General features: G+C 70.6%; 56 protein-coding genes and 1 tRNA gene (2 of these 57 running past the window's edge). 33 read left to right on the top strand and 24 right to left on the bottom strand.

Translation table 11 applies throughout. The features are described from left to right. The 6 genes from ACTWQO_RS15800 to ACTWQO_RS15825 all read right to left on the bottom strand — a co-directional run. A protein-coding gene (locus ACTWQO_RS15800; protein ID WP_443237946.1) for a lipid-transfer protein crosses the window boundary here: on the bottom strand, positions 1–271 show its 5' portion. It extends 893 nt beyond the left edge of the window; only the first 271 of its 1,164 coding nucleotides appear in the window; it begins with the start codon at positions 269–271; its stop codon lies off the left edge, out of view. Then, positions 268–714, bottom strand: coding sequence for a MaoC family dehydratase (locus ACTWQO_RS15805; protein WP_443237947.1), 447 nt, complete (start codon positions 712–714; stop codon positions 268–270). Before ACTWQO_RS15805 ends, ACTWQO_RS15800 begins: the two co-directional genes overlap by 4 nt. After that, positions 702–1,916: an acyl-CoA dehydrogenase family protein gene (locus tag ACTWQO_RS15810; protein ID WP_443237948.1), complete on the bottom strand. Its 1,215-nt coding sequence runs from the start codon at positions 1,914–1,916 to the stop codon at positions 702–704. The genes ACTWQO_RS15805 and ACTWQO_RS15810 overlap by 13 nt, the downstream gene beginning before the upstream one ends. Before the next feature lies 1 nt (position 1,917). Beyond that, positions 1,918–2,853 (bottom strand): bifunctional MaoC family dehydratase N-terminal/OB-fold nucleic acid binding domain-containing protein, encoded by a 936-nt coding sequence (locus tag ACTWQO_RS15815; RefSeq protein WP_443237949.1) that lies wholly within the window; start codon positions 2,851–2,853, stop codon positions 1,918–1,920. Next, positions 2,850–4,025: an acyl-CoA dehydrogenase family protein gene (locus ACTWQO_RS15820; RefSeq protein WP_443237950.1), complete on the bottom strand. Its 1,176-nt coding sequence runs from the start codon at positions 4,023–4,025 to the stop codon at positions 2,850–2,852. Before ACTWQO_RS15820 ends, ACTWQO_RS15815 begins: the two co-directional genes overlap by 4 nt. A 224-nt stretch (positions 4,026–4,249) precedes the next feature. After that, positions 4,250–4,573: a hypothetical protein gene (locus ACTWQO_RS15825; RefSeq protein WP_301982325.1), complete on the bottom strand. Its 324-nt coding sequence runs from the start codon at positions 4,571–4,573 to the stop codon at positions 4,250–4,252. Positions 4,574–4,939: 366 nt separating this feature from the next. Between ACTWQO_RS15825 and ACTWQO_RS15830 the strand changes: the two genes are divergently transcribed. From ACTWQO_RS15830 to ACTWQO_RS15840, 3 genes are all read left to right on the top strand, one after another. Then, positions 4,940–5,806: a bifunctional DNA primase/polymerase gene (locus ACTWQO_RS15830; RefSeq protein WP_443237951.1), complete on the top strand. Its 867-nt coding sequence runs from the start codon at positions 4,940–4,942 to the stop codon at positions 5,804–5,806. Between the two features lie 233 nt (positions 5,807–6,039). After that, positions 6,040–6,693 (top strand): RNA polymerase sigma factor, encoded by a 654-nt coding sequence (locus ACTWQO_RS15835; protein WP_443237952.1) that lies wholly within the window; start codon positions 6,040–6,042, stop codon positions 6,691–6,693. After that, a complete protein-coding gene (locus ACTWQO_RS15840; RefSeq protein WP_443237953.1) occupies positions 6,690–7,736 on the top strand; it encodes a CU044_5270 family protein in 1,047 nt (348 codons plus the stop codon). Before ACTWQO_RS15835 ends, ACTWQO_RS15840 begins: the two co-directional genes overlap by 4 nt. A 204-nt stretch (positions 7,737–7,940) precedes the next feature. Here the strand turns inward: ACTWQO_RS15840 and ACTWQO_RS15845 are convergent, their stop codons facing one another. Continuing rightward, a complete protein-coding gene (locus tag ACTWQO_RS15845; RefSeq protein ID WP_443237954.1) occupies positions 7,941–8,120 on the bottom strand; it encodes a DUF6233 domain-containing protein in 180 nt (59 codons plus the stop codon). A gap of 193 nt (positions 8,121–8,313) precedes the next feature. On the opposite strand from ACTWQO_RS15845, the gene ACTWQO_RS15850 reads away from it, so the two are divergent. Next, entirely contained in the window at positions 8,314–9,108 is a 795-nt protein-coding gene (locus tag ACTWQO_RS15850; RefSeq protein ID WP_443237955.1) for an FkbM family methyltransferase, read from the top strand. 507 nt (positions 9,109–9,615) lie between these two features. Here the strand turns inward: ACTWQO_RS15850 and ACTWQO_RS15855 are convergent. Both ACTWQO_RS15855 and ACTWQO_RS15860 read right to left on the bottom strand, forming a co-directional pair. Beyond that, positions 9,616–9,840 carry a hypothetical protein gene (locus ACTWQO_RS15855; RefSeq protein WP_443237956.1) on the bottom strand — a complete coding sequence of 75 codons (225 nt, stop codon included), beginning with the start codon at positions 9,838–9,840 and terminating at the stop codon, positions 9,616–9,618. 121 nt (positions 9,841–9,961) lie between these two features. After that, entirely contained in the window at positions 9,962–10,180 is a 219-nt protein-coding gene (locus ACTWQO_RS15860; RefSeq protein ID WP_443237957.1) for a hypothetical protein, read from the bottom strand. Positions 10,181–10,440: 260 nt separating this feature from the next. On the opposite strand from ACTWQO_RS15860, the gene ACTWQO_RS15865 reads away from it, so the two are divergent. The 4 genes from ACTWQO_RS15865 to ACTWQO_RS15880 all read left to right on the top strand — a co-directional run bounded on the left by ACTWQO_RS15865 (position 10,441) and on the right by ACTWQO_RS15880 (position 13,496). Further along, on the top strand, positions 10,441–10,998 hold the full coding sequence (locus tag ACTWQO_RS15865; RefSeq protein ID WP_443237958.1) for a TetR/AcrR family transcriptional regulator: 558 nt from the start codon (positions 10,441–10,443) through the stop codon (positions 10,996–10,998). Then, positions 10,995–11,888: an aldo/keto reductase gene (locus ACTWQO_RS15870; RefSeq protein WP_443237959.1), complete on the top strand. Its 894-nt coding sequence runs from the start codon at positions 10,995–10,997 to the stop codon at positions 11,886–11,888. The genes ACTWQO_RS15865 and ACTWQO_RS15870 overlap by 4 nt, the downstream gene beginning before the upstream one ends. A gap of 102 nt (positions 11,889–11,990) precedes the next feature. Then, the gene (locus ACTWQO_RS15875; RefSeq protein WP_443237960.1) at positions 11,991–13,010 is read left to right on the top strand and encodes an NADPH:quinone reductase; all 1,020 of its coding nucleotides are present in this window, start codon (positions 11,991–11,993) and stop codon (positions 13,008–13,010) included. A 309-nt stretch (positions 13,011–13,319) separates the two neighbouring features. After that, entirely contained in the window at positions 13,320–13,496 is a 177-nt protein-coding gene (locus ACTWQO_RS15880) for a hypothetical protein (RefSeq protein ID WP_443237961.1), read from the top strand. 308 nt (positions 13,497–13,804) lie between these two features. Here ACTWQO_RS15880 and ACTWQO_RS15885 read toward each other — a convergent pair. Together ACTWQO_RS15885 and ACTWQO_RS15890 are read right to left on the bottom strand one after the other, a co-directional pair. Continuing rightward, positions 13,805–13,891 (bottom strand) — tRNA-Ser (locus tag ACTWQO_RS15885). Positions 13,892–13,954: 63 nt separating this feature from the next. Next, positions 13,955–15,415, bottom strand: coding sequence for a S1C family serine protease (locus tag ACTWQO_RS15890; protein ID WP_443237962.1), 1,461 nt, complete (start codon positions 15,413–15,415; stop codon positions 13,955–13,957). A 300-nt stretch (positions 15,416–15,715) separates the two neighbouring features. Between ACTWQO_RS15890 and ACTWQO_RS15895 the strand changes: the two genes are divergently transcribed. The 3 genes from ACTWQO_RS15895 (at position 15,716) to ACTWQO_RS15905 (ending at position 18,387) form a co-directional block, all read left to right on the top strand. Beyond that, a complete protein-coding gene (locus ACTWQO_RS15895; protein ID WP_443237963.1) occupies positions 15,716–16,543 on the top strand; it encodes a glycerophosphodiester phosphodiesterase in 828 nt (275 codons plus the stop codon). A gap of 216 nt (positions 16,544–16,759) precedes the next feature. After that, entirely contained in the window at positions 16,760–17,311 is a 552-nt protein-coding gene (locus tag ACTWQO_RS15900; protein ID WP_443237964.1) for an ATP-binding protein, read from the top strand. Positions 17,312–17,421: 110 nt separating this feature from the next. Next, a complete protein-coding gene (locus ACTWQO_RS15905; RefSeq protein WP_443237965.1) occupies positions 17,422–18,387 on the top strand; it encodes a DUF5926 family protein in 966 nt (321 codons plus the stop codon). 267 nt (positions 18,388–18,654) lie between these two features. Here the strand turns inward: ACTWQO_RS15905 and ACTWQO_RS15910 are convergent, their stop codons facing one another. Together ACTWQO_RS15910 and ACTWQO_RS15915 are read right to left on the bottom strand one after the other, a co-directional pair. Then, positions 18,655–19,188, bottom strand: coding sequence for a hypothetical protein (locus tag ACTWQO_RS15910; protein ID WP_443237966.1), 534 nt, complete (start codon positions 19,186–19,188; stop codon positions 18,655–18,657). Positions 19,189–19,244: 56 nt separating this feature from the next. Next, on the bottom strand, positions 19,245–19,910 hold the full coding sequence (locus ACTWQO_RS15915) for a bifunctional DNA primase/polymerase (RefSeq protein WP_443237967.1): 666 nt from the start codon (positions 19,908–19,910) through the stop codon (positions 19,245–19,247). Positions 19,911–20,401: 491 nt separating this feature from the next. Between ACTWQO_RS15915 and ACTWQO_RS15920 the strand changes: the two genes are divergently transcribed. The 4 genes from ACTWQO_RS15920 to ACTWQO_RS15935 all read left to right on the top strand — a co-directional run bounded on the left by ACTWQO_RS15920 (position 20,402) and on the right by ACTWQO_RS15935 (position 26,180). Further along, a complete protein-coding gene (locus ACTWQO_RS15920; RefSeq protein WP_443237968.1) occupies positions 20,402–21,922 on the top strand; it encodes a PP2C family protein-serine/threonine phosphatase in 1,521 nt (506 codons plus the stop codon). An 82-nt stretch (positions 21,923–22,004) separates the two neighbouring features. Next, positions 22,005–23,480 carry an aminopeptidase P family protein gene (locus ACTWQO_RS15925; RefSeq protein WP_443237969.1) on the top strand — a complete coding sequence of 492 codons (1,476 nt, stop codon included), beginning with the start codon at positions 22,005–22,007 and terminating at the stop codon, positions 23,478–23,480. 63 nt (positions 23,481–23,543) lie between these two features. Further along, positions 23,544–24,881 carry a MocR-like pyridoxine biosynthesis transcription factor PdxR gene (gene pdxR, locus ACTWQO_RS15930; RefSeq protein ID WP_443238050.1) on the top strand — a complete coding sequence of 446 codons (1,338 nt, stop codon included), beginning with the start codon at positions 23,544–23,546 and terminating at the stop codon, positions 24,879–24,881. A gap of 69 nt (positions 24,882–24,950) precedes the next feature. Continuing rightward, entirely contained in the window at positions 24,951–26,180 is a 1,230-nt protein-coding gene (locus tag ACTWQO_RS15935) for an MFS transporter (RefSeq protein ID WP_443237970.1), read from the top strand. Here ACTWQO_RS15935 and ACTWQO_RS15940 read toward each other — a convergent pair. From ACTWQO_RS15940 to ACTWQO_RS15950, 3 genes are all read right to left on the bottom strand, one after another. After that, positions 26,152–26,988 (bottom strand): triphosphoribosyl-dephospho-CoA synthase, encoded by an 837-nt coding sequence (locus ACTWQO_RS15940; protein ID WP_443237971.1) that lies wholly within the window; start codon positions 26,986–26,988, stop codon positions 26,152–26,154. The two genes, ACTWQO_RS15935 and ACTWQO_RS15940, sit on opposite strands and share 29 nt — an antisense overlap. Positions 26,989–26,996: 8 nt before the next feature. Continuing rightward, entirely contained in the window at positions 26,997–27,929 is a 933-nt protein-coding gene (locus tag ACTWQO_RS15945; RefSeq protein ID WP_443237972.1) for an intradiol ring-cleavage dioxygenase, read from the bottom strand. 82 nt (positions 27,930–28,011) lie between these two features. After that, on the bottom strand, positions 28,012–28,572 hold the full coding sequence (locus tag ACTWQO_RS15950) for a GNAT family N-acetyltransferase (protein ID WP_443237973.1): 561 nt from the start codon (positions 28,570–28,572) through the stop codon (positions 28,012–28,014). Between the two features lie 176 nt (positions 28,573–28,748). Between ACTWQO_RS15950 and ACTWQO_RS15955 the strand changes: the two genes are divergently transcribed. Continuing rightward, positions 28,749–29,741, top strand: a complete 993-nt coding sequence (locus ACTWQO_RS15955) for an esterase/lipase family protein (RefSeq protein ID WP_443237974.1) — start codon at positions 28,749–28,751, stop codon at positions 29,739–29,741. Positions 29,742–29,754: 13 nt separating this feature from the next. Here ACTWQO_RS15955 and ACTWQO_RS15960 read toward each other — a convergent pair whose 3' ends face one another. Continuing rightward, positions 29,755–30,201 carry an ATP-binding protein gene (locus tag ACTWQO_RS15960; protein WP_443237975.1) on the bottom strand — a complete coding sequence of 149 codons (447 nt, stop codon included), beginning with the start codon at positions 30,199–30,201 and terminating at the stop codon, positions 29,755–29,757. Positions 30,202–30,436: 235 nt separating this feature from the next. Between ACTWQO_RS15960 and ACTWQO_RS15965 the strand changes: the two genes are divergently transcribed. From ACTWQO_RS15965 to ACTWQO_RS16005, 9 genes are all read left to right on the top strand, one after another. Further along, on the top strand, positions 30,437–31,243 hold the full coding sequence (locus ACTWQO_RS15965) for a hypothetical protein (protein WP_443237976.1): 807 nt from the start codon (positions 30,437–30,439) through the stop codon (positions 31,241–31,243). A gap of 165 nt (positions 31,244–31,408) precedes the next feature. After that, on the top strand, positions 31,409–32,155 hold the full coding sequence (locus ACTWQO_RS15970; RefSeq protein ID WP_443237977.1) for a YcnI family copper-binding membrane protein: 747 nt from the start codon (positions 31,409–31,411) through the stop codon (positions 32,153–32,155). A 118-nt stretch (positions 32,156–32,273) separates the two neighbouring features. Further along, positions 32,274–32,924 carry an SCO family protein gene (locus tag ACTWQO_RS15975; RefSeq protein WP_443237978.1) on the top strand — a complete coding sequence of 217 codons (651 nt, stop codon included), beginning with the start codon at positions 32,274–32,276 and terminating at the stop codon, positions 32,922–32,924. Then, entirely contained in the window at positions 32,921–33,376 is a 456-nt protein-coding gene (locus ACTWQO_RS15980; protein ID WP_443237979.1) for a copper chaperone PCu(A)C, read from the top strand. The genes ACTWQO_RS15975 and ACTWQO_RS15980 overlap by 4 nt, the downstream gene beginning before the upstream one ends. Before the next feature lie 15 nt (positions 33,377–33,391). Continuing rightward, positions 33,392–35,290, top strand: a complete 1,899-nt coding sequence (locus ACTWQO_RS15985; RefSeq protein ID WP_443237980.1) for a copper resistance CopC/CopD family protein — start codon at positions 33,392–33,394, stop codon at positions 35,288–35,290. A gap of 9 nt (positions 35,291–35,299) precedes the next feature. Next, the gene (efeB, locus tag ACTWQO_RS15990) at positions 35,300–36,586 is read left to right on the top strand and encodes an iron uptake transporter deferrochelatase/peroxidase subunit (protein WP_443237981.1); all 1,287 of its coding nucleotides are present in this window, start codon (positions 35,300–35,302) and stop codon (positions 36,584–36,586) included. Between the two features lie 70 nt (positions 36,587–36,656). After that, positions 36,657–37,589: a prephenate dehydratase gene (gene pheA / locus ACTWQO_RS15995; RefSeq protein WP_443237982.1), complete on the top strand. Its 933-nt coding sequence runs from the start codon at positions 36,657–36,659 to the stop codon at positions 37,587–37,589. A gap of 608 nt (positions 37,590–38,197) precedes the next feature. Continuing rightward, the gene (gene serS / locus ACTWQO_RS16000) at positions 38,198–39,475 is read left to right on the top strand and encodes a serine--tRNA ligase (protein WP_443237983.1); all 1,278 of its coding nucleotides are present in this window, start codon (positions 38,198–38,200) and stop codon (positions 39,473–39,475) included. Further along, positions 39,472–40,278, top strand: coding sequence for an HAD family hydrolase (locus ACTWQO_RS16005; protein WP_443237984.1), 807 nt, complete (start codon positions 39,472–39,474; stop codon positions 40,276–40,278). Before serS ends, ACTWQO_RS16005 begins: the two co-directional genes overlap by 4 nt. 399 nt (positions 40,279–40,677) lie before the next feature. Here ACTWQO_RS16005 and ACTWQO_RS16010 read toward each other — a convergent pair whose 3' ends face one another. The 5 genes from ACTWQO_RS16010 to ACTWQO_RS16030 all read right to left on the bottom strand — a co-directional run bounded on the left by ACTWQO_RS16010 (position 40,678) and on the right by ACTWQO_RS16030 (position 44,530). Then, a complete protein-coding gene (locus ACTWQO_RS16010) occupies positions 40,678–40,917 on the bottom strand; it encodes an SGM_3592 family protein (protein ID WP_443237985.1) in 240 nt (79 codons plus the stop codon). Positions 40,918–41,014: 97 nt separating this feature from the next. Beyond that, positions 41,015–41,734 carry an ABC transporter permease subunit gene (locus ACTWQO_RS16015; RefSeq protein WP_443237986.1) on the bottom strand — a complete coding sequence of 240 codons (720 nt, stop codon included), beginning with the start codon at positions 41,732–41,734 and terminating at the stop codon, positions 41,015–41,017. 9 nt (positions 41,735–41,743) lie between these two features. After that, positions 41,744–42,655: an ABC transporter ATP-binding protein gene (locus ACTWQO_RS16020; protein ID WP_443237987.1), complete on the bottom strand. Its 912-nt coding sequence runs from the start codon at positions 42,653–42,655 to the stop codon at positions 41,744–41,746. Then, positions 42,652–43,560, bottom strand: a complete 909-nt coding sequence (locus tag ACTWQO_RS16025; protein WP_301982368.1) for an ABC transporter permease — start codon at positions 43,558–43,560, stop codon at positions 42,652–42,654. The genes ACTWQO_RS16020 and ACTWQO_RS16025 overlap by 4 nt, the downstream gene beginning before the upstream one ends. Beyond that, complete coding sequence (locus ACTWQO_RS16030; RefSeq protein ID WP_443238051.1) at positions 43,550–44,530, bottom strand: ABC transporter ATP-binding protein; 981 nt, start codon at positions 44,528–44,530, stop codon at positions 43,550–43,552. The genes ACTWQO_RS16025 and ACTWQO_RS16030 overlap by 11 nt, the downstream gene beginning before the upstream one ends. Before the next feature lie 257 nt (positions 44,531–44,787). Between ACTWQO_RS16030 and ACTWQO_RS16035 the strand changes: the two genes are divergently transcribed. From ACTWQO_RS16035 to ACTWQO_RS16070, 8 genes are all read left to right on the top strand, one after another. Then, on the top strand, positions 44,788–45,630 hold the full coding sequence (locus tag ACTWQO_RS16035) for a M24 family metallopeptidase (RefSeq protein WP_443237988.1): 843 nt from the start codon (positions 44,788–44,790) through the stop codon (positions 45,628–45,630). Then, entirely contained in the window at positions 45,627–47,384 is a 1,758-nt protein-coding gene (locus tag ACTWQO_RS16040) for an SDR family oxidoreductase (protein ID WP_443237989.1), read from the top strand. Before ACTWQO_RS16035 ends, ACTWQO_RS16040 begins: the two co-directional genes overlap by 4 nt. Then, entirely contained in the window at positions 47,381–48,259 is an 879-nt protein-coding gene (locus ACTWQO_RS16045) for a metal-dependent hydrolase (RefSeq protein WP_443237990.1), read from the top strand. Before ACTWQO_RS16040 ends, ACTWQO_RS16045 begins: the two co-directional genes overlap by 4 nt. After that, positions 48,256–49,242 (top strand): MerR family transcriptional regulator, encoded by a 987-nt coding sequence (locus ACTWQO_RS16050; protein WP_443237991.1) that lies wholly within the window; start codon positions 48,256–48,258, stop codon positions 49,240–49,242. Before ACTWQO_RS16045 ends, ACTWQO_RS16050 begins: the two co-directional genes overlap by 4 nt. A 122-nt stretch (positions 49,243–49,364) precedes the next feature. Beyond that, positions 49,365–49,913, top strand: coding sequence for an RNA 2'-phosphotransferase (locus tag ACTWQO_RS16055; protein ID WP_443237992.1), 549 nt, complete (start codon positions 49,365–49,367; stop codon positions 49,911–49,913). Between the two features lie 13 nt (positions 49,914–49,926). Next, the gene (locus ACTWQO_RS16060; protein WP_443237993.1) at positions 49,927–50,385 is read left to right on the top strand and encodes a hypothetical protein; all 459 of its coding nucleotides are present in this window, start codon (positions 49,927–49,929) and stop codon (positions 50,383–50,385) included. A 40-nt stretch (positions 50,386–50,425) separates the two neighbouring features. Further along, positions 50,426–51,328, top strand: a complete 903-nt coding sequence (locus tag ACTWQO_RS16065) for an LLM class flavin-dependent oxidoreductase (RefSeq protein ID WP_443237994.1) — start codon at positions 50,426–50,428, stop codon at positions 51,326–51,328. 96 nt (positions 51,329–51,424) lie between these two features. Beyond that, positions 51,425–52,312 (top strand): HAD hydrolase family protein, encoded by an 888-nt coding sequence (locus tag ACTWQO_RS16070; RefSeq protein WP_443237995.1) that lies wholly within the window; start codon positions 51,425–51,427, stop codon positions 52,310–52,312. Positions 52,313–52,363: 51 nt separating this feature from the next. Here the strand turns inward: ACTWQO_RS16070 and ACTWQO_RS16075 are convergent, their stop codons facing one another. Further along, on the bottom strand, positions 52,364–53,416 hold the full coding sequence (locus ACTWQO_RS16075; RefSeq protein WP_443237996.1) for a peptidoglycan DD-metalloendopeptidase family protein: 1,053 nt from the start codon (positions 53,414–53,416) through the stop codon (positions 52,364–52,366). A 172-nt stretch (positions 53,417–53,588) separates the two neighbouring features. Then, on the bottom strand, positions 53,589–55,155 hold the 3' end of the coding sequence (cydD, locus tag ACTWQO_RS16080) for a thiol reductant ABC exporter subunit CydD (RefSeq protein ID WP_443237997.1). The gene runs 1,931 nt beyond the window's last position; 1,567 of the gene's 3,498 nt are visible here — the last part of the coding sequence; its start codon lies beyond the right edge, outside the window; it ends in the stop codon at positions 53,589–53,591.

A 55,155-nucleotide genomic window follows, 5' to 3' on the forward strand; every position in this document is an offset into this window, starting at 1 on the left:
CCGCCCCGCCGCCGTAGTGCACCCGGGAGAAGAAGGACAGCTCGCCCATCCCGCAGGCCTGGGCCACCGTGATCTCCGGGCTGGTGTCCATCGTGAACGTGACCATCCCGTCCACGTCCCCCGGTGTCAGCCCCGCGTCGTCCAGCGCCGCCCGCACCGCCTCCACGGCCAGCCGGAGCTCACTGCGGCCCGAGTCCTTGGAGAACTCGGTGGCACCGATACCGACGATCGCGGCCCGCCCGCCGAGGGTGTCCGGGGTTCGGGTGCTCATCGCTCACCCCCCGTCGGTACGGTGACCGTCACCGTACCGGTCACATGTCTGCCGATGCCGTTGTCCCCCACGATCCGAACCGTCGCGGTGTCGCCGTCGAGCTCGTCCACCGTCCCCGTCAACACCATCGTGTCTCCCGGGTAGTTGGGTGCGCCCAGCCTGATGGCCACCTTGCGCAGGACGGCCGTCGGGCCGAAGTGGTCCGTGATGTAGCGGCCCACCAGGCCGTTGGTGGTCAGGATGTTCATGAAGATGTCGGGGGAGCCCTTCTGGCGGGCCAGTTCCGCGTCGTGGTGCACGTCCTGGTAGTCCCGGGAGGCGATCGCTCCGGCCACGATGAGCGTGCGGGTGATCTCGATCTCCAGCGGCGGCAGTTGGTCGCCAGCCCTCGGCAGTCGATCGCCATTCTTCGGCAGTCGGTCGCCGGTCCTCACCGATCCCATGCCTCGCCCTCCTCCCCTTCCTTGATCAACTCGCCCAGTTCCTGAAGCAGTTCATCGCCGCACCCCAGGTATGCGTCGAGCTGCCGGCCCCACAGGAAGTGCCGGTGCACCGGATGGTCCAGGTCCGCTCCCGCGCCGCCGTGCAGATGCTGGCCCGCGTGGACGACCCGGCTGCCCGCCTCGGACGCCCACCAGGCGGCGGCCAGCGCGTGTGAGGCGTAGGGAAGCCCGGCGTCCCGCCGCCAGGCCGCCTCGTACGCCGTCACCCTTATCGCCTCCGTGTCCATATACGCGTCCGCCGCCCGGAGTTGGACGGCCTGCTTGGTGGCGAGCGGTCGCCCGAACTGCTCCCGGCTGTTCGTGTGCGCCACGGCCCGCGCGAGGGAACCGGCGCAGACACCGGCCTGGAGACCGGCGAAGGCAGTGCGGGCGGTGGCGAGGACGTCGGCGTAGGCGTCGGGGCCGGCGGGGTGCTCGGAGCCGACGCCGTCGATCTGTTCGGAGCCAACGTCGCTGAGCCGTTCGGCGCCAGTGTCGCTGAGCTGCTCGGCACCGGGCCCGCCGAGCCGTTCGGCTTCGGGCCCGCCGAGCCGCTCGGCTTCGGTTCCCTCCAGCACGAGTCGTCCCGCCGCCCAGGGCGCGGTGAGTTCGACCGGTTGCCACTCCGCATGACCGGCGGTCGGCACCAGCCACAGCTTCCGGTCCGCGTCGGCCACCAGGACATGCGTGGCGTCCCGCAACCAGGGCACGACGGGGATCGTGCCGGTCAACTCGGCATGCGTGGAGGGCCGTACACCCTGCTGGAGGGGAACCGGCGACTCTCCGCCCACAGTCGCCCGTACCCCTCCCTGTGCCGGAAAAGCCCCGCTGACCACCACCGAGCCGTCGATGATCCCCGGCAGCAGCCGCTCGCGCTGCTCCGCCGTGCCGTGGGCCGACACTGCCAGCAGTCCGTACACACATGTGGCCGCGAAGGGCACCTGGGCAGTAGTGCGGCCCTGCTCCTCCAGGAGGAGGACGAGGCCCAGCAGGCCCACCTCCTGGACGGCGCCGATGAGTCCGGCGGCGCACAGGGCCTTCCACAGCTCCGGGTCGCTGCCTGTGCCGGCGGCCGTCAGGCGTTCGTGCGTGGCGAGGTCGCCGAAGATCCGCGCGGCCAGTTCCTGGGCGGCGGCTTGCTCCTGGGTGGGCGTGAAGTCCATGTCAGGCCTCGCCCTCGTGGACCCGGAAGACCGGCAGCACCAAGGCCCCGCCCGGGTCTTCGTGCCGCTGGAATTCGAGCCGTACCGGCAGTCCGATGCGGACCTTGTCGTACGGCACCCCCACCACGCTGCTGATCATCCGCACGCCTTCCGCCAGCTCGATCAGGCCGACGGCATACGGAGGATCGAGGGCCGGGAACGGCGGGTGGTGCATCACGACGTACGAATAGACCGTGCCCTCGCCGCTCGACTCCACCGTGTCCCAGTCCAGGCCGCCGCATGCGTTGCACCCCGGCAGCCAGGGGAAACGCAGGGTCGCACAGCCGGTGCAGCGCTGGATGAGGAGCTGATGCCGGTCCACTCCTTCCCAGAAGCCGGCGTTGTCGCGGTTGATCACCGGCCGGGGGCGGGGGGCTTTGGGCGTCTTGCGCGCGGGGGCGTACTTGAGGATGCGGAAGTGGTGGGTGCCGACCAGATCCGGTCCCACCCGGACGTCCATGCGGGTCGTGACGAAATACCCCGTGCCCAGCTTCGTCGTCTTGCGGTCCGACACCGACTCGATCACCGCGTCGAAGGTGATCTCGTCGCCGGGCCGCAGGGGGCGCAGATACTCCTGCTCGCAGTCGGTGGCGACGACCGAGGTGCAGCCCGCCTCGTCGAGGAGGGTGAGCAGGTCGTCGTACGCCTGGGAGCGTCCTGTGTGTCCGGAGAGGCCGCCCATGGTCCATGCCTGGAGCATGGTGGGCGGGGCGATGGCGTCCGGTCCCGAATACGCCGGGTTGGTGTCGCCCAGCGCCTCGCACCAGTGCCGGATCATCGGTTCGTTGACCGGATCCTTGCCCCCGCGCGCGACGGCGGTCGCTCGCCCCTCGAACGCCTTCAGCCGCACCCCCAGCTCGTCGTGCACCTCGCTCACCCCCGTCCCCTGTCCGCTCACCGCCGCCCCCTCGTCATCCCGAGCCGCATCGTCGCGACGATCTCCCGCTGCACCTCGCTCACCCCGCCCCCGAACGTGTTGATCTGCGCCGCCCTGTTCAGCCGCTCCAGCTCGCCGTCCCCGAACACCCCCGGCGACCCCGAACGAACCAGCCCTGCCAGCCCGTCCGTCCCGATCGCGTGCTGACATATTCGGTACACCGCCACCGCCGATTCGGTTCCCGCGACTTTCACGCCGCTCGCGTCGCCGGGCGCGAGGCGGCCCGCCCCCACATCCCCCACCAGACGCCAGCTGAGCAGGCGCGATGCCGCCAGCCGGGCATGTGCCTCGGCCAGCTGCGAGCGCACCCACGGCTCGTCAACGCGGCGCCTTCCGGTCACCGGATCGGGGGTGCGTACGGCGTTCAGCGCGGCCGTGTAGAAGTCCTCGGCTTGCATGCCGAGCGCGGCGAGGGCGACCCGCTCGTGGTTGAGCTGGTTGGTGATGAGCGTCCAGCCTTCGTTCTCCGTGCCGACGAGGTTGCCGGCCGGGACGCGGACGGCGTCGTAGTACGTGGCCGTCGTGGTCTGCCCACCGACCGTCTCGATCGGCGTCCACGAGAAACCGGGGGCGGCGGTGGGGACGAGGAGGATCGAGATGCCACGGTGTTTGGGGGCGTCGGGGTCGGTGCGGCAGGCCAGCCAGATCCAGTCGGCGTGCTGGGCGCCGGAGGTGAAGATCTTCTGTCCGTCGACGAGCCAGTCGCCGGCGCCGTCCCGTACCGCCCGGGTCCGCAGCGACGCCAGGTCGGTCCCCGCCGACGGCTCGCTGTAGCCGATCGCGAAGACGAGTTCCCCGCGCAGGATGCCCGGCAGGAAGGCGGCCTTCTGCTCCTCGCTGCCGTACTTCATCAGGGTCGGCCCGACCGTGTTCAGGGTGACCATCGAGACGGGCGCGCCCGCCCGGTACGCCTCGTCGAAGAACACGAACTGCTCGTCCGCGCCCCGGCCCTGACCGCCGTACTCGACGGGCCACCCGAGCCCCAGCCAGCCGTCCGCGCCGATACGACGTCGCAGTGCACGCACGCGCGCGTGCTCGTCGGCCGGGGGCGGCCCGTCCGGCATGAGGGCCCGGAAGTACGTACGCAACTCGGCGCGCAGCCGCTGCTGGCGCTCGGTGGGGGCGAGGTGCACGAGGACGGCCCTCCGGGACGTCGTACGGGCTGAGGGTTTCTGACTGTCCGTCAGATTTCGTGCGCTGTCAAGGTCGTCGCGCGCACACGGAAAAGCGCCTATCTCATGCGGAAAACGCCTGCGCGGCGGTGCCGAAACACCGCCGCGCGGACGTGTTACCACCCCACAGAGCACACCCCACAAGGGAGTTCAGGACCGGCGCCCGAGGGCCGGCCCTCCCGGTCTCACCAGAGGGGCGCGAAGCCGACGGCGACGTTCTCGTTGCCCTGGTTGATGGCCGTGAAGGCGGAGCCGTCGACCTGGGCGGTGTTGCTCTGGTTCGAGGCGCCGTCGCCCACCGCCTGCTGCTGCGTGGTGGACGAGTTGCCGTTGTTGTCGTCGCCGACGCCGCTGCCGATGATGCCGGCGGAGGCCTTGGTGGCGGTCGCGTTCGATCCGTCGTCCGCGAGGGCGCCGGTGTCCGCCGTCGCGACGCCGGCGAAGAGGGCCGCGGCGAGCGGAAGGGCGGAAACGGCGGCGATGACGCGGGCGGTACGGATGCTTGCCATGTTGTTCCTCCAGAACAAGGTACGCACCGGCCGTCGGGCCGAAAGTGCGCGTGGTACGTGAAGTACGGCTTGTACCAAGGCAGTTGGCCATCCGCCTCGGTGCTGTGCACGACGTCGCAAGATCAGAGTTGCCCACCGAATCCCCGGCGAACCACCCCGGAAGCCCCTATTCGCCCTGAAGCGTGATGACAAGTCGATAAACCCCTTTGGTTGCCTTCAGCCCCAGGTCAGGGCGGGCCGGACACATCCATCCCAAGCGCCACAAGGGGTGAAGCGTTCCGGCGCGTTTCCGGCCAACCTGCCGACTGCGGCGAGTCGCGCTCGACCTCTCTTCCTTTTTTCGAACACCTGTACGAGCATGGAGGTATGGCCACCACCGATCGGCAGGCCACGATGCTGGCCCTCGCACACGCCCTGTCAGCCGCGGAACGCGGACTGGCCGTCATCCCCCTGTCCCGGACGAAACTCCCGGCCCTGCGCTCCCCCCACCGCGACGACCTCACCGCACCCCCCTGCCACGGCGAATGCGGCCGCTTCGGACATGGGGTGTACGACGCCTCGACCGACCCGGCACGCATCCGCGAACTGTTCGCCGCCGCCCCCTGGGCCACCGGCTACGGCATCGCCTGCGGCCTCCCCCCGCACCACCTGATCGGCATCGACCTGGACACAAAGTCCGGCACGGACTCCTCGGCGGCCCTGCGCGAACTGGCCCTGCGGCACCTGTTCACGATCCCCGCCACCGTCGTCGTCCTCACCCCCAGCGGCGGCCGCCACCTGTGGCTCAGCGGCCCGCCGGACGTCGTCGTCCCCAACTCCGCGGGCCGCCTGGCGCCCGGCATCGACATCCGGGGCGCCGGCGGCTACCTCGTGGGCCCCGGCTCCCGCACCGACTACGGCGTCTACAGCACCGCCCCGGGCACCGCGCACCTCGCCCCCGCGGCCTGCCCGCCCTCCCTCCTGCGCCTCCTCCTCCCACCGCCCCGCACCCACCACCCCACGCCCCCGTCGACCGGCGGACATGGCCAGGGCCTCGTCCAGTTCGTCCTCGCGGCCCACGAGGGACAGCGCAACACCCGCCTGTTCTGGGCGGCTTGCCGCGCCTACGAGGACGGCATCGGCCCCGACCTCGTCGAACCGTTTGTCGAGGCAGCCCTCAACACCGGCCTCAGTGAACGCGAGGCCCGCGCCACGATCGCGTCGGCGGCGCGCATGACGGGGCATCAGCCGTGAGAGTGCGCCGGGGTGCGCAGCGGTGCGCCCCGGCGTAAGGCGACACTGGGATGCGATGCGCCTGCGCTGAGGCAGTGTCGGCAGTGCAGCGGCGGTGTCGGCCGCGTTCGGGCGCCGGGTGCTGGCCGTGCGGGTGCAGGCCGTGCGTGCAGGTCGTGCGCCGGGCGGCCCCACGTGACCGCAGTGTGGCGCAGGCCACTGGAACCCCCAGTGCCCCGCGGAGAGTTACGAGTGTGAGGGAAACGGAACGAGGAGAGTCAGTACGTACGCGCATACGGGCCGGGGACCGTGAGGCCTTCGCCGAGCTGTACGACCAGCACGCGCGCGCGGTGTACAACCATGCCCTGCGGCTGACCGGTGACTGGTCGGAGGCCGAGGAGGCGATGTCGGAGACATTCCTCGCCGCCTGGCGTACCCGGGAAACCGTGGCCCCGGAGGGCGGATCGCTCAAGCCGTGGCTGCTCGGCATCGCCACGCACAAGGCCCGCAACGCCAACCGTGGTCTACGCCGCCGGCTCGCCTTCCTGGCCCGCAGCCCGGCCCCGCCCCCGGTCGAGGACTTCGCGGACGAGACGGCCGGCCGGATCGACGACGCGCGTCGGCTCGCGGTGGTCCATCGCGCGCTGAGCCAACTGCGCCGCCAGGACCGGGAGGTGCTCGCCCTGTGCGTGGCGTCCGGGCTGGACTATCAGCAGGCGGCCCAGGCGCTCGGCGTCCCGGTCGGCACCGTGCGATCGCGGCTGTCCCGCGCCCGCGCTCGGCTTGCCCGGCTCAGCTCCGAGCACCCCCAGCACCCCGAGCAGAGGGCGGAACTGCCCGACCGTCGCGGAGAGGTAGAGGGTGAAGCCGCATTCGCGGCCATGTTTCTGCAGGAGGAAACCCCATGAACGCTGACAAGCTGCCGAGCGCCGGCTCCGCCCGGAGCGAGGCCGAGGAGTTGCTGTCGGCCCCGGCCGAATGGGACCTCCCGCCGAGCAGACACCTCCACTTCAAGGACGTTCTGATGCAGCGGATCGACCGCGACAGCTCCACTTCCACCCAGTCGCCCCCGGCACCGCGCCGCCGATTCCCGCGTACGGCCGTGGTGTTGCCCGTTGCGGCGATGGCACTGGCCGGCGCACTGGTCGTCACACTCTCCGGAGGCGGAAACGGTTCCGCGCCGGCAGCGGGGACCACGACCGCAGAGGCCCGGCCGAACAACGCGTCCGTCACACTCGACCGCATCGCCGCCGCGTCCATGGCCACCGACGCGACGCCGGTGAAGGACGACCAGTTCGTGTACGTCGAGAGCCTGGTCCGCGCGAACAAGGGCACCTTCGGAGGACCCGTGCGGCTCGGTGCCGTACACAAGCGGGAAGCCTGGTTCTCGCAGGACCCCGACCCGGTCAAGATCACCGGGTGGCTGCGCGACTCCGGGAAGGACGCCATCATGCCCGGTCAGACCATTCCCATCGAGTCCCCCAGCGCCTACCCGGTGGGCATCGACCGCCCCACGTACAAGTGGCTGGCCTCGCTGCCCACCGACCCCGAGGCCCTGCTCGAACTGCTCTATGCCCAGACCCAGGTGAGCGACGACGAGTCGAAGGAGCAGGCCGTCTTCGGCAAGATCGGCGATCTGCTGGGGGAAACGATCATGCCGCCGGAGAATGCCGCCGCGTTCTACAAGGCGACCGCGAGGATTCCCGGCGTGACCGTCATCCCCGACGTGGTCGACACCGCCGGGCGTCACGGCATCGGCATCACACGCGAGGACCCGGCCTCCGCGGTGCGCGACGAGTGGATCTTCGACAAGCAGAAGCTCGCCTACATCGGATCGCGTTCGTACATGACCAAGGACAAGAAGGGCACCAAAGCCGAGACACTGCTCGGCACCCACGCCGTCATGCGACGCACGGTCGTCGACACGCACCCCGCCACGACCGACAGCTGACCCACGCCGCTCCCGGCACATACGGAAGGGGTGCCCCTCGTAGGAGGGGCACCCTTCCGTATGCGTTCCTACGCTGACCTGCCACAACGGCCAGCAGCGAGTAGTAGCGAGTCCCTCTGGCCCAGGGGGATGCCCATGGCACCCCTCCATGCAAGAGGGCTGTGATCGACTCCAGGAGCGCCAATTTCCTCAAATTCGACCTCTCTAAGTCCAGCATCCCCAGGGCCATATCGGGCTGGCACTGCGGGCACGCCTTGAACCCGTCGGTGAGGGCGCGCCGGGCCTGCCCCGGCTGACGGTCCGGCTGCCCTTGCTCGCGTTCCAGCAGTCTCCGACGTGCACGTACACGGGTGGGGCGTGCCGGTTGAGTCCGAGGTCGATCAACCACTCCGGTGCGGGCGGGCGATGAGGTGGCGTTTCGACCTGGCTAGCCCACGGTCGACCGGCGAAGGGCCCGTGTGCTGCCCCCCTCAGGGAATGGGCCGATGTCACACGCTGGGGATCTGGGACGCGGCCGAAGCGAAGGGTGCGGGCTGGTTTGTTGGCTCCAACCCTGATACATCACCTTGTCATGACCATGAGTGCGATTGAACTGCACAGCATAAATCGTTGGGAGGCGTCCTTCCTCCGCGAGGAGGTGGACGGCTACTTCACCCACGGCATCGAGTGCACGCCGGGCGCGACGGTACTCGACGTGGGCGCCAACATCGGTGTGTTCTCGGCCGCTGTCTATGAACGGCTGGACGGGGACGTGCGGATCTACGCCTTCGAGCCGATGCCGCCACTCCACGCGACACTCGAACGCAATGCTCGCGAGTTCTTCAACGGACGTCTGACCGCGCTCCCTTACGGCCTGGCCTCCCGTGACGACGAGCTCGATTTCAGCTACATTCCGGCCGCCACGATCTTCTCGTCCTCCTCGCGGGATCAGGGGAACATCGAGGATGAGCGGCGCCGGGTCACCGCCAGCGTTGTCGAAATGATCCGCCAGGGCGGACTGGGACCGGTCCTGCGCCGCGTACCCGCCCCCATCCTCACTCTTCTCATCAGCCGCAAGCTGCGGGTGCTGCGGCGGCTTGAGACGCACCGGGTGAAGGTCAGGCCCCTGTCATCGGTGCTCGACGAGCAGGGCATCGACCACATCGACCTGCTCAAGGTCGATGTGGAAGGCGCCGAACTTGAGGTACTCAGAGGCATCGAGGAACGGCATTGGCCGCTGGTCCGCCAGGCCGTCGTCGAGGTGGAGGACTGGCAGCAGAACCGCGACACAGTCTGCGAGGTCCTTCTCACGCACGGCTTCACGGTCAGCACCGAGCAGGACTCGGTGCAGCGGGCCGGCGACATCGGCATGGTGTTCGCGGTCAGGCCCTGACCACGCGCAGCACCCGGCACTCAAGGCGGTAAGGGACCGTGGAATCGATCCGTTACCGGGCGATCAAGTGGTGCCGGCTCACAGCATGATGTGCGTTCCCGACTGACGCATGTCCTGCTCCGCACCACGGATGACGCGATCAAGGTGACCATCTACGAGTTCCCCGACCTCGACGTCAGCCCTGACTGTCCGGACTCCGACGGCACCGTGATCTGGCAGTCGACCTATCCACGTCCGGCGTTCGCTCACGCTGTTTGGAATGCCGCCAGCACTGTGCTCAGGCAGCATGGCGAGACTGGCTGTCGCGCCAAGTGGGCGATGCATCCGTACCCACTTCGGACTGGTCCAGGACCTCCGCAGGCTGCACATCCGGGACGACGTCTGCGACCTACCCCACGATCTGCCACGCCCGTAGACAGTACGCGCGGCCGTCTCAATTTCCGTCTCGTTCAGCCCCGTTCACGGCCGTTCAGACGGGACGGTTGGCCCCTCGGCTGGGGAGGGGCGTCAGCCCCTTGTCTCCGAGTCCCAGCGTTCCGGCCCCACTCCGCACCAGTCGATCCACGGCACCCCCGCGACCTCGGCGGGGTCGATCTCCAGGCCGGCTCGGCGGAGGAACTCGGCGACGTCGGCCACGTTGTGGGCCAGGCCGAGAATCTCGCCGTTCACGCGCACCCGCCGGCCACCGGTGGGCGAAGGTGGATGCACGATCACGCGAATCGGGCCGGACATGGCTTCAGGATCATCCGGGATGTACGGCCCCGCATTCCAGCGCGTCATTTGACGACCCTCGGTGTCCGGACGGCAGCGCACGTCACGTTGAAGCCGCAGGTGGATCCGGTGATGGAGCCACTCAGCACATGTCCCCGTCCGACCGTCCCAGGTCACGCAGTTCCCACCACTCAGCGGCGCTTGGCCGCCGTTGCCGCCAGTAGGGGTGGAAGAACAGCTGAGACGACAGCCGGTACAGATGTCGGCGCAACTCGGTACGGCCGGGCTGCTCCGCAAGCTGCCGGTAGGTGGCGCTCCACTCCTGCTGCGTCCGGGCGAGGTCGGCGGGAATCGGTCGCATGCACAAATTCAATCATGTGTTCGATTTATGCGTCCATCGAGGAGGGGGACCTGTTGTGACTCGCAGCGATGGATGGCCATTCGCGGTGCTACTTGGCCACAGAGGTGTCCAGGGATTGTGGTGGACCTCGGAGCCAGAGGCCCTCTGGGCGCAGTTGCACACGCTCCGTCACCGCGCGTGAGGCACCCCGCGACAAACAGAGCAGGCATTCTGTTAGTGTCCTCCACAAGAAGAACGAGCATTTCTTTTGTGGGGGTGTGATGCCGCGGCTCACCGATGCGCGCAAGGAATTCCGGCGCGCCCAGATCGCTGAGGCCGCCGTACGCTGCTTCGGCCGCAACGGCCTGGAGCGGACCTCGATCGCCGACATCATCGCCGAGTCCGGCCTCTCGGCCGGCTCGATCTACGCGCACTACCGCAACAAGGCCGACCTGGTCCAAGCCTCCGCCCGCGAGGTGCTCGCCGAGCGCGCCAAGGTCCTCGGCGAGTACGCCGCGGGCGACGCCCCGCCCGGCCCCAACGAACTGCTCGCCCGCCTGATCGCCGCGATCCACCCCGCCGAGGCCCGGGTCGGCGTGCAGACCTGGGGCGAGGCGACCACCAACCCGGCCATCCGCGACATCGTCGTCGACATGACCGAGCACATGCGCGCGATGCTGCACGACTGCGTCACGGCGTGGCTGGTCAAGGTCGAGCATCACGAGCCGGCCGAGGCCCGGGAGAGCGCCACACCGATCGCCCACCGGTTGATGGCGCTCTATCAGGCCGAACTGCTGTACACCGCCCTGCAATCACCGACCGAGGAGACAGCGTCATGACCACCCCGACCGCTTCGTTCGCCGACCGCACCGTTTTACGCGTCGGCTACGGCGCGTTGCAGCTCGAGCGCCTGCGCGACCGCCGGGGCGAGGCCGTCGCGCTGCTGCGCCGCGCGGTCGAGCTGGGCGTCGACCATGTGGACACCGCCGAGTTCTACGGCTTCGGTTTCGCCAACGATGTGATCCGCGAGGTGCTGCGTCCGGAGGACGGCGTCCTGGTGGTCACGAAGGTCGGCGCCGACCCCAACCCGGGCGGGCGTGTGCCGTTGCGTCTGGCGCAGCGGCCCGAGCAGCTGCGTGCCAGCGTCGAGGACAACCTGCGCAGCCTTGGTGTCGACCGGCTCCCGGTGGTCAACCTCCGTCGCTTGGACTCCGGCCCCGGGCTGCGTCCCGAGGGCGACCAAGTGGTCGACCTCGATGACCAGCTCGCGGTGATGACCGCCCTGCGCGACGAGGGCAAAATCGGCGCGATCGGCCTGAGCAGCGTCACCCTCGACGGCCTGCGCCGCGCCCTGCCAGCGGGCATTGCCTGCGTGCAGAACGCCTACAGTCTTGCCTCCCGCGACGACGAGGACCTGCTGCAATTGTGCGCGGCCGAGGGCATCGCCTGGGTGCCGTTCTTCCCGCTCGGCGGTGCCTTCCCGGGCCTGCCCAAGGCGACCGACGAACCGGCCGTCCACGCCGTGGCCGAGTCCCTGGGCGTCACACCCTCCCAGGTCGGCCTCGCCTGGCTGCTGCACCACGCCCCCAACGTGCTGCTCATCCCCGGCACCGCCGACGCCGCCCACCTGGAGGCCAACATGGCGGTCAGCAAGATCACCCTCGACGCCGCGACCCTCGCCACTCTCGATGCCATCGAGTCCCGCTCCAACGAGGTCCCCATCGGCTGACCAGAACCAACGCGACCCGGGGCGCGACCACACGCCGGACACCCTGGCCACACGCCCGGCCGCGCCGGGAAACCCTTCTTCGCCTGGCTCCAAGGACGGATCATGAAGGCCATCATTTACCGCGACAACGGCGGCCCCGACGTTCTTCAGCTCGTCGACCGTGACCTGCCCGCGCCCGGCCCCGGCGAGGTTCGCGTCCGGGTTGCCGTGTCCGGGGTCAACCCGACCGACTGGAAGGCCCGCTCCGGCGCCGCCCAGCCCAAGCCCTTCTCCGAGGTCACCCCGCACCATGACGGCGCCGGCACGATCGACGCCGTCGGTGAGGGGATCGACCAGAGCCGGGTCGGTCAGCGGGTCTGGCTGTTCTTTGCCGCTGCCGGGCGGCCCACCGGTACCGCCGCCGAGTTCACCGTCGTGCCCGCCGAGCTGGCCGTGCCGCTGCCCGACGAGGCCGGTTTCGACGTCGGCGCCACCCTGGGTGTCCCCGCGCTCACCGCACACCGCGCGCTCACCGTCGCCGAGGACGGGCCGCGCCGTCTGCGGCCCGGGGCGCTCGACGGCATGGTGGTGCTCGCCGCAGGCGGGGCCGGGGCGGTCGGGCACGCGGTGATCCAGCTCGCCCGGTGGGCCGGCGCCACCGTGATCAGCACGATCAGCGGCCCGGAGAAGGCCCGGCTGGCCACCGCCGCCGGGGCCCACCACGTGATCAACTATCGCGAGGGAGACCCGGTCGCCGAGATCCGCAAGATCGCCCCGGACGGCGTCGACATCGTCGCCGAGGTGGCGCTCGGCGCGAACCTCGCACTGGACCTGGCCGTGCTGCGGACACGCGGCACGATCTCGACCTACGCCAACGACGGTGGCAAGCCGGTCGAACTGGACGTGATGCAGAACATGGCGCTGAACACCCGCTTCCAGTTCCTGGTGCTCTACACGGCCGGACCGGAGGCGCGCGCCGCGGCCGCCGAGGACGTCGTCGCCGCGATCCGCGCCGGCGCCCTGCCGGTCGGCGAGGAGCACGGCCTGCCGCTGGTCCGCTTTCCGCTCGACCGCACCGCCGACGCGCACCGGGCGGTGGAGAGCGGTGCCGTCGGCAAGGTCCTGGTGGACGTCACGTCGTGACGCCCAGCCAGCCGCCGTGCGAACAAAGCGCCACCGCTACCTCACCGGGCTACGGGTCATGTCGGCCGTCAACACCAGCCGCCCGCCAGCGGACCTCCCGTCGTCTCTGGCCACCCATCACTGGAAGTCACAGGACCTCGCCTGTGATGTTGTGATCCGGCTACCCGACCACACAGGCGTTAGTCGGCCCTCTTCAGCGTGGCTGTCTATCGGCGGGCGAACACACTCGTGCCTCCTCTGCACCGCGCTCTCGCCCTGGCTGCGGTCGAGGGAGGAGCATGGGAGTTGAGCGAGCAAGGGAGGCCCGCCATGAAGACCGGAGCCTCGGATTACGACCGCTGGCTGTACTCTCACACGCCCTCCCAGGCCGAGGGCGAACGTGACGAACCGGCTGAGAGCGCGGCCATGGAGCAGCACCCGGACGTCCCCAGGACCGAGCCGTCTCAAGCGGAGGGCGAGCGGGTGGACGACACCAGGGTCACCTGACCGTCGATAAGCGATCACTGAACGGCACACACGGCGGCCGCCCCGGCCGACGTTCTCCGGGCGGGGCGGCGCAGTTGCGAGAGGCCCTGCTCAGGTCCTGACCGCATACGAAGGAGCCGCTACCGATTGTTGCTGATCACGTATCCAAACGCCGCACACCAGTACACGCGCGGCGGAAGACGGCTCGTCCTCACCGGCCAGCAGGCGTTCGAGCAGTTCTCAGGATGTTGCGGCATCGAGCGGGCACCACAGCACCACGGCCCCTGACCATATGACCTGGTCAGGGGCCGTTCTCACTGCTCATCGCGCGGTGGGTGTGGGATTTGAACCCACGGTGACATCGCTGCCACGACGGTTTTCAAGACCGTTCCCTTAGGCCGCTCGGGCAACCCACCCCGCGCTGCCGATGATCGGCGGCGCGGGAACAAGAGTAACGGGTTGGCAGGCGGGCGTGCGGGTCAGCTGTCTCCGACGCGGGAGCCCAGGGTGAGGTCCACAGTGCGGGTCTGGCCGTCGCGTTCGTAGGTGATCTTGACCTTGTCGCCGGGCTGGTGGGTCCAGATCTCGCCGATGAGGGTGGGACCGGAGTCGATCACCCTGTCGTCGAGCTTGGTGATGACGTCGCCGGGCTTGAGGCCGGCATCTGCGGCGGGGCCGCCGGGCTCGACGGCCTCGGAGCCGCTGGCGCCCTGCTCGGTGATCTTCGCCCCGTCCGTGGTGTCCTCCAGGGAGACGGACGCGCCGATCTTCGCGTAGACCGGCTTGCCGGTCTTGATCAGCTGCTGGGCGACGTACTTGGCCTGGTTGATCGGGATGGCGAAGCCCAGCCCTATCGAGCCTGACTGGCTGGTGCCGCCCAGGCCGCCGTTGCTGGTGGACTGGATCGCGGAGTTGATGCCGATGACGTTGCCCTGGGCGTCCAGCAGCGGGCCGCCGGAATTGCCCGGGTTGATCGAGGCGTCGGTCTGCAGGGCGCTCATGTAGGACGCGTTGCTGCCGGTGCCGTCGCTGGAGGCCACGGGGCGGTTCTTGGCGCTGATGATGCCCGTGGTCACCGTGTTGGACAGGCCGAAGGGGGCGCCGATGGCGATGGTGGAGTCGCCGACGGCCACCTTGTCGGAGTCGCCCAGTGTCAGGGGCTTCAGGTTCGACGGGGCGTTCTCGAGCTTGATGACCGCGACGTCGTAGCCCGCCGCATGGCCGACGACCTGGGCGTCGTACTTCTTCCCGTCCGGGAAGGTGGCCGTCAGCTTGCCGCCGTCGACCGCCTCGGCCACCACGTGGTTGTTGGTGACGATGTGGCCCTCTTTGTCGAAGACGAAGCCGGTGCCGGTGCCGCCCTCGCCGCTGGAGGACTCGGCCTGGATGGTGACCGTGCTCGGCAGGGCCTGGTCCGCCACGCCCGCGATGGTGCCCGCGTCACGCTTGACGGAGCCGCCGCTGTCGGAGGCGGAGACGGTCGTGGAGTCGCCGCTGTCGTTGTTCCTGGCCAGGGTGTAGCCGAGGCCGCCGCCCAGGCCGCCCGCGACCAGGGCGGCGGTCAGGATCGCGGCGACCAGGCCACCGCGCCTGCTACGGGGCTTGGGAGCGGGCGGCGGGAAGCCGGCACCCCAGCCGGAGCCCGATCCTCCAGAGCCCCCGTCGGTGTACGAGCCGGCTCCCGAGGCACCTGAGTCCCCGTACGACGGAGTGGCCGGGGGCGGGGGCGGCCAGGACGCGTCCGGGGCGGAACCGCCGCCCTGGCCCGGGGATCCGGCCGACGCGTACGCGGGCGCGGTGCGGGCCGGTTCATGGTCCGGGGCACCCGCGGGCACCGACGGTGTGGGAGCCGGCGGCGTGGAAGCTGCGGGAGATTCCACCGGCACGGGAGGTGCGGACGGGGCCGGGGGTACCGCAGTGCCCTCGTTCTCGGTGCTCACAGCTTTTCTCCTCGATCCACGGCTGTTCTTCTCGGTCGCACTCGGTCACGCGCGCTCACGCTTGTCGTCGGTCCGGCGCGATTCAGCTGTGCATGTGCTTCTTTTGTCTGCCGACAGCTTTTCCCACGGGCCGTCAGAGCACCATAAGCGGTTGCTGTGGGTGCGGGACCATCCTTTATATAGGACCTTTCGGACAGGGTGGGCGCATCTCGACGCTCCCGCTCCCGCCCGCCACGCGCGCGTGCCCGACGCAGGGGTATCGCCGTCACGCCTACCCCGTCGCGGTGGCACCATGACGCGGTGACCCCTGCACGGCAGCACCGGATTCAAGTCGTCGCCCACCGCGGGGCCTCCGAAGAGGCTCCCGAGCACACCCTGGCCGCATACAAGAAGGCGATCGAGGACGGTGCGGACGCCCTCGAGTGCGATGTACGGCTGACCGCCGACGGCCATCTCGTCTGTGTCCACGACCGCCGCGTCAACCGCACCTCCAACGGCCGCGGAGCGGTCTCCGCGCTGGAGCTCGCCGAGCTGGCGGCCCTGGACTTCGGCTCCTGGAAGCACCGGGACTCCTGGCGGATGCGGGACGAGGAGCCCGACTGGGAGCACCTGCCCGAGGACCCGGAGGACACCTCCGTCCTGACCCTGGAGCGGCTGCTCGAACTCATCGCCGACACCGGCCGCCGCATCGAGCTGGCCGTCGAGACCAAGCACCCCACCCGCTGGGCGGGCCAGGTCGAGGAGCGGTTGCTGCTGCTCCTGAAGCGCTTCGGGCTGGACGCGCCCGCCACGCCGGCAGAGTCCCAATTGCGGATCATGAGCTTCTCGGCCCGCTCGCTGCACCGCGTACGAGCCGCCTCGCCGACCCTGCCGACGGTCTATCTGATGCAGTTCGTCTCGCCCCGGCTGCGCGACGGACGGCTGCCCGCGGGTGTCCGGATCGCGGGCCCCTCGATCCGGATCGTGCGCAACCATCCGGCCTATGTCGAGCGCCTGAAGCGAGCCGGCCACCAGGTGCACGTCTGGACCGTGAACGAGCCGCAGGACGTCGATCTCTGCCTCGACCTGGGCATCGACGCCATCATCACCAACCGCCCGGGTGAGGTGCTGCGCCGACTCGGTCGGTGAACCATGAAACCAAGCTTGACCCCCACAGCCTGCTTACAGCATCCTCCGATCTCGGCCACACCGGCGAAATCCAGCCACATGGTTACAGGGAGTGCTCCGGCGCGTTCGATGCGTATTCGATCGTTGCGAATGCGTCACTGAACGTTGCCTGTCCGGTTTCCGGTTCAGGCCAATGGGGCATCCACACCGTGGCGTGGGGCAAAGGAGGTCTCGGGGGTGGCGTTGGTGGTGGCACAGGAGGTGCCCACGTCGTCGAGCATGGCCGTACCCCATGGCCCTGCGGGCGTGGGGGAAGCGAGACACCGTATGCGCACTCAGTTGCGCACGGGTGGTGTGGCGGAATCGGTCATCGACGATGCCGTATTGATTCTTTCCGAACTCTTGAGCAACGCGTGCAAACACGGTCGGCCGCTGGGTGACGCCCTGGCCGGGGACGGCGACGTCCGGGCCGCATGGCGGGTGGACCGGCGCGGCAGACTCACGGTCGAGGTGACGGACGGTGGTGGGCCCACCCGCCCGGCTCCGGCCACGCCCTCGGTCACCGCGCACGGCGGCCGCGGGCTGAACATCATCACCGCACTGGCCGACGACTGGGGCGTCCGGGACGACGCCCGCGGCGAGGTCACGGTGTGGGTCGTGGTCCACGACGACGTGCACGACACCGATGCCGGTCACCGGCGCGACGACTTCGCTACGCGTGTCGCCGCTCCGCGGGTGTCCGCGATGGCCGACCTGGACTTCGGACACGCCTTCGAGGACCTGGACTGAAGCCCCCGTTGCACCCGGTCGGCCACGTTGTCCACAGGGTTCCCGTCGGCCGTGGTGCGAACGGCTAGGCTCCCGCCGTACGACACGAGCCGTAACCGGGAGACACCACGATGGCCAAGAAGCGACCCCAGACGAAGGCCCCGCGGCCGCAGCTCACAGACGCTGAGATCCCGGTCGTCGGTGCCCGTGAACCCTGCCCCTGCGGCAGCGGCCGCCGCTACAAGGCGTGCCACGGCCGGGCCGCCGCGCACGCGGTGACCGAGCTGGTGCAGCGCCCGTTCGAGGGCCTGCCGGGCGAATGCGACTGGGTGGCGCTGCGTGAGCTGGTCCCGGCCGCGACCGTCGAGCTGACGCTCAAGGACGGTCTGCCGGGGGACGTTCCGTCGGTCACGCTCGCCACGGTCCTGCCGATGGCCTGGCCCGCCCTGCGCCGCGACGACGGCTCGGTCCTGCTCGGCCTGCAGAACGACACGGCGTCCGGCGACATCAGCCGCGACCTCGCCGACACCCTCCAGCACGCCCTCACCGCCAAGCCGGGCACGCCCGTTCAGGGGCGCCGGGCGCCCACCGGCGGTCCCCGGCTGCAGGATCTGCTCGCCCCGGAAGGTGCGTTCGAGCCAGTCGTGCACTCGGGCTTCGAGTTCTGGGTCCCGGACGCGGACAACGCCGCTCCGGAGGTGGCCGCCTCCCTGGAGCGGGCCAACGCGGCGGCCATCCCGACCGTGAAGCTGACCGGCGTGGATGCCGCGTACTGGTGCGAGACGCCGGAGAAGAACCACCTGCGGTGGGTCATGCCGCATCCGGAGGAGCAGCTTCTGGACGCTCTCGCGCGGCTGCACGCGACCGGGAGGTCGAGCCTCGGGGAAGGCACCCGGCTGGTCGGCTCCTTCCGTGCTCACGGGCTCACCGTCCCGGTCTGGGACCTGCCGAGCGAGGTCACCGCGCAGGACATCGAGAAGCCGGCCGCCGAGTTCGCCGAGCGCCTCGCCACCGCGCTGGCCACGGACGCTCCGCTCACCGCCGACGAGCGCCGCGCGCGCGGCGGCCTCACCAACCGGCAGGTCACGCTCAGCTGACACACAGCTCCGGCTGACCGGTCGGTCAGCCGGAGCAAGCCTTGACGGAACGGTCGGCTCCGTCCACAACTCCCCGTTCCGGCAGGCGAGTCGGTGTCCGAATAGCCGAGCAAAACGAGAGATCGAATTTGCGAACAGCCGATCTCTTGTTACCGTTCCAATAGCCCGGTTGCTGGTGCATCCCCCGTCGCCAGCAACCGGGTCTTTCCATGCGGCCGCCTCGCCGAGGGCGCGAAGCACCGCGCGAAGGAGAAGACCCCTCGCGCGTCAACCGCCCGCAGGCGCCCCGGAGTTGCTCCCCGACCGCAGCAGCAGCGGCCCCTCGCCGGCCCGGGAGGCGAACTCCGCGACCGCCGTGTAGGCACCCAAGTAGCCCCGCGTCCGCTCCCGTGGCGTCTCACAGGTGGCCGGCTCGTCGTCGGCGCCGATCGGGCAGCGCATCTGCATGGTGCGGCCACCGGGCCCCATGAGGCTCAGCACCGAGTCCAGCGCGTCCCCGCTCGCATTGCGGTAGTAGGTGCGCGCCCAGGTGTCCTCACCCTGGGTCATCACACAGGTCTGTGCCTCGATGCCGTCGGGCGAGGTGAGTTCGGGGCCGCAGCGGGCGGCGGTGGCCAGGCCCAGGCCGAGCAGCCCAGGGGCGTCGGCGGGTTCGGGGGAGGGCGCTTTGGCGTCCGGCTGACGGGACGGGCGTACGGCCTCGGGGTCCTGGTCGCCCACGGGCCCCGCGGACGCAACAGCCAGCGGCAGCGCGATCGCGCATGCCACCACGCCCGCGAGGGCGATCAGGCGAATGTTCATGAAGGGGACGATATCGACCGGATTGGGGCGCTCGGTCCGGTGCGCGCCCGACACCCCTACAACTCGGGCGCGCTCACACCCGTACGAGTGAGGGCCTCGACCACGGCGTCCACCACAGCCTCGACGTCGGGCACCCACGGGGAGGCCGAGCCGGGCAGCGGTGCGCGCTCCCAGCGGATCTCCCCCTGGCCGGTCTCGGACGGCGGCAGCGCCAGATAGCCGCCCTCACCGTGGAAGCGGAGCGAGCCCGGGACGAAGTCCTGGGCGTACAGCAGTTCACCCAGCTGCTCCATGGAGTACGGCTTCACCAGCAGCGCCCACCGGGTGGGCGAGGCCACGACCGGGCCGAGGCGCATGCCCATGCGGTCGAGGGCGCCCAGGGCGCGGGCGGCCGGCAGGGCGGGCAGCGACACCGCGCACGGAGCCTTGCCGCCGGTGGCCAGGACGATCGGTGCGGCGGGCCGGTTGCCCCACCACCAGCGCACCATGCGGGCGTCGGTGGTGGCCGCGAGGAGGCCGGGGTCGAAGGGGTGCGCGCCCGGCACCGTGCAGTCCGGGTCCGGGCAGGCGCAGCGGGAGCGGCCCTGAGGGTCCGCCGCCACGCCCGGGAGTACGGGCCACTGCCATTCCGTCGCGTAGGTCAGGGCCGCGCGAATCACGTCAGGCCCCCCGTCACTGCGCTGGGACAGGAGCCTGCGTCGCCTTCCGAGGATCTCGCGCATGAGCGCTCGTTCCTTTCCGTTGCACCGCTGGCAACACCGTGGACCACATCACACCATGTGTCGATCACTTCACTGTGCGTACCTATTGGCGCATCACACCCCAGCCTCAGGCATGGGGAACCCCTATGGGCCGAGCGTTGCAGCTTCCGCGGCAGCCTCGTCCATACTGCGTCTATCAAAAGCACGGGCGTGGCGTGGGGTGGCGAAGTCTGGCGTTTTGCTGTCGCGCGTGTTTCTCTTCGCCTCCGCCACGGGAGGATGGGGCACGGTCGTCGGTGGCTAAGACGCCCGGGTCCGTCGCCAGGTTCCGGGTGATTCCCAACCACCCCTGGCCTTCACCGAGTACGTACCCATCACGACCGCTGTGACGCTCCGTGGAGCAAGGCCAGTCGACCGCAATAGGCCGTTACCCGAGGCAGTTTTGAGCCAACTTCGCTTTTACGCAAGAGGTCTACGTAAATCCCACGGACACCAGGAATCCCAGCAGGACAATGCTGGACATCCCCTCACGAGTGCGTGTACATGTGGAGACACTGCTAGCGGCGCAGAATGACATGGGGGTTTGCGATGCTATCGAGCAATACGCACCGGTCGGAAAGCCGGACGCCATGAACGCCCCTCACGCTCCGAAAGTGGCTGGAATCGATTCAACGGTTCCCTCGCCCGCACACACTGTCGCGCCCGCGCCCGCGGCCTCCGAAAACGCAGCCGACCCAGCCGTCCCCGCCCCGAACGCGCCCGGCGCACTGCTCCAGGACCGCCTGGCCGGCTGGGTCTCGGACCTCACGACTCTCCACGAACTCACCGAACGTCTGGCCCGCACAGCCACACTGGCGGAGGCCCTCCAGGAAGTGCTGCGCGCCGGAGCCGCCCTCGTGGGCGCCCGGCGCGGTCTCGTCGCGCTGGAGCCCGGCGACGGGCTCGGACCGGACACGACCATCGGCCTCGGCCTGGCGCGAGCCGATCTCGGCCACATCGAGACCGTGCCGCGCGGCGCGATGCCCTTCGGCCGGATCCTCGACGGCCTGCCCGGCGTCGAGGACGGCATCGTCCAGCCCGATCTGTTCGCCGAGGACGGCCTCGACCCGCGGCACCGCGAGGTCGCCGCGCGCCTCGGCTATGCCGCCAGCTACACGCTCCCCCTGTCCACACCCGCCGCCGGCCGCCTCGGTGCCGCCGTATGGCTCTACGACGAGCCCGCCGAGCCGGTCGAGCGGCAGCGCCACCTCGTCGGCCTGTACGTCCGCTACGCCACCGAGCACCTGGCCCGGCTGGTCGAAGTCGAGCGCACGCGCGCGTGCATGGCGACGATGGCCGAGGAACTGCTCCCCTCGCGGCTGCCGCGGGTGGCCGGCATGCAGCTCGCCGTCCGGCATCGCACCAGCCCGCGCGGGGGCGGCGACTGGTACGACGCGCTCCCGCTGCCGGACGCCGCGCTCGGCCTGGCCGTGGGCTCGGTGACCGGCTCCGGACCCAGCGCCGTCGCCGCGATGGGCCGGCTGCGGGCGTCCCTGCGGGCGTACGCCGTGATGGAGGGCGAGGACCCCGTCGCCGTCCTGTCCGACCTGGAGCTGCTCCTGAGGCTCACCGAGCCCGCCCGGTCCGCCACCGCCCTGTTCGCCTACTGTGAGCCCGCGCTGCGCAAGATCACGCTGGCCGGCGCGGGACACACCCCGCCGCTGCTGATCGGTGAGCGGCGCACGGAGTTCGTGGAGACGTCCGTGTCCGCGCCGCTGGGGATGCTCGCCTGCTGGGAGGCGCCCAGCGTGGAACTGGAGGCGGAAGCCGGGGAGACGGTGCTGCTGTACACCGAAGGGCTGCTGCACCGCACCGGCGACCCCACGGACCGCGCCTTCGCCCGGCTGCACGCCGCGGCGGCCGGCGTACCCCGGAGCCTGCGCCGGGACCCGGACGCGATCGCCGACCACATCCTGCGGACCGTACTGCCGGACGGGCGGGACGAAACGGACTCCGCGGAGGACGTCGTACTACTGGCCGCTCGCTTCGAGTAGCAGCCGGTAACAGGTCTTCCGGCCCTGGGCCCCCTTCCTCGCGACCGTACGATGGACGGGGTCCAGTGCCGTATCTAGGAGGATGACCGTGGCCGACGAACTCACCCCGGAGACCCCGGAGACTGAGTCGGAGAAGCCGATCAAGCAGCGCAAGAACGGCCTGTACCCGGGCGTGTCCGACGAGCTGGCCGAGAACATGAAGGCCGGCTGGGCCGACACGGAGCTGCGCGACCTGGAGCCGATCGCCCAGGCCGCCGAGACCGCCGCGCGGCGCGCCGCGCTGTCGGCGCGTTTCCCGGGCGAGCGTCTGGTGATCCCCGCGGGCAACCTGAAGACCCGCTCGAACGACACGGAGTACCCCTTCCGCGCGTCGGTGGAATACGCGTACCTCACCGGCAACCAGACCGAGGACGGCGTGCTCGTCCTGGAGCCCGTCGCGGACGGTCACAAGGCGACGATCTACCTCCTGCCGCGCTCCGACCGCGAGAACGGCGAGTTCTGGCTCTCCGGCCAGGGCGAGCTGTGGGTCGGCCGCCGGCACTCGCTCACCGAGGCGGAGAAGCTGTACGGCATCCCGGCCGCGGACGTGCGCGAGCTGGCGGACGCGCTGGCGGAGGCCACGGGTCCGGTCCGGGTCGTACGGGGCTACGACGCCGGCATCGAGGCCGCGCTCACCGACAAGGTCACCGCCGAGCGGGATGAGGAGCTGCGGGTCTTCCTGTCCGAGGCGCGGCTGGTCAAGGACGCCTTCGAGATCGGCGAGCTGCAGAAGGCCGTCGACTCGACCGTGCGTGGCTTCGAGGACGTGGTGAAGGTCCTCGACAAGGCCGAGGCGACCTCCGAGCGGTACATCGAGGGCACGTTCTTCCTCCGCGCGCGCGTCGAGGGCAACGACATCGGCTACGGCTCCATCTGCGCGGCCGGGCCGCACGCCTGCACGCTGCACTGGGTGCGCAACGACGGGCCCGTGCGCTCCGGTGAGCTGCTGCTGCTGGACGCGGGCGTCGAGACACACACCCTGTACACCGCCGATGTCACGCGGACGCTGCCGATCAACGGGCGGTTCAGCGAGATCCAGAAGAAGATCTACGACGCCGTGTACGAGGCTCAGGAGGCCGGGATCGCGGCGGTGAAGCCGGGTGCGAAGTACCGGGACTTCCATGACGCCGCGCAGCGGGTGCTGACCGAGAAGCTGGTCGAGTGGGGGCTCGTCGAGGGGCCGGTGGAGCGGGTGCTGGAGCTGGGGCTGCAGCGGCGGTGGACGCTGCATGGCACCGGGCACATGCTCGGGCTGGATGTCCATGACTGTGCGGTGGCTCGGACCGAGACGTATGTCGACGGCACGTTGGAGCCGGGGATGTGTCTGACGGTGGAGCCGGGGCTTTACTTCCAGGCCGACGATCTGACGGTGCCGGAGGAGTACCGGGGGATCGGTGTGCGGATCGAGGACGACATTCTGGTGACGGAGAGTGGGAACCGGAATCTGTCGGGTGGGCTTCCTCGGCGGTCTGATGAGGTTGAGGCGTGGATGGCAGGTCTCAAGGGGGACATCAGCTGATCTCCCGACTGCGGGTCGTTGGTGGTTGATCGCGCAGTTCCCCGCGCCCCTGGCGGCGTGGGTGTGGACCTGCATCTAGAAGTCATCGCCGCTGAGGGGCGTCGTGCTGGGCTTGAGCGTGCCCTGCGCGACGCCGTTCGGGATGGGCGGCTTGCTCCTGGGGCTCGGTTGCCCGCTACTCGGCGGCTCGCGGCTGAGTTGGGGGTTTCGCGGGGGACCGTGAAGGCCGCTTACGACCAGCTCGTCGCCGAGGGGTATCTGACTGCTCGGCAAGGTGCCGGTACGCAGGTCGCCCCGCTGCCCTCCGCCACCGCCGAGCCGCCGGAGGCCGCCGCACGCGCGCGTGCGCCCCTGTTCGATCTGCGGCCGGGGAGTCCGGACGTGGGGGCGTTTCCGGCCGCTGCTTGGCTGCGTGCGCTGCGGCGTGCCATCGCCACGGCGCCCTCCGCGGCGTACGACTACGGGGATCCGCGAGGGCGTATCGAACTGCGGACCGCGCTGTCGGGGTATCTGGGACGCGCGCGGGGTGTCATCGCGCCGCCGGAGCGGATCGTGATCACCTCCGGGTATGTGCAGGGGCTCTCGCTGCTGACGCGTGTGCTGGAGGGCGGCACCTTCGGGATGGAGGATCCCGGGCTGCCCTTTCACCGGGAGGTGGTGCGGCGTGCGGGCGGGAGCGTGGTGCCCGTCCGGGTCGATGAACGGGGGGCCTGCGTCGAGGGGTTCGGGGATGCAGCCGCCGTGGTCGTCACGCCGGCGCATCAGTATCCGACCGGCGTGACGCTGCATCCCGAGCGGCGGCGGGCGCTCACCGACTGGGCACGCGCGCGTGGCGGGCTGATTGTCGAGGACGACTACGACGGGGAGTTCCGTTACGACCGGCAGCCCGTCGGTGCCCTTCAGGGGATGGCACCGAGGCAAGTGGTCTATCTGGGCACCGCCTCCAAGACGCTGGGGCCCGCGCTGCGGCTCGGCTGGATGGTGTTGCCGCCTGACCTGGTCGACGCGGTGGCCGACACCAAGCTGCACAGCGACCATCACACCGAGTCCATCGGGCAGTTGGCGCTCGCCGAGCTGATCGACAGCCATGCGTACGACCGTCATGTGCGCGCGTGCCGGTTGCGGTACCGGCGGCGCCGGGACCGGCTCGTGGAACGGCTGGGGGCGCGGCGGCACGTGCGGGGGATCGCGGCCGGGTTGCATGCGCTGGTGGAGGTCGAGGACGAGGCGGCGGCTCTGGAGCGGGCGGAGGCCGCGGGGCTCGCCGTCGGTCATCTGGGCGAGCACTGGCACGCATCCGGTGAGGGCCGGCCTCAGGGGCTGGTCGTGGGGTACGGGACGCCTCGGGAGCGGGTGTATCCGGAGGCGCTGGAGGTGTTGGGTAAGGTGCTGGACCGCTGAAATTGGGTCACTGAAGGAGCGGTTGATTGGGCCTTCTGAGGGGTCCAGTGCGCTTCTAGTGTCGTCGGCATGACGAACTCGCTCGTCCCGCCCGCGGGCCCTCAGCGTGTCCTGGCCCTGGCTCAGCTGACCAACTCGGTCGGCGACGGCGCCTACTACGTGACGTCCGCCCTGTACTTCACCCATGTCGTCGGCCTCGACCCCGCGCGCGTGGGACTGGGGCTCACCCTCGCGTGGGGCGTCGGGTCGCTGGCGGGCGTACCGCTGGGGCGGCTCGCGGACCGGCGTGGGCCGCGCGGTACGGCGGTGCTGCTGGCGTTGGCGACGGGGCTCGCGGTGGCGTCGTTCCTTGTCGTACGGGGCTTTGTGCCGTTCGTTGTCGCGGCGTGTGCGTACGCCACCGCGCAGTCCGGGCTCGCGGCGGCCCGGCAGGCGCTGCTGGCCGGGCTGGTGTCCGCCGGGGAGCGGACCGGGCTGCTGGCGCATCTGCAGGCGACGCTCAACGCCGGTCTGGCGGTGGGCGCCGGACTGGGCGGGCTCGCGCTGCAGGCCGGGACCACGACGGCGTATCTCGGGGTGTTCGCGTTGGACGCGGCGAGTTTCGTGGTGTGTGCGGGGCTGCTGCTGAGGCTGCCGGCCGTTGCCCACGCGCGCGTGGAGCGTGCCGAGCGGCTCGGGGTCCTGCGCGACCGGCCGTATGCCGCCATCACGCTGCTCAACACCGTCCTGCTGCTGCGGATGCCCTTGCTCAGCCTCGGGATACCGTTGTGGATCACGGAGCGGACGGATGCTCCGGCCTGGCTGGTGGCAGCGCTGTTCGTGCTCAACACCGGGGCGGTGATGGCCCTTCAGGTGCGAACGGCACGCGGGATCACGGGGCTCGCGACGGCCACGCGCGCGGTGCGGCGGTCGGGCTGGGTGATGCTGGCCGCGTGTGGGGTGTTCGCGCTGTCGGCGGGCGTTTCGTCGTGGGTGGCCGTGGCTGTCCTGGTGATCGGCGCGGTGCTGCAGGTCGTCGCCGAGATGGGGCAGTCGGCGGGCTCCTGGCAGCTGTCGTTCGACCTCGCGCCGGCCGACCGGGTCGGTGAGTACCAGGGCTTCTTCGGCACCGGCGTGACCGTCGCCCGCACCGCCGGTCCGCTCGTCCTGACGACGCTGCTCGTGGGGTGGGGGACATCGGGCTGGCTGCTGCTGGGCGCGACGACGCTGGCGGCGTCGTATGCGATGGGACCGGCGGCCCGGATGGCCACCGGCCGGAGGCATCGTGACGTCAGACCGCGGCCGGTACGCGTGCGCTGACCGGCAGCGAGTCCAGGAACAGCGCCCCCGCCAGCAGCCCCGCACTCCCCCGCGGGCTCCACGCGCGCGCGTGCAGGTCGGCGTCGAGGGCGGTCAGAGCTGCGCGGCCCGCCTCCGTCGCCGTACCGCCCGCCTCCAGGACACCGCGGGCACCGGCCTGGACATGGCGCAGCCCCAGCGGGCCCGCCGTGTACAGCAGTTCGGTGTCCTGGAGGGTGGACATCACCGTGAGCAGGGCGTCGAGCTGGGCCTCGCCCTCCGTGGCGCCGGCCGAGCGGACCGTGGTGAGCGCGTCCAACGCCCGCCGTACGTGCGGGAATCCGGCGCGGGCCTCGCCGCGGGCGCCCGCGGCACCGTACTTGGCGGACACCGAGGACCCCCGGGAGGGCCTGCGCGGGGCGCGCTTGTCGGGGTGCGCGGCGATGCGCTTGGCGGTCGCGGCCACCTCGCGCGCACCGGCCCGGGGGTCGAGGGCGGATGCCGCGACCAGCAGGCCGAGCGCCCACAGAGCACCGCGGTGGCCGCCGCCCGCGAGGCCCACCGAGTGCTCGGTGCAGCGCCCGATCGCGCCCAGTTCGGCACGTAGTCCGGGCGTGGGTTCGCCGGTGCGGCGGGCCGCCGCGGCCATCGCCGCGAGGCCGGGCGTCAGCGCCTTGGCCGACCAGCGCAGGGCACGGTGGTCCCTGCGCGTGGCGCGGGCGCCCAGGTCACGCGGGTCGGGCAGGCCTGGCTTGGGAGCCAGCGCCAGCTGCCCGGTCAGCGCGGTCACGGCGGCCCCCGCCAGCCTCTCGTCCTCGCGGCTCGTCATCGTCGTACCTACGAGGCCGCGGACGCCGAAGCCGACGGGGCGTCGCTCGGCGGGGTGCCCGTGGGCGGCGTACCGCCCTCGCCGCCACCGCCGCTGCCCTCGCCGGTGTTCTCGGCGTCCGGATCGACGCCCAGGGTGAGGAAGCCCTTGTAGCCCCTGGAGGGGTCGGCCTTCTTGACCGGTTTGAGGGTGAGCAGGCCGCTGGACGCGCCGCCGCCGTCGTACACCATGTCGTTGTCGAGGGTCGTGTAGCTGCCGGAGTGCTGGGCGTAGGGCTCCAGGGTGAAGATCTGCTGGGCGATCTCGTCGTCGAAGAAGAACTGGCCGGTGTAGTTGACCTTGCCGCCCTCGTAGGTGTCGTCCTCCTTCTCGCCGCCGGTGTGCACCTTCACGTGGATGTGGCAGGTGCGCGGGGTGTACCAACCCGGGAAGATCGTCTCGAACTTGACGACCCCGTTGGCATTGGCGACCTGGTAGCCGCGCAGGTAGGTCTTGTCGTTGGCCGTCGAGCCGTCCTCGTTCTCGGCGGGGGCCGAGCCGCCGGGGTTGGCGGTGGTGTAGCCGGAGTAGTAGCCCCAGGCGTCGCAGTGCCAGATCTCCACGGCCGCGCCGGGGACCGGGGTGCAGCCGTCGGTGGCGTCGACGACGGTGAGGCGCAGGGTCAGCGGGACGCCGCTCTTGCCCTCGGTGATGTCCTTCCGCACCAGGGCACCGTCGAGGTAGTAGGGGCCTTCCGTGACGCTCGACATCAGCGTCATGCAGGCGTCGCCGCTGCTGGTGGCGCTCGCCGAGGCGGTCGCGGTCGCTTCGGCGGTCGTCGTCTCGTCGGCGAACGCCGTCTGGTAACCGGCGACGGCGAGGCCGCCCGCCGCGACCGTGCCACCGGTCACCGCGAGGGCGCGGCGCCGGGTGATCGTGTTGTTCCTGTGGTTTCCCGTCATGGTCGGGAACGTAGGGACGCCGTCCGTCAGGGAGATGGGCGGGCGCTGTGCTCCGGCTGTGAATGCTGAGGAGCCTGAAGCCTCACAGCCGCGGGTGCTCGTCGTGCAGGATCCGCTGGAACATCCGGTGGTCGCGCCACTGGCCGTCGACGTGGAGGTAGCGCGGGGCGGTGCCGATCGGCTCGAACCCGCACTTCTCCAGCACGCGTTGGGATCCCGTGTTGTCCAGCAGGGTGGTGGCCTCGATCCGGTGCAGTCCGACGCGGTCGCGGGCGATACCGCACACCTGCTGTACGGCGGCGGTCGCCAGGCCGCGTTTCTGGTGGTCGGCGGCGACCCAGTAGCCGAGATAGGCGCTGCAGAAGGGCCCCAGAGTGATGCCGGTCAGCGTGATCGTCCCGACGATCCGGCCGCCGGACACCAGCACCCAGGGCACGAGTCGGCCCTCGGCGAACTCCCGCAGCCGTGCCTCGATGCGTTCGGCCTGTCCGTCGACGGTGAAGAAGCTCTCCGGGCGGCGCGGCTCCCAGGGGGCGAGGAAGTCCCGGTTCTCGACGTACGCCTCACAGAGTGCGACCGCGTCGGACGGCGCGGTGAGCCGGAGTGTCACCCCGCCCGGCAGCTCTTCGGTTGCGATCTCCATCCGCCCACCCTAAGGACCCTGAAGACCGAGGTGACGGGGCTGGGCAGAGCCGCACGTATGAAAAGCGCTACTCCAACGGGGGTGGGTGCGGTGCGGGTCGGCCGTGGGGCTGACGGCCGCTCCTTGATGATCTTGGGCGTCTGCGTGTGACCAGGACTCTGACTAGGAGCAGTAGAATGTCACATAGCACTGTCCGGCCCGCGTCGCGTTCCCGCCTGATCACTTGGCTGGCAGCCCTCGGCGCCATCACGGCCCTGGTACTCGGCTCCCCGACCACGTCGGTCGCCGCCGACGCCCCGAAACCGCCCGGGGGGCCGACCGTCTCGGGCCCCGAGGCCATGATCCGCGGAACCCTCCAGCCGGATGCCTCACCACCGGGGGCGAACGACTGGCAGTGCCGGCCGAGCGCCGCTCACCCGCGCCCTGTCGTCCTGCTGCACGCCACCTGGTCGAACGCCAACCTGAACTGGATCATGCTGTCCACCTGGCTGAAGAACGCCGGGTACTGCGTCTTCGCGCCGAACTACGGCGGGCAGCCGGGAGTTCCGTTCAAGGCCACCCGACACATCCCCGACTCCGCCCGCGAGATCGCCCGCTACGTGGACCGCGTGCTGGAGGCCACCGGTGCCCGGCAGGTCGACCTGGTGGGCCACTCCCAGGGCGGCGGTGTGCTGCCCCGCTGGTACCTGCGGTTCGAGGGCGGCACGAACCCGGCGGACAAGGCGCACAACAAGGTCCGCCGGCTCATCGGCCTGGCCCCGTCCAACCACGGCGCCACCGCCTCCGGCTTGGGCACCCTCACCACCGAACTCGGTCTCAACCAGACGGTGTCCCTCGTCGCGGGACAGGCGTACGCGGACCAGATGGTCGGGTCCCAGGTGCACACCACGCTCGACCGGGACGGCGACACACAGCCGGGCGTCGACTACACGGTGATCACCACGCGATACGACGAGGTCGTCACGCCCTACCACCACCAGTTCCTCAAGGCAGGTCCTGGCGCGACCGTACGCAACATCCTTCTCCAGGAGGTCTGTCCCCAGGACGTCTCCGAACATGTGTCGATCGCCTACGACTCCAACGCCCTGCAACTCGTCGGCAACGCCCTCGACCCCGCCCATGCCCGGCCCGTGAGCTGCCGCTTCTCGGCGCCCCTCCTCGGCGGCTGACCCGCCACAGGCGTCACACCGCCATCAGCTGGGCGTCGTTCTTCCACTTGAGGATCTTGTCGAAGCTGACCACCGCGCCGCCACGTCCCGGCTTGTTGCCGATCTGGACGTGGTCGGCGAGTTCCCGGATGAGGTACAGGCCGCGGCCGTGCTCGGCTTCGCTGTGGGAGGGGCGCAGGCTCTGCCGGCCGGTGAAGCCCGGTCCTGAGTCGGCCACTTCGATACGGCACTTCTCGCCGTCGAGGTAGGCGGTGACGCGGTAGGCCTCCGACGAGCCGCCGTGCCCGGTGTCGCCGCCGTGCTCCACGGCGTTCGCGCAGGCCTCGGTGAGGGCGACGGAGAGGTCGTAGGAGATGTCGGGGTCGACGCCCGCGCTCTCCATCGTGCCGAGCAGAAGCCGTCGGGCCAGGGGAACGCTCGCAGCCTCGCGCCGCAGATGGAGTGACCACCAGATGCTCATGCTCCAGCCTCCCGGCCCGCGGCTCGACATACCGTTACGTATTGCCGCAAGCGCCCGGGCGTAAGCGCATCGTTGACGTGATGCCGCCCATACGGCCGATGTGCCGGGGGCGTTGATCGGTGTATGCGGGGGGCATCCAGGGGCGAGACACACCAGAAGGTGATCTTCCGGTCGTACGCCATGTTGCGGACCTGCCGTGGGGGACCCGTAGGGCCAGTGCGATGATTGGCCCGCCATGACTGCCCCCCACCAGCGCTGGGCGCGCTCCGGACAGGATCTCCGGGTGCTGCGGGCCGCGGTGTTCGCCGCGGTCTGCGTCGTGCTGGCCGCTGCCGGGCACGCCCTCGCCTCCTGCGCGACAGTGCCGCTGTGGACGCTGGGCGCGGGATTCCTGGGGGTCTTCGGGGTGGCGGCGCCGCTCGCCGGGCGGGTGCGTTCGCTGCCGGGGATCGCGGGACTGCTCGCGGTCGGGCAGGTGGTCCTGCACTCGGTGTTCGGGCTCGGGCAGCATGCCGCGACGGCTTCGGCCGGCTCGACGACGGGCTCCGCCGGTGACGCCTCGCTGGTCGCGCAGGCCGCCCGCCTGGTGTGCGGGTCAGCCGCGGCGGCGATCAGCCCCGCACAGGCCCACCGGATCCTCACCGAGGCGCGGATCAAGCCGGTGGGTACGCACACGGATCATGCGGCCGACACCGTAGCCGCGGCCCCCTCCACGTCCCTGTTGCCGTCCCTGCCGATGCTGCTCGGCCATGTCCTCGCGGCGATCGCGGCGGGGTGGCTGCTGCGCCGGGGGGACCTGGCGCTGTTGCGGCTCGTCGAGTTGTCGGCGCACGGGGTCGCCGAGGGGGCGCTCGTACGATCCCTGCGCGGGGCGCTCGCGCTGGCGCGTGCCCTGAGCGCCGGGCTGCCCGCCACGCCGGAAGCCGGTCCGCGTCCGACGCGCACCGCGCCGCTCGCGCCACCGCGGCCCCGCACCACCGCACTCCAGCACACGGTGATCAGACGCGGCCCGCCGGCCGCCCGGCTTGTTCTCGCCGCCTGACGCGACGCGCGCCCTTCACGACGTACGGAGTCACGGATCCGTAAGGGGCCGCCGTCGCGCGGCACACACGCGTGCCGGTTCTCGTGCCGAACAGCACCCACGCGCGCGTGTACCCCTCTTCACCACCGGAATCCGCGACTTCTCACTCGAAGTGGAGTGCCCTGTATGAAGGCCTCTCGTCTCGCCGCCGCCGGCGCCCTCGCCGCCTCGGCCGTCGTCGTCCTGTCCTCCCCCGCGTTCGCGCACGTCTCCGTGCAGCCCGAGGGGACCGCCGCCAAGGGCGGTTACGCGGTCGTCGACTTCCGCGTCCCCAACGAACAGGACGACGCCTCGACCACCAAGCTCGAGATCAACTTCCCGACCGACCACCCGCTGGCATCCGTGATGCCGGAGCCGGTCGAGGGCTGGAGCATCAAGACCACCAAGTCCACGCTCGACAAGCCCGTCGAGGTGCACGGCGAGAAGCTCTCCGAGGCGATCACCAAGATCACCTGGACCGCCACCGGCACGGGCACCGACAAGGGGATCCAGCCCGGCTTCTTCCAGAAGTTCCCGGTCTCCATGGGCGCGCTGCCCGAGGACACCGACGAACTCACCTTCAAGGCGCTCCAGACCTACTCCAACGGAGACGTCGTCCGCTGGATCGAGGAGCAGCAGGAGGGCCAGGAGGAGCCCGAGAACCCGGCTCCGGTGCTCACCCTGTCCGCCGCCGAGGAGGGCCACCACGGCTCGGGGGCGAGCCAGGAGCCCGCCGACGACGCCGCGGCAGCCGCCGCGACCACCACCGCCGACGCCGAGACCGACAGCAGCGACACCACCGCCCGCGTGCTCGGCATCGTCGGCATCGTCATCGGCGCGCTGGGCGTGGCCTACGGCGTGCTCGCCGGCCGCCGACGCACCGACAACGCCTGAGCCCGCCATCCGCGGTGCGCGCCGGGGGCGTACGACTCGTCCGCACGCCCCCCAAAGGCCCGGTCGGGCCATACGCCCCCGGCGCGCGCCGGAGTTCACACATCTGGGACATTTTTCTATGCACAAGAAGACGTTCGCGGCGGCCGCGCTGCTCGCCGCCGCCACCCTGACCCTCTCCGCCTGCGGCAGCAGCGACGGCGGTGACTCGCCCGTCGCCGTGGTCTCCGAGGAGGCCGCCACGGACAAGGCCGCCACCATCCTCGACAAGCCGTTCGAGAAGCCGGACCTCGTCCTCACCGACACGAACGGCAAGTCGTACGACTTCCGCAAGGAGACCAAGGGCCACCCGACCCTGCTCTACTTCGGCTACACCAACTGCCCCGACGTCTGCCCGCTGACGATGAACAACATCGCCGTCGCCAAGAAGCAGCTGCCGAAGGCCGAACAGGACCAACTGCGGGTCGTGTTCGTCACCACCGACCCCGACCGGGACACCGCGAAGGCGCTCGGCAAGTGGCTCAAGGGCATCGACACGCAGGTGGTCGGCCTGACCGGCGACTTCGCCACCATCCAGGCCGGCGCCCGCACCCTGGGCATCTCCATCGAGCCGCCGCACAAGGAGAAGGGCAAGATCGTCTCCACGCACGGCACCCAGGTCATCGCCTTCTCCCCGAAGACCGACGGGGGTTACGTCCTCTACGGCGAGGACGCCACCGTCGACGACTACACCGCCGACCTCCCCAAGCTCATCAAGGGTGAGAACCCGTGAAGCGGATCGCCCTGACCGGCACGGCCCTGGTGGGCACGCTGGTCCTGGCCGGCTGCGGCGGCTCGGCCTCGGCGGACAGCGAGCCCGAACTGTCCGTCGGCGCCGCCTACATGCCGCAGCCGGTCTCGGACTCCATGGCGGCGGGCTTCCTCACCATCGACAACAAGGGCGGTACGAAGGACGAGCTGACCTCCGTCACCAGCGACGCCGGCACGGTCACCGTCCACGAGACCGTCGGCTCGGCCATGCAGGAGGTCGCCTCCCTCGACGTACCCGCACACGGTCAACTCGTGTTCAAGAGCGGCGGAAACCACCTGATGTTCGAGAAGCTGAAGCGGAAGCCGAAGCAGGGCGAGACGCTCTCCGTCGAACTGCACTTCGCCGAGTCCGGCCCGATCACGGTTGAGATGCCGGTGAAGTCGGCGACGTACAACCCCAAGACCGGGCACTGAGGGAGGGACCCACCTGTGACACAGACCATCGCCCCCCGCGTCCGGACCCTGGTGCTGCTGCTCCTGGCCGCGACCGGGCTGCTCCTCGCCGGAGCCGGGCAGGCGTCCGCACATGCCGCGCTGAGCGGCAGCGACCCCCAGCAGGGTGCGGTGGTCGACAAGGCCCCGGCCCAGGTGTCGCTGACCTTCACCGAGCAGGTCTCGACGTCCGACGACTCCCTGCGCGTGCTCGACCCCAAGGGCAAGCGCGTCGACAGCGGCGCCCCGTCCAACGTGACCGGGACGACGTACTCCGTGAAGCTGCACAGCGGCCTGCCCGACGGCACATACACCGTCTCCTACCAGGTCGTCTCCGCGGACAGTCATCCCGTCGCCGGCGCCTACACCTTCTCCATCGGCGCCCCCTCCGCCACCTCCGTCTCGGTGGCCGACGAGACCGTGGGCGGCGGGGTCGTGGGCTGGCTGTACGGGTTCGGGCGGTACATGTCGTATGCCGGATTCATCGTGCTGGTCGGCGGCGCCGCCTTCGTCCTGGCCTGCTGGCAGCGCGGCTCCGGAGTGCGGGCCATGCAACGGCTCGTCGTCTCCGGATGGATCACGCTCACCGCGGCCACCCTCGGGCTGCTGCTCCTGCGCGGCTCCTACACCAGCAGCGGGAAGGCCGGCGACATCTTCGACCTGGATCTGCTCGGGCAGGTCCTCCAGACCAAGACGGGCGCGGCCCTCGTCTCCCGGCTGCTGCTGCTCGCCGCGGCGGCGCTGTTCATCGCGGTGCTGTTCGGCGCCTACGACAAGCGGGAGGAAGAGGAGAAGCGGGACCTGACCTTCGGGCTCGCGGTCGGCGGGGTCGTCGTGGCCGCGGGGCTCGCGTCGAGCTGGGCGATGTCCGAGCACGCCTCCGTCGGTATCCAGGCCGGGATCGCGATGCCGGTCGACGTCCTCCATCTGCTCGCCGTCGCCGCCTGGCTCGGCGGACTCACCGCGCTGCTCCTCGCGCTGTACCGGGCGCCCGCGGACAACCCGCTCGACTCCACCGCCGTACGCCGCTTCTCGACCGTCGCCTTCAGCAGCGTCGTCGCGCTGGTCGCGACCGGGATCTACCAGTCCTGGCGCCAGCTCGGCTCCTGGTCGGCGTTCACCGACACGACGTACGGCCAGCTGCTGCTCGTCAAGATCGGACTCGTGGTGCTGCTCGTCGGCGTCGCATACCTCTCACGGCGGTGGACGGCCCGGCTGGCGGAGACGGTGCCCGTGGCGGCGAATGTCGAGGTCGTCGAGAAAGAGCCCGCTGGTGCCCGGGTGAGCCGGGACACGAAGCAGGCCGACGGCGACTCCAAGCGGGCCGCGCAGCTCGCCCGGCAGCAGGCCGCGATGGACGAGGCGCGGCAGAAGCGGTCACGGGACGCCGATCCGAACCGGTTCGGGCTACGGCGCTCCGTGCTCGCGGAGGCGGGCGTCGCCGTCGTCCTGCTCGCCGTCACCACCGTGCTGACCCAGACCGAGCCGGGACGCACGGAGGAGGACGCCAAGGCCGCGACCTCGTCCGCCGCTTCTTCCTCGGACTCGGCGTCCGGGGCGCTGACCCTGGACATGCCGTTCGACACGGGCGGCGAGGACGGCAAGGGCCTCGTACGGATCGACCTGGACCCCGCGCGCGTGGGCGGCAACGAGATGCACGTCTACGTGCAGCGTCCCAACGGCCGGGCCTTCGACATCCCCGAGGTGAAGGTCGCCTTCACCCTTGAGTCCAAGAACATCGGGCCGCTGCCCGTCACGCCCGACCACATCACCACCGGCCACTGGTCGGCGACCGGGGTGCAGATCCCCATGGCGGGCGAGTGGAAGATCGCCGTGACCGTACGGACCTCCGACATCGACCAAGTGACCGTCGACAAGAACGCGCAGATCGGCTGAACGACCATCATGGCTGACCACACGTCCATCCCTGGGGCCCGTACGTCTGACGCCCCTGACGCGGCTCCTGTCGCTCACGAGGGCATCTCGCGGCGGAAGCTCCTCGGCACCGCCGGTGCCACCGGGCTCGTCCTCGGAGCGGCGGGCGGTGCCGTGGGGTACACGGCGGCGCCCTCCGAGGCCACGCCGCTGACCTCGCTCGGCGCCGGGCAGGCGATGTTTCACGGGAAACATCAGCCCGGCATCACCGAGGGGCTCCAGGCTCGCGGGCACCTGATCGCCTTCGACCTGACGGCGGGCGCGGGGCGCAAGGAAGCCGCCGCGCTGCTGCGGCGCTGGTCGGAGACGGCACGGCGGCTGATGGCGGGGGAGGCGGCGCAGCAGGACGACACGGATGTGGCGCGGGACGCCGGGCCGTCCTCGCTGACGGTCACCTTCGGCTTCGGACACAGCTTCTTCGCCCGTACCGGCCTGGAGAAGCAGCGGCCGGTCTCCCTCGACCCGCTGCCCGACTTCTCCTCCGACCATCTCGACAAGGCCCGCAGCAACGGCGACCTGTGGGTCCAGATCGGCGCCGACGACGCCCTGGTCGCCTTCCACGCGCTGCGCGCCATCCAGAAGGACGCGGGCGGCGCGGCCCGCATCCGCTGGCAGATGAACGGCTTCAACCGCTCGCCCGGCGCCACCGCCCACCCCATGACGGCACGCAACCTCATGGGCCAGATCGACGGCACCCGCAACCCCAAGCCGAGCGAGTCCGACTTCGACCAGCGGATCTTCGTGCCGGCGTCCCCGTCGAACGACCCGGAGTGGATGGCGAACGGCTCCTACGCCGTCGTACGACGGATCCGCATGCTCCTCGACGACTGGGAGCAGCTCTCGGTCAAGGCCCAGGAGGACGTCATCGGGCGCCGCAAGTCCGACGGGGCGCCGCTGTCCGGGGGCGCCGAGACGACCGAGATGGACCTGGAGAAGACGGACGCGCAAGGGAATCTCGTCGTCCCGATCAACGCCCACGCGCGCATCACCCGGCCCGACCAGAACGGCGGGGCCGCGATGCTGCGGCGGCCCTTCTCGTACCACGACGGTTTCGGCACGGACGGCGTGCCGGACGCGGGGCTGCTGTTCGTCTGCTGGCAGGCGGATCCGCTGCGCGGCTTCGTGACCGTGCAGCGAAAGCTGGACCGGGGGGACGCGCTGTCGAAGTTCATCCGGCACGAGGCGAGCGGGCTGTTCGCGGTGCCGGGTGGGGCCGCGGAGGGGGAGTACGTGGGGCAGCGGTTGCTGGAGGGGTGAGAGTGGCTTGCCCGAGGGGCTCCGGTGAGATGCGTGGGCCGTGTCATTGAGGGCCCATTAGGGTGAGGTCATGCCAGCCAGCTATGCGTATCTCGGCCCTGAAGGCACCTTCACCGAAGTCGCCCTGCGCACCCTTCCCGAGGCGGCCACCCGGGAGCTGATCCCCTACGTGTCCGTGCAGTCCGCGCTCGACGCGGTCCGCGGCGGTGAGGCCGAGGCCGCGTTCGTGCCCATCGAGAACTCCGTCGAGGGCGGCATCACGACCACCCTCGACGAGCTCGTCGCGGGCGCGCCGCTGATGATCTACCGCGAGGTGCTGCTGTCCATCACCTTCGCGCTTCTGGTCCGGCCGGGCACGAAGCTGTCGGACATCAAGACGGTCTCCGCACATCCGGCGGCCCAGCCGCAGGTCCGGAACTGGCTGAAGAACAACCTCCCGGACGCGCACTGGGAGTCGGCCGCCTCGAACGCGGACGCCGCTCGCCTGGTCCAGGAGGGCCAGTACGACGCCGCCTTCGCCGGCGAGTTCGCCGCCGCCCGGTACGGCCTCGAGGCCCTGGAGACCGGGATCCATGACGCCGAGAACGCCCAGACCCGATTCGTACTGGTGGGCCGACCCGCCCGGCCCGCGGCGCCGACCGGCGCGGACAAGACCTCCGTCGTGTTGTGGCAGCGCGACGACCACCCCGGCGGGCTGCGCGATCTGCTGGGCGAGTTCGGCACCCGGGGCATCAACCTGATGCTGCTCCAGTCCCGGCCCACCGGCGCCGGCATCGGCAACTACTGCTTCTGCATCGACGCCGAGGGCCACATCTCGGACCGCAGGGTCGCCGAGGCCCTGATGGGGCTCAAGCGGATCTGCCTCCAGGTGCGCTTCCTCGGTTCGTATCCGCGTGCCGATGTGCAGCCTGGGGATGTACGGGCTCCGCTGAAGGGGACCTCGGACGACGAGTTCGTGTCGGCGTCGGAGTGGGTGGCGCGCTGCCAGGACGGGCGGTTCTGAGCCCGGGTTCCGGGTCGCTGAGCCTTGGTGCCGGGCAGGCAGACGGCACATGACGCGCGGGTTGCGGGCTGGTTTCGGCCGGTCCTACCTGCTGATTTACGTTATCCACAGGAGTTATCCACAGGGTGCCATCTCGACCTGGGGACAAGTCGACAACGGAGCGCGACTTGGTCGACAAATCGCCGTACAGCGGGCAAGTTCGTCCACAGCCCCTGCGGTCACTCTTCGTCCACCCGTTTCCTTGGGTCAATCCTTTGGGGCGACCCATTTCCACCCGAAAGTGAGCCTGGGGGTGGTTTGGCTCGGGAATTCTTCGGACGGCGGACGCGATTCGGAATGATCACTTGCGACATCCACAGATCTTTCGCACAGCCTGTGGATAACTCTTCGAGGCTGTGGAGCCCTGTGGACAACGGATCCCCCAAGTCCCGTTCCCCGCAAGGAAATCGAGTCAACCGGGCGCCAAGCCGATGACCCGTTCCAGGGGGTGAGACGCCTTTTGTTGACACACAGGGCAATTCACTCATAACGCAACGTAAGACTCGGTTCGGACACCGCTCGGAATAGTGAGTCGTGTGCCGTCAGTCCGCACCGGTAGCCTTGGCCGCGTGATTGACCTTCGCCTGCTCCGTGAGGACCCCGACCGTGTGCGTGCGTCGCAGCGCGCCCGTGGAGAGGACGTCGCGCTCGTCGACTCCCTCCTGTCTGCCGACGAGCGGCGCAGGTCGTCCGGCGTCCGCTTCGACGAGCTGCGCGCCGAGCAGAAGGCGCTCGGCAAGCTGATCCCCAAGGCCTCGGGGGACGAGAAGGCCGAGCTGCTGAAGAAGGCGAGCCAGCTCGCCGCCGACGTCAAGGCGGCCGACGCGGAGCGCGACGCCGCCGCCGCAGAGACCCAGGAGCTACTGCTCCGGCTGGGCAACCTCGTCCACCCTGACGTCCCCGTGGGCGGCGAGGAGGACTTCGTCGAGCTGGAGACGCACGGCACGATCCGCGACTTCGGCGCCGAGGGCTTCGCGCCCAAGGACCACCTGGAGCTCGGCCAGCTGCTCGGCGCGATCGATGTCGAGCGCGGTGCGAAGGTCTCGGGCTCGCGCTTCTACTTCCTGACGGGTGTGGGCGCGCTCCTGGAACTGGCGCTGGTGAACGCGGCGATCGCGCAGGCCACGGCTGCCGGTTTCACGCCGATGCTGACCCCGGCGCTGGTCCGCCCCCAGTCGATGGCCGGCACCGGCTTCCTCGGCCAGGCCGCCCAGGACGTCTACCACCTCGCCAACGACGACCTCTACCTGGTCGGCACCTCCGAGGTACCCCTCGCCGCGTACCACATGGACGAGATCATCGACGCCGACCGCCTCCCGCTGCGCTACGCGGGCTTCTCGCCCTGCTTCCGCCGCGAGGCCGGTTCGCACGGCAAGGACACACGGGGCATCTTCCGCGTCCACCAGTTCGACAAGGTCGAGATGTTCTCGTACGTCGCCCCGGAGGACTCGCGGGCCGAGCACCAGCGCCTGCTGGAGTGGGAGAAGCAGTGGCTGACGTCGCTGGAGCTGCCGTTCCGCGTCATCGACGTCGCGACCGGTGATCTGGGCTCCTCGGCCGCCCGCAAGTTCGACTGCGAGGCGTGGATCCCGACTCAGGGCAAGTACCGGGAGCTGACGTCGACCTCGGACTGCACCGAGTTCCAGTCCCGCCGTCTGTCGATCCGCTTCCGTGACGGCAAGCAGGTCAAGCCGCTGGCGACGCTGAACGGCACGCTGTGCGCCGTACCGCGCACGATCGTGGCGATCCTGGAGAACCACCAGCAGGCCGACGGCTCGGTCCACGTGCCCGAGGTGCTGCGTCCCTACCTGGGCGGCCGAGAGGTCCTGGAGCCGGTGGCCAAGTGAGCGCCGGTTTCCCCTATCGGCTCATCGCGACCGACCTCGACGGAACGCTCCTGCGGTCCGACGAGTCGGTCTCCCGCCGCACCCGTGAGGCGCTCGCCGCGGCCACGGAGGCCGGTGCCGCGCACATCGTGGTGACCGGCCGCGCGGTCCCGTGGACGCGGCACATCCTCGACGACCTCGGCTACGAGGGCCTCGCGGTCTGCGGCCAGGGCGCGCAGGTGTACGACGCCGGGCAGCACCGTCTGCTGACGTCGGTGACGCTGGACCGGCAGCTGGCGGGGGTGGCCCTGGCGAAGATCGAGGCGGAGGTCGGGCCGCTGTATCTGGCGGCGAGCCGGGACGGGCTGGACGGTGAGGTCCTGGTCGGGCCGGGCTACGCGGTCACGGGGGCGCTGCCGTCGATCCCGTTCACGGACGCGTCGGATCTGTGGACGGCGCCGCTGAACAAGATCTACATCCAGCACCCTGAGCTGTCGGACGACGAGCTGGCGGAAGCCTCGCGGCGGGCCGCAGGGGGGTTCGTCACCGTCGCCATGGCCGGCGAGGGCATCGTCGAGCTGCTGCCGCTGGGATTGTCGAAGGCGACGGGGCTGTCGCTGGCCGCGCGCCGTCTGGGTGTGAAGGCCGCGGAGACGATCGCCTTCGGCGACATGCCGAATGACGTGCCGATGTTCGGCTGGGCGTCGTACGGGGTGGCGATGGCCAACGCCCATGAGGAGCTGAAGGCTGTGGCCGATGAGGTGACCGCGTCCAACGAGGAGGACGGGATCGCGGTGGTGCTGGAGCGTCTGCTCGCCGACTGACGAGCACAGCTGCGGGCAGTCGTGCCGCTGGGGCGGCACGGGTGGGCGCAGCGGCACCTCGTGGCGCCGAGCTGCGCGGCCAACCCCGTGCGCCCCAGCGGGGGTGCCCCCTTCGGCGAGGGGGCTAAAGGGAGGGCGGCCCACGCGAGAGCGACGTCGCGTGCTCGAAGCGGCCGCCCCGGGCAGCTCCCCGTGCGGAGCGGGTTCGACGGTGGGGTAACTACACCGGAACTCGCCGCGGGCTGCCCTGTCGGGAGCTGTGCGTACTGCCGTGCATGGACATCGCGCAGTTCCTCTCCCAGAACGTGGCGCCGAACTCACCGCCCGGCGTCGTGGACACAACCACTGTGCCTGTACGACGAGTTGGACGCCACTGAATTAGGGGCGGCCGTGGGACCGCTACCGGCGCCGCCGCCTGCGCCGACGGGACTTGCTGAAGAACCACCCCGCGGGCGGCTCGTCGGACCGCCATGGCTGGGGTTCGGGCTTCTCCTCGCGCCAACGGGCGGCGAGCATCCGGGCGCGGGCGGACGGCTCGGAGGTCTCGGCGGAGCGTATGAAGTCGTCGTCCAGGACCAACTCGTCCCAGGCGTCCCCCGACTCCGGCTGTTCGCCGCCCTGCGTCGACTCTCCTGCCATCCCCGGTGCCTCCCTGCCGTGCGTCCCCCGTTGTGCCCAGTGTGTCCCGACAGGGGTGAAGGTCCTGTCAACAAGTCCCTGTCAATGAGCGGGGTGTCTACTCCTCGCCCGCCAGCGTCAGCGACCGCAGCTTCTGCCCGGCGTACCAGGTGGCGAGGATGGTCACCACGACCAGCAGCACCGTGGCCGTCGTCAGTCCGACGTCCGAGGTCACCATGTCTCCGCCGGCGACCTTGTGGGCGACGGCCAGCGCCCACTGCTGGACGCTGAGCGTGCGCGCTCCGGAGACCAGGGAGCCGAACAGTGCCTCCCAGACCAGCGCGTAGACGAGTCCGAAGACCACCGCGTGCTTGGACACCGTGCCCAGCAGCAGGAAGAGCGCGGCGTACGCGATGGAGGCGACCAATGCGGCGACCGTGTAGGCGACGGCGATCTGCTGGCCGTTGCCGTTGAGGATGAAGCCGGCGATCAGGGTCGGCACCGCCGAGAACACCATGGTCACGGCGATCGCGACGATCAGCTTGGTGAAGATGATCGTGGGGCGTTTCACCGGCTTGGACAGCAGATAGACCACGGAGCCGTCGTCGATCTCCGGGCCGATCGCTCCGGTGCCGGCGATGACGCCGATGATCGGCACCATGGTGGCGAGCGCGAGGCCGCCCAGTAGGTCCGCCGCGGTCTGATCGTCCGTGCCGACCAGGGCGCGCACGATCACGGAGATCGCGATGAGCAGCAGGGGCAGGGCGCCCAGGATGAGGGCCCGGCGACGGCCGAGCAGGGCTCGGTAGGTGAGTCGGGCGACTGTGGGGTCGTACATCTTGGCCTCCTACGCCGCGACCAGATACGAGAACACGGACTCGAGGGACTCGTCGGACGGCGAGACCGTCAGCAGACGGATGCCGTGGTCCCGGGCCACCCGCGGCAACAGGGCGGTGAAACGGCCGAAATCGACGGCCTGGACGCGCAACGCGCCCTCGGCCAGGTCGACTTCGATGCCGGCCGTCGACGGATCGGAGATCAACGCGGCCGCGAGCGCGCGGTCGTCGCTGGAGCGCACCAGGTAGCGGTGCGGGCGGTCGGTCATCAGGCGGCGGATCTTGCGGAAGTCGCCGCTGGCCGCGTGCCGTCCGGCGACGACGACCTCGATGTGGCGGGCGAGTTGCTCGACCTCTTCGAGGATGTGGGACGAGAACAGGACCGTGCGGCCCTCGTCGCCCATTTTCCGCAGCAGGTCCATCAGCTGCATGCGCTGACGCGGGTCCATGCCGTTGAAGGGTTCGTCGAGGAGCAGGAGCGAGGGGTTGTGGACCAGGGCGCTGGCCATCTTCACGCGCTGCCGCATGCCCTTGGAGTACGTGGAGATCTTGCGGTCCTGCGCGTATTCCATCTCGACGGTGGCCAGGGCCTTCTGGGCGGCCTTGGCTCCGAGGCCGTGCAATTCGGCGTTGGCGACGACGAATTCGCGGCCGGTGAGGAAGTCGTACATCGCCTCGCGTTCGGGGACGATGCCGATGTGCTTGTAGATCTGCTCGTTGCGCCAGGTCGGCTGGCCGTCGAGGGTGACGGTGCCCGTTGAGGGGGCCAGGAAGCCGCCCATCATGTTGATGAGGGTGGACTTTCCGGCGCCGTTGGGGCCGAGCAGGCCGGTGACACCGGGGCCGATCGTCATGGTGATGTCGTTGACGGCGACCACGTTGCCGAACCAGCGGGAGACGTGGTCGATGGAGAGCGTGGTCACAGTCCGACCTTTCGGTAGCGGCGCATCAGGAGGCCGTAGCAGGCGGCGATCAGGCCCAAGGTGACGAGGACGTAGACCACGCCCTCGCCATTGGACGGGCCGACGGCGCCTGGGAAGGCCGATGAGGCTCCGAGGAACGCCGACTGCACTCCGTCGATGAGCGTGATCGGCGAGAACAGGCCGATCCAGGCGATGGCGTCGGTCGTGCCCTGTGCGTCGGCGATGGCCTGAAGCGTGGAGACGGCGCCGTAGGAGATGGTCAGGACGGCGATCACGGCCGCGATGCCGAAGCCGCGGCGCGGGGTGACCGAGGCGATGACGAGGCCGATCCCGGCGAAGAGCAGTGAGAGCAGAGCCACGGCGACGAGTCCCTGGCCGAATCCCTTGGTCTGGTCGGCGAAGTCGAGTTTCGCGAGCAGCGCGCCCACGTAGAGCACGATCAGCGGGGCGGCGGTGAGGATGAACATGGCCGAGGCGAGCGCCGCGTACTTGGCGCGTACGTAGTCGGCGGTCTCGATGGGCCGTGAGAAGTACAGCGGCACGGTCTTGAAGCGCAGGTCGCGGGAGACGGACTGGGGTGCCTGCGAGGCGACATACAGACTGATGACGGCCTGAAGGAAGATCGCGTATTCCGTGTAGTCGACGGGCAGTTTGCTGGCCTTCGTGGCGACCGCGACGGCGACCATGATGGCCGCGGGCACGCACATCACCACGAACAGCAGCATCGGCAGCACCTTGGACTTCACCGAGCGGCCGAGGCCGTAGGAGCCGCGCAGGGACTGCGAGTAGAGCGAGCGGGTGGCGTAGGAGCGGCCGAGGCGGGGGCCGTCGTAGTTGCGGTAGCCGATGTTGTGGATGCGGGTCTGGTCGCCCGGGGGTGCCGCTACGGGGTGCTCAACTGCCATGGCCGACGGCCTCCTTCCGCTGTGCGTCGGTGTCCTGGGAGGCCTCGTCCGTGAAGACCTCGGAGATGTGGTGCCTGCGCTGTTCCATGCGGACCAGGCCGAGGCCGAGGTCGGCCACCACGTCGCGGACGAGGTCGTAGGTCTCCTCGCCCTGCGCGGTGAGCAGCAGGATGTGACCGGCGCCCGGCAGGCCGCTCGCCGAGTCGAGAAGGTCCACCCCGCGCGCGAGCAGCGCCTCGCGCATCGCGCGGGTGCCGTCCGGGTGTTCGTCGGTGTCGGTGACCTCGACGGCGAGCGTCGTCGTGGTCTGGGTGAAGTCCGTGGTGGAGCTGGAGCGCAGGAGCTTGCCGCCGTCGACCACGACGACGTGGTCGCAGGTGCGCTCCAGTTCGCCCAGCAGGTGCGAGGTGACCAGGACGGAGATGCCGAAGTCGGTGTAGATCCGGCGGATCAGGCCGAGCATCTCGTCGCGGCCGACCGGGTCGAGGCCGTTGGTCGGCTCGTCCAGGAAGACCAGCTGCGGGTCGTGCACCAGGGCCTGGGCCAGTTTCACGCGCTGCTTCATGCCGGTCGAGTAGCCGCCGATGGGGCGGTAGCGCTCCTCGTACAGACCGACATGGCGCAGGGTGTCCGCGGTGCGCTCGCGCGCGGCGGCGGGCGGGAGGCCGGACATGCGTGCCATGTGGACGACGAACTCGGTGGCCGAGACGTCCGGCGGCAGACAGTCGTGTTCCGGCATGTAGCCGACTCGCTCGCGGATCGCGGCGCCCTTGGTGGCGACGTCGAGTCCGAGCACTTCGGCACGGCCTTCGGTGGCAGGGGACAGACCCAGCAGGATCTTGATCAGTGTGGACTTGCCGGCTCCATTGGCTCCGACGAGTCCGGTCACACCGGGCTCGACGTCCACGGAGAGCCGGTCAAGCGCGGTCACCCGGGGGAACCGCTTGCTCAGGCTTTCGGTCGCGATCACAGTCACGTGTAAGACGGTAGTGACGCAAACCACTCGGGTCGTCAGACCGGAGAGCCGTCTTGGCGTCCCTCTCGAGTATTACGGGGCCCTAGGGGTCACCCTGAGGTCGAACAACGTCGGCCATCTTTTCCACATCGGCGGCCTTGTCCACAGGCCCGCACAGGCCTATTGACGCAGCCTCCAACAACTGTCACATTCGCCAGTGTCAAGTTACGGACACGTACCGCGGTCAGCGTGGACAGGGTGGGCGGTGTCGGATGACGACGGCTGTTGCAGTTGAACGCGCCGCGGAGCTGCGGAAGTTCCGGACGGTGCAGCGCCTGGCGTACGCGTGCGCGGAGGCGGTCGCGGCCCGGTTGCAGCCGGGGGTGACCGAACGCGAGGCGGCGCGGATGCAGCGCGAGTGGCTGCGTGAGCGGGGCGTGCGGGACTGGTTCCATCTGCCCTTCGCCTGGTTCGGCGACCGCACGGCGTTCGTGAACTTCCGCATCCCGCTGCAGTTCTTTCCCACCAACCGCCGGCTCGAGCCCGGGATGCCGTTCATCCTGGACATGGCCCCGGTCTTCGAGGGCTGCACGGCGGACATCGGCTACTCCGGCTCGCTCGGCCTCAACCCCGTACAGGACAAGCTGATGGCCGACCTGGAGGCGCACCGTGAGCTGATCCTGCGCGAGGTGCGCGAGCGCCGCCCGCTCAAGGAGATCTACGAGGACGTGGACCGGCTCATGGCCCGCCAGGGCTACGCCAACCGGCACCGCGCCTACCCGTTCGGCGTGATCGCCCACAAGGTGGACCGGGTCGAGGAGCGCCGCTGGTCGCCGCATGTGTTCGGGTTCGGCACCCAGTCCCTGAAGGGCCTGGCGAGCGACGCGCTGCACGGTCACCGCGAGGGCTGGTCGCCGCTGTGGTCGCCGTACCGCTTCTCCGACCACCCGCCGCAGCCGGGGCTGTGGGCGGTCGAACCCCATCTCGGCTTCCGGGGTACGGGCGCGAAGTTCGAGGAGATCCTGGTCGTCACCGACTCCAGGGACCCCGAGGAGAGCGCCTTCTGGCTGGACGACGATCTGCCGCACGTGCGGCGCTGGGCGGAGGACAAGTGACGGTGCTGAAGGGGGCGCGGGAGCGCCGGGTGCGGACCGGCGGGGTCGAGCTGTGCGTCGCCGAGCTGGGGGACCCGGACCGGCCGACGGTCGTCCTCGTGCACGGCTACCCCGACAGCAAGGAGGTGTGGTCCGAGGTCGCCGCCGGCCTCGCCGACCGCTTCCATGTCGTGGCGTACGACGTCCGGGGCCACGGCCGGTCCACGGCACCGCAACCGCTGCGCGGCGGGTTCACGCTGGAGAAGCTGACGGACGACTTCCTGGCGGTCGTGGACGCGGTCAGCCCGGACCGGCCGGTGCACCTGGTGGGGCACGACTGGGGCTCGGTGCAGTCCTGGGAGTTCGTGACCGTCCAGCGCACCGAGGGGCGGATCGCGTCCTTCACCTCGATGTCCGGGCCGTCCCTGGACCACTTCGGACACTGGATCCACACGCGCGTGAAGCGCCCCACCCCGCGCCGGGTCGGCCAGCTGCTGGGCCAGGGCGCCAAGTCCTGGTACGTGTACCTGCTGCACACACCGGTCCTGCCCGAACTTGCCTGGCGCGGCCCCCTCGGCAAGAGCTGGCCACGCATCCTGGAGCGCGTCGAGCGCGTACCCGGCGACGGCTACCCGACTGCCTCGCTCCCCAGGGACGCGGCCCACGGAGCCTGGCTGTACCGGGACAACGTACGGCCGAGGCTGCGCAGGCCCCGCACGGACGCCTACGCGCACGCGCCCGTGCAGCTCATCACGCCCCTGGGGGACGCGTTCCTGTCGGAGAAGCTGTGCGACGGACTGGAGGAGTGGGTGCCGCAGCTGACCCGCCGCACGCTCCCCGCGAAGCACTGGGTCCCGCGTTCCCGGCCTGACCAACTGACGGCGTGGATCTCCGAGTTCGTGACCGCCGTCGAGGGTGGCAGACCGCGGATGAGCGCCACGGGCAGGCACGCGGACCGGTTCGGCGGGCAGCTCGTCCTGGTCACCGGCGCGGGCAGCGGCATCGGGCGGGCCACGGCGTTCGCGTTCGCCGAGGCGGGCGCGCGCGTGGTGGCCGTCGACCGGGACGCGGAGGCCGCGGCGCGCACCGCCGAGTTGTCCCGGCTGGTCGGCGCCCCCGAGGCCTGGGCGGAGACCGTCGACGTCTCCGACGAGCAGGCCATGGAGCAGCTCGCCGAGAAGGTCGCCGCCGAGTACGGCGTGGTGGACGTGCTGGTGAACAACGCCGGGGTCGGCCTGTCCGGCTCCTTCCTGAACACCACCCCGGAGGACTGGAAGAAGGTCCTCGACGTCAACCTGTGGGGCGTGATCCACGGCTGCCGGCTCTTCGGGAAGCAGATGGCCGAGCGCGGACAGGGCGGCCACATCGTCAACACCGCGTCGGCGGCGGCGTACCAGCCCTCCAAGGCGCTGCCCGCCTACAGCACCTCCAAGGCGGCCGTGCTGATGCTGAGCGAGTGCCTGCGCGCGGAGCTGGCCGGACAGGGCATCGGCGTGACGGCGGTATGCCCCGGCTTCATCAACACCAACATCACCTCGACCGCACGCTTCGCCGGGGTCGACGCCGCCGAGGAGAAGCGGCGCCAGAAGAAGTCCGCGCGTCTGTACGGGCTGCGGAACTACCCGCCGGAGAAGGTCGCCGACGCGATCCTGCGGGCGGTGGTGAAGAACCAGGCCGTCGTCCCGGTGACACCCGAGGCGCGCGGCGCCCAGCTCATGTCCCGGTTCACGCCCCGCGCACTGCGGGCCGTCGCCCGGCTGGAGCCACCGCTATGAGCGATCACCGGTACGCCATCACCCCACGCCGCGTGTCCTTCGACTGGGCCCGCACACCACTGCACTGGATCCCCGGCGAACCGACCGCGACGCACGTCATCAACGTGCTGCACCTGCTGCTGCCGGCGGGGGAGCGGTGGTTCGTGAAGGTCTTCAAGGAGGGTTTGCCGCTGGTGCGGGATCCCGAACTCCTTGCGGACGTCAAGGGGTTCATGGGCCAGGAGGCCACCCACAGCGTGCAGCACGCGCATGTGCTCGACCACCTCAAGGCACAGCAGCTGGACACGGCGGAGTTCACCCAGTACGTCGACTTCCTCTTCGAGCGGCTGCTCGGCGAACGCCCACCGCTCGGCGCACCCATACCGCAGCCGGAGTGGCTGCGCTGGCGGCTGGCCGTCGTCGCGGCGATCGAGCAGTTCACGGCCGTGCTCGGCGACTGGGTGCTGGCCGCCGACGGCCTGGACCGTGCCGATGCCGACGAGGTCATGCTCGATCTGCTGCGCTGGCACGGCGCTGAGGAGGTCGAGCACCGCGCGGTCGCCTTCGACATGTACCAGCACTGCGGCGGCCAAGGCACACCCCGCTACGCCCGCCGCCTCGCCGCGATGGCCGTCACCGCGCCGGTGATGCTCTACCTGTGGGTGTGGGGCACGGCGTACCTGATACGTCACGATCCGCAGCTCGCCGGCCGCCTGCGCTACTCCCTCGCCGAACACAACGTGGCGGTCCGAAAGGGCCTGTTGCCTGCGTGGCGGGAACTGGGCGCCGCGATACCCCGCTACTTCAAGCGGTCGTACCACCCTTCGCAGGAAGGGTCGCTGACCCGGGCGGTCGAGTATCTGCGGAGGTCACCCGCGGCGAGGGCGGCGGCATGAGCGAGGAGGGTGCCGGAGTCCCGGGGCCTCGCGCCGCAGCCGGGGCGGGGACCGCGCCCGCCTACCGGATCGAGGACCTCGCGCACCTCAGTGGCGCCACGGTCCGCACCATCCGTGCCTACCAGGACCGCGGCCTGCTCCCCCGCCCCGAGCGCCGTGGCCGGGCGAACGTGTACGGCGACGCGCATCTCGCCCGTCTGCGCCAGATCGCCGATCTCCTGGACCGCGGCTACACCCTGGCCTCCATCAAGGAGCTCCTGGAGGCCTGGGACGCCGGACGGGGCCTCGGCGGCGTGCTCGGGCTGGTCGCCGAGGTCGACGGTCCGTGGACCGACGAGGAGGCGGTACGGATCTCTCGCGCCGAGCTGGACGAGCGGTTCGGCGGCTCCCCCGACGACGCGGCGGTCGCCGACGCGGTCGAACTCGGTGTGCTGGAGCCGGTGCCGGGCGACGACGACTCGTTCCTCGTGCCCAGCCCCCAAGAACTCGCCGTGGCCGTCGAGTTGCACGCGGCCGGTGTCCCCCTGTCCGCGATCTCGGGCCACCTACGGGAGTTGAGGGGCCAGGTCGAGCACATCGCGGCCCGTTTCCTGGAGTTCACCACCGAGCACATCTTCGCCCGCTACCTGGACGGTGCGCACCGTCCGACCGACGCGGACGCCGCTGAGGCGGCCTCGCTCGTACGACGTCTGCGGCCCCTCGCCCGCCAGTCCGTGGACGCCGAACTCGCCCGCGCCATGCGTCTGTTCGCAGTGCGGCACCTGCGGCAGCACCTCGGCACGGACGAGGCTCCGCAAGCGAGCGAGGAGTCACGATCCGTGACAATTCCGGCGGGGGCGATGCGGGCCGTGGAGAAGCTCGTTGGTCCGGGGAAGGCAGCCGAGTTCATCGCGCTGGCCGCCGAACGCGAGGTGCGGGCCCGCGCCTTGGACGATCTTGCCGCAAGTCCGGCCACACCAGCTGATCTTGACGAAACCCCTTGAATCGACGGCTCGTTGTCCACAGAGTCGCCAAATCCCCTGTGGATAACTTGACTTGGTTGTGGATCAAACATCCGGAGTCAAATCATTCGCGTGATCCACGTCTCTGGCGGCACCCTGACAGCATGGATGAAAGACGCACCGTGAAGGTGTCGAAGTACCTCTCCAAGCATCTGCGCCATCAGCCCGAACGCATCGGGCTCGTGCTCGACGAGGGCGGCTGGGTCGAGATCGAGACGCTGATGGCCGCGGCAGCCGCGCACGGCTTCCGTTTCACGCGGGACGAGCTGGACCATGTGGTCGCCGCCAACGACAAGAAACGCTTTGCGATCGACGGCTCGCGGATCCGCGCCAGCCAGGGCCACAGCGTCGAGGTCGACCTCGGACTGCCCCCGGCCACCCCGCCGCCGCACCTCTACCACGGGGCCGTGGCCCGGAACCTGGACGCGATCCGCGCCGAGGGGCTCCGCCCCATGAACCGGCACGACGTGCACCTCTCGGCCGACCGTGAGACCGCGACCCACGTCGGCGCCCGCCGCGGCAGCCCCGTCGTCCTGGCCGTGGACGCCGCCGCCATGCACCGGGACGGCCATGTCTTCCACGTGAGCGCGAACGGCGTGTGGCTGACGAAGGCCGTACCGCCGGAGTACCTGAGGTTTCCGGAGCGGCACTGAACTCTCTTCCGGCATGATCGGTGGTATGGACCACCTCCCCAGCACCGAGGCCGCCGTCACCGCGCTCCGAGAGATCGCCGCCGAGTACGCGCGCGAGATCGAGGTGAGCCATGACATCGGCGCCGACCAGACCTCGCGCCGCACGGCCGCGGGCATAGGCGTGGCCACCGACCCGGACGGCTCCCTGCCCCACGAGGCCTACGTCGAGTTCGGCGGCTCCCCCCGGGTGAGTGTCCGCCTCTACCCCGAGGACGACGCGCTGATCATGGTCGAGGGCGTCGAGTGCCCCGACATCGCGCGCGACGACGTCCCGGCCTTTCTCCGCTCCGTCTTCGGTGGGCTGGCGTACGTCACCGCGCGCCGCTTCCCGCCCGGCTACCGCCTGGTCGTGCCGCTGCCCGGAGACCGTGTGCACAAGGAGTGGACGGAGATGATCTCCCTCACGCCGTGGCTGAGCAGCCGCGTGCGGTGACCGTTTCACGTGAAACCCGTCGGCCGCTTACGCTCGACCCATGAGTCTGCGTCTGAGCACTGTGATCCTCCCCTACCGCCGCTGGCACGAAGGCGGCCGTTCGGCATGGCAGCGCGCTGAGCAGCTCGGCTTCCACACCGCGTACACCTACGACCATCTGTCCTGGCGCAGCTTCCGGGACGGCCCCTGGTTCGGTGCCGTGCCGACGCTGACCGCCGCCGCGGCCGTGACCGATCAGCTGCGGCTGGGCACCCTGGTCACCTCGCCGAACTTCCGGCACCCGGTGACCCTCGCCAAGGAGCTGATCTCCCTCGACGACATCTCGGGCGGGCGCGTCACGCTCGGCATCGGTGCCGGCGGTACCGGCTTCGACGCCACCGCGCTCGGCCAGGAGCCGTGGACGCCGCGCGAGCGTGCCGACCGGTTCGCCGAGTTCGTACCGCTGCTGGACCGGCTGCTGACCGAGGACACGGTGTCGTACGAGGGCGACTTCTACGCGGCGCACGAGGCGCGCAACATCCCGGGCTGTGTGCAGCGGCCCCGGCTGCCGTTCGCGGTGGCCGCCACCGGGCCGCGTGGGCTGCGGCTCGCCGCGCGGCACGGGCAGGCCTGGGTGACCACCGGTGACCCCAAGCTGTACGAGAACGGCACTCCTGAACAGTCGATTCAAGCCATTCGTGGACAGGCGGAGAAGCTCGCCGACGCATGCGCCGCCCTCGGCCGTGATGTGTCCGGGCTGGACAAGATCCTGCTCACCGGTTTCACGCCGGACCGTGGCCGCCCGCTGCAGTCGCTCGACGCGTTCGTGGACTTCGCGGGCCGGCACCTGGAACTGGGCTTCACCGAGATCGTGATCCACTGGCCGATCCCCGACTCGGACTTCGCCGCCGACGAGAAGGTCTTCGAGCAGATCGCCATGGAGGCACCTGCGCAGCTCAGCTGAACCGTCGCTGCGACAGCGAGGGCTGGTGGGCGCAAGGGTGCAGGTGAGAGCCCTCACCACTCACATGTGCGGAGTCCCGCACGGCCGTGCAGGCATATGCGGGAGAATGGCCGGGTGACCTCAGCGACCAGACAGCCCGAGACCCCGGCCACCACCGTCCCGCCGCGCCTGATCGCGACCGATCTCGACGGCACCCTGCTGCGCGACGACAAGTCGGTCTCCCCGCGTACGGTCGCCGCTCTGGCCGCCGCCGAGGAGGCGGGCATCGAGGTCTTCTTCGTCACGGGCCGCCCGGCCCGCTGGATGGACGTCGTCAGTGACCACGTCCATGGCCACGGGCTGGCGATCTGCGGAAACGGCGCCGCGGTGGTCGACCTGCACGGCGGCCCCGGCGCCCACCGGTTCGTGAAGGTGCGGGAGCTGTCGCGGCCCAACGCGCTGGACGCCGTACGACTGCTGCGTGAGGCGGCGCCCGGCACGGTGTACGCGGTCGAGCAGACGTATGGCTTCCACCAGGAGCCGGACTACCCGAAGCTGCACATGGAGGTCCCGGACAACTTGGCGCCGGCCGAGCAACTGCTGGCTGCGGACGGTCCCGGTGCCGATGAGCCGGTCCTCAAGATCCTCGCGTACCACCCCGAGATCGATCCGGATGCCTTCCTGAGCCTCGCCCGCCTCGCTGTCGGCGACCGTGCCAATGTCACCCGGTCCAGCCCCAGCGCCCTGCTGGAGCTCAGCGGCCCGGGTGTCTCCAAGGCCAGCACGCTCGCCCTGTGCTGTGCCGAGCGCGGCATCTCGCACGAGGAGGTCGTCGCGTTCGGTGACATGCCGAACGATGTCGAGATGCTCACCTGGGCGGGCCAGTCGTATGCGATGGGCAATGCGCACCCGGATGTGATCGCGGCCGCGTCGGGGCGGACGGTCGCCAACAACGAGGACGGGGTGGCGGTCGTGATCGAGCAGATGCTGGCGGAGCGGCTGTAACAGGCGTCGTCCAGGCGCACGCCCCTTACGTGCGCTCCGCGCGAGCGGCGGTCACAGCTGCACCCCGCGCGCTTCCAGCCACGGCACCGGATCCACCGATGACCCCAGCTCCGGCGTGATCCGTACCTCGAAGTGCAGATGCGGACCGGTGGAGTTGCCGGTGCTGCCGGACTGCCCGATCCACTGCCCGGGGGAGACTCGCTGGCTCTGGTCGACGGTGACGGACGCGAGGTGCCCGTACTGCGAGTAGTAGCCGCCGGGGTGCTCGATCACGACCTGCATGCCGAAGGCACCGCCACACGACACCCCGACGACGCGTCCCGTACCGACCGACCGTACCGGCGTGCCGATCGGCACCGCGAAGTCCTGCCCGGTGTGCCGGTGCGCCCACCGCTCTCCGCCACTGCCGAAGCTCGCGGACATCTCGTACGTCTCCACAGGCGCGACCCACGCGCGCGTGCCCCTCACCTGTGGCCGGTCGATTCGGGCGGCACGGCCACAGTTGCCCGCGGCGACCGATGCATCCGCCTCGCCCTGCAACTGCCTGCGCGCCTCCTCCAGCTTCCGCTCGATGTCCTTCTTCACATGCGCGAGTCGGGCGTTGCGTCGCTCCAGGTCCTGCCATGCCGCCTCCGCGGTGGCCTCGTCGGCGGCCAGCCGCGTCTCGGCCCGGCGGCTCTTGTCGAGGGCGTTGTCGACGGCCAGTTGCGCTTGCGAGAAGACGCGCTGACCGCGCATCAGCTCGTCCGGGCTGTCGGCGAGGATGATCTGCGCGGTCAGCGGCACCCCACCGCCCGTGCGGTACTGGGCGCGTGCGATACGGCCCAGGTCCTTGTGGAGCACGGCGATCTCCCGCCGCCCGCGGTCGAGGAGTGCCTCGTATCGCTCGGCCTTGGCCCGCTGCGCCTCGGCCTCCTGCCGCACCGCCTCGTACTGCCCCGTCGCCACCGCCGCGTCCTCGTACAGCCGCGCCACCTGAGCGCTGATGCCGGAGGGGCCGTCGCCCGAGGCGTGGTCCGCGGCGTCCGTGGGGCGGGCCACGAGGACGGCGAGTGCGCACAGCAGCACCGGAACGACCAGCGGACGACAGCGAGATGAGCGCATGTCAGCGATCGTGACGCTCTGCCGCGGCTGCGGGCCTGTTCACGTCGTACGCATGGGGGACGCGTTGCTGCGGACGGAGCACACCGGGCGAACCGCCCGGCAGTGCCATGGTCGTGTCGACGACCGGATGGGGATGCCCTTTGCTGCGGAGAGCCGGTGGATCAGCACGCCGCTAGTGCACGCCGACCAGCAGCTCCGACTCCGCCTCCCGCTCCGCCATCCGCCGCAGCGGCCCCTCCACCACGGCCAGCTCCCCATACGTGCCCCGCTGCGCCACACGCCCCTCCTCCAGCACGATCACCTCGTCCACCGTCTCCAGACCGGCCAGCCGATGGGTGATGAGCAGCGTCGTACGGCCCTCGGTGGCGGCCAGCAGATCGGCGGTGAGCGCATCCGCCGTCGGCAGGTCGAGATGCTCGGCGGGCTCGTCGAGCACCAGGACCGGGAAGTCGGCGAGCAGTGCACGGGCCAGCGCGAGCCGCTGCCGCTGCCCGCCGGACAGCCGCGCCCCATGCTCGCCGACCAGGGTGTCGAGCCCGTCGGGCAGGCTGTCGGCCCAGTCCAGCAGCCGGGCCCGCTTCAGGGCGTCGCGCAGTTCGCCCTCGGTGGCGTCCTTCCTGGCGAGCAGCAGGTTCTCCCGCACCGAGCTGTCGAAGAGGTGCGCGTCCTGAGCACACAGCCCGACGAGCCGCCGTACGTCGTCGCCGGCCAGCGCGCCCGCGTCCACGCCACCCAGCGTGTACGAGCCCGCGTCCGCGTCCAGGAAGCGCAGCAGCACCTGCGCGAGCGTCGTCTTGCCGGACCCGGACGGGCCGACCACGGCGATCCGGCGCCCCTCCGCCAGCGTCAGGTCGAGGCCGGCGAGAGCGTCCCGGTCCTGCCCCGTGTGCCGTGCGGCCAGGCCCTTGACGACGACCGGGAACGGCGACGCGGGCGCCTGCCGGGGCCGCTCCCGCTCCTGTACGGGCTCGGGCGCGTCCAGTACGTCGTACACGCGCTCCGCGCTCCTGCTCACCCGCTGCCGGAACCGGGCAGCCAGCGGCATGCCGAGCACGGCCTCGAAGGCGGCCAGCGGGGTGAGGACGACGACAGCCATCGCAATGCCACCCAGGCGGCCGTCGGCGACCGCCTGGGCGCCCACGAGGGCGGTGGCGGCGACGGTCAGGCCGGAGACGAGCGCGGTGAGCCCGTCACCCAGCGCGGTGGCAGTGGCGGCGCGCGAGGCGATCCGGGTGAGCGTGCCGTCGGCCCGCCGTACCTCGGCGGTACGTGCGGACAGCGCGCCGGCGACGGTCAACTCGGCGGTGCCGGTGAGCAGATCGGCCACCCGGGTCGCCAGCACTCCACGAGCGGGGGCCAGTCTGCGCTCCGCTCGCCGGGCGACGGCGCCGGTGAGCAGCGGGACACCGGCTCCGGCCGCCAGCAGCCCGACGGCGAGCGCGGCACCGGCCTCGGGCAGCAGCCAGGCCGTGAATCCGACCGAGGCGGCGGACACGGCGACGGCGGCACCGGCGGGCAGCAGCCAGCGCAGCCAGTAGTCCTGCAGGGCGTCCACGTCGGAAACGAGCCGCGACAGCAGGTCGCCCCGCCGGGTCCGGCGCAGTCCGGCGGGCGCGAGCCGCTCCAGCCGCCGGTACACGGCGACCCGCGTATCGGCCAGCATCCGCAGCACGGCGTCGTGCGACACCAGCCGCTCGGCATACCGGAAAACGGCGCGCCCGATCCCGAAGGCCCGCGTC

Source organism: Streptomyces sp. 4N124, from assembly GCF_052245395.1.
Lineage (GTDB): Bacteria > Actinomycetota > Actinomycetes > Streptomycetales > Streptomycetaceae > Streptomyces.

What these genes read in the sequence shown, in the direction of transcription:
- ACTWQO_RS15805 (WP_443237947.1), bottom strand. Translation starts at nt 714, where the DNA reads ATGGGATCGGTGAGGACCGGCGACCGACTGCCGAAGAATGGCGATCGA.
- ACTWQO_RS15810 (WP_443237948.1), bottom strand. Translation starts at nt 1,916, where the DNA reads ATGGACTTCACGCCCACCCAGGAGCAAGCCGCCGCCCAGGAACTGGCC.
- ACTWQO_RS15825 (WP_301982325.1), bottom strand. Translation starts at nt 4,573, where the DNA reads ATGGCAAGCATCCGTACCGCCCGCGTCATCGCCGCCGTTTCCGCCCTT.
- ACTWQO_RS15830 (WP_443237951.1), top strand. Translation starts at nt 4,940, where the DNA reads ATGGCCACCACCGATCGGCAGGCCACGATGCTGGCCCTCGCACACGCC.
- ACTWQO_RS15840 (WP_443237953.1), top strand. Translation starts at nt 6,690, where the DNA reads ATGAACGCTGACAAGCTGCCGAGCGCCGGCTCCGCCCGGAGCGAGGCC.
- ACTWQO_RS15850 (WP_443237955.1), top strand. Translation starts at nt 8,314, where the DNA reads ATGAGTGCGATTGAACTGCACAGCATAAATCGTTGGGAGGCGTCCTTC.
- ACTWQO_RS15855 (WP_443237956.1), bottom strand. Translation starts at nt 9,840, where the DNA reads ATGTCCGGCCCGATTCGCGTGATCGTGCATCCACCTTCGCCCACCGGT.
- ACTWQO_RS15860 (WP_443237957.1), bottom strand. Translation starts at nt 10,180, where the DNA reads ATGCGACCGATTCCCGCCGACCTCGCCCGGACGCAGCAGGAGTGGAGC.
- ACTWQO_RS15865 (WP_443237958.1), top strand. Translation starts at nt 10,441, where the DNA reads ATGCCGCGGCTCACCGATGCGCGCAAGGAATTCCGGCGCGCCCAGATC.
- ACTWQO_RS15870 (WP_443237959.1), top strand. Translation starts at nt 10,995, where the DNA reads ATGACCACCCCGACCGCTTCGTTCGCCGACCGCACCGTTTTACGCGTC.
- ACTWQO_RS15875 (WP_443237960.1), top strand. Translation starts at nt 11,991, where the DNA reads ATGAAGGCCATCATTTACCGCGACAACGGCGGCCCCGACGTTCTTCAG.
- ACTWQO_RS15880 (WP_443237961.1), top strand. Translation starts at nt 13,320, where the DNA reads ATGAAGACCGGAGCCTCGGATTACGACCGCTGGCTGTACTCTCACACG.
- ACTWQO_RS15905 (WP_443237965.1), top strand. Translation starts at nt 17,422, where the DNA reads ATGGCCAAGAAGCGACCCCAGACGAAGGCCCCGCGGCCGCAGCTCACA.
- ACTWQO_RS15910 (WP_443237966.1), bottom strand. Translation starts at nt 19,188, where the DNA reads ATGAACATTCGCCTGATCGCCCTCGCGGGCGTGGTGGCATGCGCGATC.
- ACTWQO_RS15915 (WP_443237967.1), bottom strand. Translation starts at nt 19,910, where the DNA reads ATGCGCGAGATCCTCGGAAGGCGACGCAGGCTCCTGTCCCAGCGCAGT.
- ACTWQO_RS15920 (WP_443237968.1), top strand. Translation starts at nt 20,402, where the DNA reads ATGCTGGACATCCCCTCACGAGTGCGTGTACATGTGGAGACACTGCTA.
- ACTWQO_RS15925 (WP_443237969.1), top strand. Translation starts at nt 22,005, where the DNA reads ATGACCGTGGCCGACGAACTCACCCCGGAGACCCCGGAGACTGAGTCG.
- ACTWQO_RS15935 (WP_443237970.1), top strand. Translation starts at nt 24,951, where the DNA reads ATGACGAACTCGCTCGTCCCGCCCGCGGGCCCTCAGCGTGTCCTGGCC.
- ACTWQO_RS15940 (WP_443237971.1), bottom strand. Translation starts at nt 26,988, where the DNA reads ATGACGAGCCGCGAGGACGAGAGGCTGGCGGGGGCCGCCGTGACCGCG.
- ACTWQO_RS15945 (WP_443237972.1), bottom strand. Translation starts at nt 27,929, where the DNA reads ATGACGGGAAACCACAGGAACAACACGATCACCCGGCGCCGCGCCCTC.
- ACTWQO_RS15950 (WP_443237973.1), bottom strand. Translation starts at nt 28,572, where the DNA reads ATGGAGATCGCAACCGAAGAGCTGCCGGGCGGGGTGACACTCCGGCTC.
- ACTWQO_RS15955 (WP_443237974.1), top strand. Translation starts at nt 28,749, where the DNA reads ATGTCACATAGCACTGTCCGGCCCGCGTCGCGTTCCCGCCTGATCACT.
- ACTWQO_RS15960 (WP_443237975.1), bottom strand. Translation starts at nt 30,201, where the DNA reads ATGAGCATCTGGTGGTCACTCCATCTGCGGCGCGAGGCTGCGAGCGTT.
- ACTWQO_RS15965 (WP_443237976.1), top strand. Translation starts at nt 30,437, where the DNA reads ATGACTGCCCCCCACCAGCGCTGGGCGCGCTCCGGACAGGATCTCCGG.
- ACTWQO_RS15970 (WP_443237977.1), top strand. Translation starts at nt 31,409, where the DNA reads ATGAAGGCCTCTCGTCTCGCCGCCGCCGGCGCCCTCGCCGCCTCGGCC.
- ACTWQO_RS15975 (WP_443237978.1), top strand. Translation starts at nt 32,274, where the DNA reads ATGCACAAGAAGACGTTCGCGGCGGCCGCGCTGCTCGCCGCCGCCACC.
- efeB (WP_443237981.1), top strand. Translation starts at nt 35,300, where the DNA reads ATGGCTGACCACACGTCCATCCCTGGGGCCCGTACGTCTGACGCCCCT.
- pheA (WP_443237982.1), top strand. Translation starts at nt 36,657, where the DNA reads ATGCCAGCCAGCTATGCGTATCTCGGCCCTGAAGGCACCTTCACCGAA.
- ACTWQO_RS16010 (WP_443237985.1), bottom strand. Translation starts at nt 40,917, where the DNA reads ATGGCAGGAGAGTCGACGCAGGGCGGCGAACAGCCGGAGTCGGGGGAC.
- ACTWQO_RS16015 (WP_443237986.1), bottom strand. Translation starts at nt 41,734, where the DNA reads ATGTACGACCCCACAGTCGCCCGACTCACCTACCGAGCCCTGCTCGGC.
- ACTWQO_RS16025 (WP_301982368.1), bottom strand. Translation starts at nt 43,560, where the DNA reads ATGGCAGTTGAGCACCCCGTAGCGGCACCCCCGGGCGACCAGACCCGC.
- ACTWQO_RS16035 (WP_443237988.1), top strand. Translation starts at nt 44,788, where the DNA reads ATGACGACGGCTGTTGCAGTTGAACGCGCCGCGGAGCTGCGGAAGTTC.
- ACTWQO_RS16045 (WP_443237990.1), top strand. Translation starts at nt 47,381, where the DNA reads ATGAGCGATCACCGGTACGCCATCACCCCACGCCGCGTGTCCTTCGAC.
- ACTWQO_RS16050 (WP_443237991.1), top strand. Translation starts at nt 48,256, where the DNA reads ATGAGCGAGGAGGGTGCCGGAGTCCCGGGGCCTCGCGCCGCAGCCGGG.
- ACTWQO_RS16055 (WP_443237992.1), top strand. Translation starts at nt 49,365, where the DNA reads ATGGATGAAAGACGCACCGTGAAGGTGTCGAAGTACCTCTCCAAGCAT.
- ACTWQO_RS16060 (WP_443237993.1), top strand. Translation starts at nt 49,927, where the DNA reads ATGATCGGTGGTATGGACCACCTCCCCAGCACCGAGGCCGCCGTCACC.
- ACTWQO_RS16065 (WP_443237994.1), top strand. Translation starts at nt 50,426, where the DNA reads ATGAGTCTGCGTCTGAGCACTGTGATCCTCCCCTACCGCCGCTGGCAC.
- ACTWQO_RS16070 (WP_443237995.1), top strand. Translation starts at nt 51,425, where the DNA reads ATGCGGGAGAATGGCCGGGTGACCTCAGCGACCAGACAGCCCGAGACC.
- ACTWQO_RS16075 (WP_443237996.1), bottom strand. Translation starts at nt 53,416, where the DNA reads ATGCGCTCATCTCGCTGTCGTCCGCTGGTCGTTCCGGTGCTGCTGTGC.